The sequence below is a fragment of the Novipirellula artificiosorum genome (genome assembly GCF_007860135.1).
GTDB lineage: Bacteria > Planctomycetota > Planctomycetia > Pirellulales > Pirellulaceae > Novipirellula_A > Novipirellula_A artificiosorum.
This window is the reverse complement of the sequence record NZ_SJPV01000004.1, coordinates 346029-403699: the sequence shown is the minus strand read 5'-3', so window position 1 is coordinate 403699 and position 57671 is coordinate 346029. Positions and strand designations below refer to the sequence as shown.

At 55.6% G+C, this 57671-nt stretch carries 45 protein-coding genes (1 of these 45 only partly in view); 12 read left to right on the top strand and 33 right to left on the bottom strand.

The window, feature by feature from the left end:
• The first annotated feature begins 56 nt into the window (after window positions 1-56).
• The 5 genes from Poly41_RS14025 (at window position 57) to Poly41_RS14005 (ending at window position 3504) form a co-directional block, all read left to right on the top strand.
• Window positions 57-431: a TerB family tellurite resistance protein gene (locus Poly41_RS14025; protein ID WP_146526828.1), complete on the top strand. Its 375-nt coding sequence runs from the start codon at window positions 57-59 to the stop codon at window positions 429-431.
• A 32-nt stretch (window positions 432-463) separates the two neighbouring features.
• On the top strand, window positions 464-1090 hold the full coding sequence (locus Poly41_RS14020) for a phosphopantothenoylcysteine decarboxylase domain-containing protein (protein ID WP_231615654.1): 627 nt from the start codon (window positions 464-466) through the stop codon (window positions 1088-1090).
• A 138-nt stretch (window positions 1091-1228) separates the two neighbouring features.
• A complete protein-coding gene (locus Poly41_RS14015; RefSeq protein ID WP_146526826.1) occupies window positions 1229-1987 on the top strand; it encodes a hypothetical protein in 759 nt (252 codons plus the stop codon).
• A complete protein-coding gene (locus Poly41_RS14010; protein ID WP_146526824.1) occupies window positions 1984-2514 on the top strand; it encodes a PEP-CTERM sorting domain-containing protein in 531 nt (176 codons plus the stop codon). The genes Poly41_RS14015 and Poly41_RS14010 overlap by 4 nt, the downstream gene beginning before the upstream one ends.
• A gap of 90 nt (window positions 2515-2604) precedes the next feature.
• Window positions 2605-3504: a dihydroorotate dehydrogenase gene (locus Poly41_RS14005; protein ID WP_146526822.1), complete on the top strand. Its 900-nt coding sequence runs from the start codon at window positions 2605-2607 to the stop codon at window positions 3502-3504.
• Between the two features lie 22 nt (window positions 3505-3526).
• Here Poly41_RS14005 and Poly41_RS14000 read toward each other — a convergent pair whose 3' ends face one another.
• Window positions 3527-4468, bottom strand: a complete 942-nt coding sequence (locus Poly41_RS14000; protein ID WP_146527151.1) for a WecB/TagA/CpsF family glycosyltransferase — start codon at window positions 4466-4468, stop codon at window positions 3527-3529.
• Between the two features lie 166 nt (window positions 4469-4634).
• Here Poly41_RS14000 and Poly41_RS13995 point away from each other — a divergent pair, with 166 nt between their 5' ends.
• The gene (locus Poly41_RS13995; RefSeq protein WP_146526820.1) at window positions 4635-5870 is read left to right on the top strand and encodes a hypothetical protein; all 1236 of its coding nucleotides are present in this window, start codon (window positions 4635-4637) and stop codon (window positions 5868-5870) included.
• On the opposite strand, the gene Poly41_RS13990 is transcribed toward Poly41_RS13995, so the two are convergent.
• From Poly41_RS13990 to ychF, 3 genes are read right to left on the bottom strand one after another with little or no spacing between them, the layout of a single operon-like run.
• Window positions 5848-6180, bottom strand: a complete 333-nt coding sequence (locus Poly41_RS13990) for an amidohydrolase (protein WP_146527149.1) — start codon at window positions 6178-6180, stop codon at window positions 5848-5850. The genes Poly41_RS13995 and Poly41_RS13990 overlap by 23 nt on opposite strands.
• A 26-nt stretch (window positions 6181-6206) precedes the next feature.
• Window positions 6207-6797 carry a hypothetical protein gene (locus Poly41_RS13985; RefSeq protein ID WP_146526818.1) on the bottom strand — a complete coding sequence of 197 codons (591 nt, stop codon included), beginning with the start codon at window positions 6795-6797 and terminating at the stop codon, window positions 6207-6209.
• A 32-nt stretch (window positions 6798-6829) separates the two neighbouring features.
• Window positions 6830-7921 carry a redox-regulated ATPase YchF gene (gene ychF, locus Poly41_RS13980; RefSeq protein WP_146526816.1) on the bottom strand — a complete coding sequence of 364 codons (1092 nt, stop codon included), beginning with the start codon at window positions 7919-7921 and terminating at the stop codon, window positions 6830-6832.
• A 308-nt stretch (window positions 7922-8229) separates the two neighbouring features.
• On the opposite strand from ychF, the gene Poly41_RS13975 reads away from it, so the two are divergent.
• Together Poly41_RS13975 and Poly41_RS13970 are read left to right on the top strand one after the other, a co-directional pair.
• Entirely contained in the window at window positions 8230-9006 is a 777-nt protein-coding gene (locus Poly41_RS13975; protein ID WP_146526814.1) for a hypothetical protein, read from the top strand.
• A 305-nt stretch (window positions 9007-9311) separates the two neighbouring features.
• Window positions 9312-11414 (top strand): elongation factor G, encoded by a 2103-nt coding sequence (locus Poly41_RS13970; RefSeq protein ID WP_146526812.1) that lies wholly within the window; start codon window positions 9312-9314, stop codon window positions 11412-11414.
• Between the two features lie 121 nt (window positions 11415-11535).
• On the opposite strand, the gene Poly41_RS13965 is transcribed toward Poly41_RS13970, so the two are convergent.
• The 11 genes from Poly41_RS13965 to Poly41_RS13915 all read right to left on the bottom strand — a co-directional run bounded on the left by Poly41_RS13965 (window position 11536) and on the right by Poly41_RS13915 (window position 30762).
• Window positions 11536-12183: a hypothetical protein gene (locus Poly41_RS13965; RefSeq protein WP_146526810.1), complete on the bottom strand. Its 648-nt coding sequence runs from the start codon at window positions 12181-12183 to the stop codon at window positions 11536-11538.
• Window positions 12158-13246 (bottom strand): hypothetical protein, encoded by a 1089-nt coding sequence (locus tag Poly41_RS13960; protein WP_146526808.1) that lies wholly within the window; start codon window positions 13244-13246, stop codon window positions 12158-12160. The genes Poly41_RS13965 and Poly41_RS13960 overlap by 26 nt, the downstream gene beginning before the upstream one ends.
• Window positions 13243-14991 carry a hypothetical protein gene (locus Poly41_RS13955; RefSeq protein ID WP_146526806.1) on the bottom strand — a complete coding sequence of 583 codons (1749 nt, stop codon included), beginning with the start codon at window positions 14989-14991 and terminating at the stop codon, window positions 13243-13245. The genes Poly41_RS13960 and Poly41_RS13955 overlap by 4 nt, the downstream gene beginning before the upstream one ends.
• Before the next feature lie 7 nt (window positions 14992-14998).
• Window positions 14999-16627 (bottom strand): hypothetical protein, encoded by a 1629-nt coding sequence (locus tag Poly41_RS13950; RefSeq protein WP_146526804.1) that lies wholly within the window; start codon window positions 16625-16627, stop codon window positions 14999-15001.
• A complete protein-coding gene (locus tag Poly41_RS13945; protein ID WP_146526796.1) occupies window positions 16617-17633 on the bottom strand; it encodes a prepilin-type N-terminal cleavage/methylation domain-containing protein in 1017 nt (338 codons plus the stop codon). Before Poly41_RS13945 ends, Poly41_RS13950 begins: the two co-directional genes overlap by 11 nt.
• Window positions 17630-18166, bottom strand: a complete 537-nt coding sequence (locus Poly41_RS13940) for a type IV pilus modification PilV family protein (RefSeq protein ID WP_146526794.1) — start codon at window positions 18164-18166, stop codon at window positions 17630-17632. The genes Poly41_RS13945 and Poly41_RS13940 overlap by 4 nt, the downstream gene beginning before the upstream one ends.
• Window positions 18163-18981, bottom strand: coding sequence for a pilus assembly FimT family protein (locus tag Poly41_RS13935; protein WP_197231321.1), 819 nt, complete (start codon window positions 18979-18981; stop codon window positions 18163-18165). Before Poly41_RS13935 ends, Poly41_RS13940 begins: the two co-directional genes overlap by 4 nt.
• Before the next feature lie 42 nt (window positions 18982-19023).
• Window positions 19024-19524 (bottom strand): type II secretion system major pseudopilin GspG, encoded by a 501-nt coding sequence (gspG, locus tag Poly41_RS13930; RefSeq protein ID WP_146526790.1) that lies wholly within the window; start codon window positions 19522-19524, stop codon window positions 19024-19026.
• 18 nt (window positions 19525-19542) lie between these two features.
• A complete protein-coding gene (locus Poly41_RS13925) occupies window positions 19543-20763 on the bottom strand; it encodes a type II secretion system F family protein (RefSeq protein WP_146526788.1) in 1221 nt (406 codons plus the stop codon).
• 4 nt (window positions 20764-20767) lie between these two features.
• Window positions 20768-22453: a GspE/PulE family protein gene (locus tag Poly41_RS13920; RefSeq protein ID WP_146526786.1), complete on the bottom strand. Its 1686-nt coding sequence runs from the start codon at window positions 22451-22453 to the stop codon at window positions 20768-20770.
• A 368-nt stretch (window positions 22454-22821) separates the two neighbouring features.
• Entirely contained in the window at window positions 22822-30762 is a 7941-nt protein-coding gene (locus Poly41_RS13915; RefSeq protein ID WP_146526784.1) for a secretin N-terminal domain-containing protein, read from the bottom strand.
• Between the two features lie 689 nt (window positions 30763-31451).
• On the opposite strand from Poly41_RS13915, the gene Poly41_RS13910 reads away from it, so the two are divergent.
• The 3 genes from Poly41_RS13910 to Poly41_RS13900 are packed head-to-tail and all read left to right on the top strand — an operon-like array spanning window position 31452 to window position 34632.
• Window positions 31452-32738, top strand: a complete 1287-nt coding sequence (locus Poly41_RS13910; protein ID WP_146526782.1) for an MFS transporter — start codon at window positions 31452-31454, stop codon at window positions 32736-32738.
• Entirely contained in the window at window positions 32738-34162 is a 1425-nt protein-coding gene (locus Poly41_RS13905) for a four-carbon acid sugar kinase family protein (RefSeq protein WP_146526780.1), read from the top strand. The genes Poly41_RS13910 and Poly41_RS13905 overlap by 1 nt, the downstream gene beginning before the upstream one ends.
• 44 nt (window positions 34163-34206) lie before the next feature.
• A complete protein-coding gene (locus Poly41_RS13900) occupies window positions 34207-34632 on the top strand; it encodes a VOC family protein (protein WP_231615653.1) in 426 nt (141 codons plus the stop codon).
• 1 nt (window position 34633) lies between these two features.
• Here the strand turns inward: Poly41_RS13900 and Poly41_RS13895 are convergent, their stop codons facing one another.
• The 16 genes from Poly41_RS13895 to Poly41_RS13820 all read right to left on the bottom strand — a co-directional run bounded on the left by Poly41_RS13895 (window position 34634) and on the right by Poly41_RS13820 (window position 53252).
• Window positions 34634-34852: a DUF5989 family protein gene (locus tag Poly41_RS13895; RefSeq protein WP_146526778.1), complete on the bottom strand. Its 219-nt coding sequence runs from the start codon at window positions 34850-34852 to the stop codon at window positions 34634-34636.
• An 80-nt stretch (window positions 34853-34932) separates the two neighbouring features.
• On the bottom strand, window positions 34933-35340 hold the full coding sequence (locus Poly41_RS13890) for an SxtJ family membrane protein (RefSeq protein ID WP_231615652.1): 408 nt from the start codon (window positions 35338-35340) through the stop codon (window positions 34933-34935).
• A gap of 1 nt (window position 35341) precedes the next feature.
• The gene (locus Poly41_RS13885; protein ID WP_146526776.1) at window positions 35342-37171 is read right to left on the bottom strand and encodes a carbamoyltransferase family protein; all 1830 of its coding nucleotides are present in this window, start codon (window positions 37169-37171) and stop codon (window positions 35342-35344) included.
• Window positions 37172-37197: 26 nt separating this feature from the next.
• Window positions 37198-37593, bottom strand: a complete 396-nt coding sequence (locus Poly41_RS13880) for a cytochrome C oxidase subunit IV family protein (RefSeq protein ID WP_146526774.1) — start codon at window positions 37591-37593, stop codon at window positions 37198-37200.
• Window positions 37594-37689: 96 nt separating this feature from the next.
• On the bottom strand, window positions 37690-38853 hold the full coding sequence (locus Poly41_RS13875; protein WP_146526772.1) for a cytochrome c oxidase subunit 3: 1164 nt from the start codon (window positions 38851-38853) through the stop codon (window positions 37690-37692).
• A gap of 59 nt (window positions 38854-38912) precedes the next feature.
• The gene (locus Poly41_RS13870; protein WP_146526770.1) at window positions 38913-40649 is read right to left on the bottom strand and encodes a cytochrome c oxidase subunit I; all 1737 of its coding nucleotides are present in this window, start codon (window positions 40647-40649) and stop codon (window positions 38913-38915) included.
• Between the two features lie 69 nt (window positions 40650-40718).
• Window positions 40719-41807, bottom strand: coding sequence for a cytochrome c oxidase subunit II (locus Poly41_RS13865; protein WP_146526769.1), 1089 nt, complete (start codon window positions 41805-41807; stop codon window positions 40719-40721).
• An 86-nt stretch (window positions 41808-41893) separates the two neighbouring features.
• Window positions 41894-42847, bottom strand: a complete 954-nt coding sequence (locus tag Poly41_RS13860) for an SCO family protein (protein ID WP_231615651.1) — start codon at window positions 42845-42847, stop codon at window positions 41894-41896.
• Window positions 42807-43232 (bottom strand): hypothetical protein, encoded by a 426-nt coding sequence (locus tag Poly41_RS34915; protein WP_231615650.1) that lies wholly within the window; start codon window positions 43230-43232, stop codon window positions 42807-42809. The genes Poly41_RS13860 and Poly41_RS34915 overlap by 41 nt, the downstream gene beginning before the upstream one ends.
• A 43-nt stretch (window positions 43233-43275) precedes the next feature.
• The gene (locus Poly41_RS13850; protein ID WP_146526768.1) at window positions 43276-44544 is read right to left on the bottom strand and encodes a hypothetical protein; all 1269 of its coding nucleotides are present in this window, start codon (window positions 44542-44544) and stop codon (window positions 43276-43278) included.
• A 113-nt stretch (window positions 44545-44657) separates the two neighbouring features.
• On the bottom strand, window positions 44658-46064 hold the full coding sequence (locus tag Poly41_RS13845) for a quinol:electron acceptor oxidoreductase subunit ActD (RefSeq protein WP_146526767.1): 1407 nt from the start codon (window positions 46062-46064) through the stop codon (window positions 44658-44660).
• Window positions 46065-46159: 95 nt separating this feature from the next.
• Entirely contained in the window at window positions 46160-47560 is a 1401-nt protein-coding gene (gene nrfD / locus Poly41_RS13840) for an NrfD/PsrC family molybdoenzyme membrane anchor subunit (protein WP_146526766.1), read from the bottom strand.
• Between the two features lie 78 nt (window positions 47561-47638).
• The gene (locus tag Poly41_RS13835) at window positions 47639-50965 is read right to left on the bottom strand and encodes a TAT-variant-translocated molybdopterin oxidoreductase (protein WP_146526765.1); all 3327 of its coding nucleotides are present in this window, start codon (window positions 50963-50965) and stop codon (window positions 47639-47641) included.
• Between the two features lie 111 nt (window positions 50966-51076).
• Window positions 51077-51766 (bottom strand): cytochrome c3 family protein, encoded by a 690-nt coding sequence (locus Poly41_RS13830; protein WP_146526764.1) that lies wholly within the window; start codon window positions 51764-51766, stop codon window positions 51077-51079.
• A 228-nt stretch (window positions 51767-51994) separates the two neighbouring features.
• A complete protein-coding gene (gene folK, locus Poly41_RS13825) occupies window positions 51995-52912 on the bottom strand; it encodes a 2-amino-4-hydroxy-6-hydroxymethyldihydropteridine diphosphokinase (RefSeq protein WP_146526763.1) in 918 nt (305 codons plus the stop codon).
• A complete protein-coding gene (locus tag Poly41_RS13820) occupies window positions 52905-53252 on the bottom strand; it encodes an ArsR/SmtB family transcription factor (RefSeq protein WP_146526762.1) in 348 nt (115 codons plus the stop codon). Before Poly41_RS13820 ends, folK begins: the two co-directional genes overlap by 8 nt.
• Before the next feature lie 216 nt (window positions 53253-53468).
• Between Poly41_RS13820 and Poly41_RS13815 the strand changes: the two genes are divergently transcribed.
• Window positions 53469-54131: a CPBP family intramembrane glutamic endopeptidase gene (locus tag Poly41_RS13815; RefSeq protein WP_146526761.1), complete on the top strand. Its 663-nt coding sequence runs from the start codon at window positions 53469-53471 to the stop codon at window positions 54129-54131.
• Here the strand turns inward: Poly41_RS13815 and Poly41_RS13810 are convergent.
• Both Poly41_RS13810 and Poly41_RS34075 read right to left on the bottom strand, forming a co-directional pair.
• Window positions 54094-56850 (bottom strand): BatD family protein, encoded by a 2757-nt coding sequence (locus tag Poly41_RS13810; RefSeq protein WP_146526760.1) that lies wholly within the window; start codon window positions 56848-56850, stop codon window positions 54094-54096. The two genes, Poly41_RS13815 and Poly41_RS13810, sit on opposite strands and share 38 nt — an antisense overlap.
• A gap of 3 nt (window positions 56851-56853) precedes the next feature.
• On the bottom strand, window positions 56854-57671 hold the 3' portion of the coding sequence (locus tag Poly41_RS34075) for a tetratricopeptide repeat protein (RefSeq protein ID WP_197231320.1). It continues 388 nt past the right edge of the window; the window shows 818 of its 1206 coding nt (coding positions 389-1206); the start codon falls outside the window, past its right edge — the gene reads right to left on this strand; its stop codon occupies window positions 56854-56856.

Sequence of the window (57671 nt, the reverse complement as noted above, 5' to 3'; positions counted from 1 at the left end):
CACTCCGCGTTTGCAGGGCTTTTCGCGGCCGATCAAGCCGGGTACGATTGACTTCTATGAGCGATGAAACCCTTACGAAACGCAGGCGACTGTTACGGAACTTGGTTGTCATGGCCCTTGCGGACGGTTCACTCGGTGAGCGAGAAGTCAACTTGGTGGCAGATCGTTGTCTTGCGCTGGGCTTGGACGAGCACGATTTGCAAAAGGCAGTCGAGTTTGGACTGGGCGACAACGCAGCATTGGAATTGCCGGTTGATCCGCTGGAGCGTGAGGCACTGCTTGGAGAACTCGTTCGAGTGATGGCTGCGGACGCGCATCTGGAAGAAGCCGAAAAACGTCTGTTTGCCTTGGCGGCGGTGATGATGGATTTATCGCGAGCAGATGTCGATCGGATCATCGATGCGACGCTCCACCCCAAGAAATCCCCGTAGACCTCTCGGCCCCTCCAAAAGCATCTTCTTTCGTGGCTCGCATCCTGATTACGTCTGGCCCCACGCGGCAGTACCTCGACCCGGTTCGCTACCTCACCAATGCGTCGAGTGGTCGGATGGGGGCTGCCCTCGCTGTGGCTGCCATCGATCAAGGTCACGAAGTTGTGATTGTTTCGGGTCCGGTGAGTGTCGATTACCCTTCGGCTGCTCGGCTGATTCCAGTCGTCACGACCGATGAAATGCTAGCCGCGTCGACTGCTGCGTTCGCAGATTGCGATGGAGCGATTGGGGCGGCGGCTCCTTGTGATTATATGCCACGGTTCATACAAACACAGAAGATTGCCAAGACCGGCGAGCCGCTGCAGTTGGAATTGGTGGAAACCGCCGACGTCGTCGCCATGCTGGGACAGAAAAAACGGCCCAATCAATGGGTCGTAGGGTTTGCCCTGGAAACCGAGGATCGCCGCTTCCGGGCAACCGTGAAACTAGAGAAGAAATGCTGTGACCTGATCGTCAGCAATGGTCCGCAAGCGATTGATTCAAACGAAAACGATGTCGAGCTGATCAATCGCGAAGGAGCCGTGATCGCTTCGATTCATGGTGACAAAGAGCATGTTGCTCGTGAACTGATGAGCAAGATTAGCGAGCAGCTGTCCTAAACGGCTCGATCGGGATGCGACATTATAGCCCAGTTTTTGGCGGCCGGATCGCAACATTGAATCCCCCAGTTGGTTTAGGGTGGTTTTCGCATGTCGCAGTTTATCCGCGACAATCGATACCACACTGGGGAGAGATCGATGAGTAGAAACAGACGGCTTCGAAATTCCGCCCCCTGGCAATCAAAGCGTCGCAGGCGTCTTTCCGCTGAATTGCTGGAGTCGAGGCTGCTTCTGACCGCAGAGATGGAAATCTATGGGCCAGTCGATTTGAGCGACCACTATAGCGCCGTGTATGCCGAGCAAGCTTCTTCAGCTGAGGCGGCCCAGACTTACTCCAGCCAGTACAGCGACGACTACTCCAGCCAGTACTCCGACGACTACTCCAGTCACTACGCCGAGGACTATTCCAGCCAGTACGCCGACGACTATTCAAGCCAGTACGACTCTTCGTTGGCAAGCGACCCGTTCGGCCAAGACGCTAGCTTGCAGCAGACGGTTGTTCTCAATGGCTCGCAAAGTGGCAGCATTTCCGAACCCGGCGAGATCGACACCTTCTCGCTTTCTCTTGATCTGGGCCAAACACTGTCATTGACATTGCAAACCGACGATCCGTTGCACGCCTTGGTCGAGGTCCGAGATCCAGGAGGCACGATATTGGGGAGCGCAACGGCGCCGGCTCCCGGCAACACATTGCTGCTGCAAACCGTTCCAATCCTTGGTAGTGGAACGTACCAAATTCGAGTGAGTGGCGTCTCAGGTTCCACAGGTGACTATGTTGTGGACACGGTTTTGAATGCTGCGATGGAATCGGAAACCTGGCTGGGGACAACGAACGATACGCCATTGACACGTCGATCAACACTTCGCCCGGCCAATCATTTAACGGAACCCAGGTGATTTTGCGAGAAAGCATCGGTGACACCGACACGTCCATCCTGGGAGCATCGAACTTGAACGCGTGTGCGGTAAACCTATCGGCGTCCGGCTCGGACGGCACTTTCTTGAACCTTGCTTGTGATACCACGGGGGGCTTTGAGACGGTTGCCAATGACGCGGACACGCTTAGTTACGCAGCTTTTGGGCCCACCTTGATGCAGCCCGGCAAGGACTCTGACGATCTCGGCAATAAACAGCGGGAAGTTCTTATTGGGACCGTTGATCTGGTTGCACCCTCGACGATTGGGGAAACGGTTTTCCGTTTGTCTGATTTCAACCCGGCATTAGATGGTGATTTCACCACTTTTGACAGCAGCGTGGCGGGCTTGGGTTTAGAAAGTCTGGCTGTTTCGTCGGGGGGATCATTCAACACTCGCTCCTTGACGGTGACCGCCGTTCCCGAGCCTTCGAGTCTTGTGTTGATCGGCGGGTTTATCACCCTGGGGGCTTCTCGCCGCTGTAGAAAGAACGCCCTATTGGATGGCTAGCAGTTCGCCTGGGATTGGACAAGTTCAATGAGCGTGTGCTAAACTTCGCCGCTCGCTGTTCCCTTTCCCCATCGCTGCCACGCTCTTGCCATGCTTACCACTACGCTCGGACGCTTGACTCTGAAAAACCCAATCATGGTCGCATCGGGGACGTTTGGTTACGCCCGTGAAATGCAGGAGGTCGTCGAGGTGCCACGCCTGGGGGCGGTGCTTCCCAAAACGATCACGGCGGAGCCGCGGATTGGGAATGCTCCGTGGCGTACCGTTGAAACGTCTGCCGGACTGCTGAATGCGATTGGGCTTGATAACGATGGGGTGGATGCATTCCTCGAGCATCATCTGCCTTATCTGCGCGAACTCGGGACGTCGGTCATCGTCAGCGTGGCAGGACGCACTTGCGAGGAGTTCACCACACTTGCTGCGCGTGTCGGTAGCGAAGCAGGTGTGTCCGCGATCGAGCTGAACTTATCCTGCCCGAATGTCAGCGGTGGTGTCGATTTTGGGACCAATGCGACATCGTGCCGCGAAGTGGTTTCGTCCGTGAGAGACGCGTGCAAGGTTCCGATCCTCGCCAAATTGACGCCAAATGTAACCCGCATTGCGGAGATCGCGCAGGGAGCCGCAGATGGTGGCGCCGATGCGGTTTGTTTGATCAACACGGTGCTCGGCATGGCGATTGATTGGCGACGACGAAAACCGATGCTCGGCAACGGCATGGGAGGACTCAGTGGTCCAGCGATCAAACCGATTGCACTGCGATGTGTTCATCAAGTTGCCTCGGCCGTCGACATCCACATTGTGGGCATCGGTGGGATCGCAACGATTGACGACGTGATGGAGTTCCTGGTCGCCGGAGCGAGCGCCGTTCAGATTGGCACCGCCAACTACTACGATCCGACCGTTTCCACACGTTTGATCGATGAATTGCCCACGGCACTCAAAGAAGCTGGTGCCGAAAGCGTAAAGGAAATGGTTGGCACGTTGGGGTAATACCGGTGCCGCAGTGGCAAAGCTATCGACGGTCACTCCACTCGCCCATGCCCCAGCTTGTCACCAAACGTTTCCAATCTTCGATACATCGACCTGCCAAGAAAGCCGCGTTCGAGGCGTAACGAGGCACCAGACGCTTCGGGTCACTAAACATGCGATGCGCCCATTCCATGCCAAGCCTTTGCCAGCTTTCGGGAGCTCGCTTCGAAGTACCCGCAACAAACTCGAACGAAGCCCCTACTTGAATACTGACCGGAACGCCCAGGCGTTGGTAGTTTGCGTGAATCCACTTTTCGCCTTTGGGTTGTCCAAACGCGACCAACAGTAGGCCGGCATCGGACGATTGAATCCGTGCGTCTTGTTGCAGTTGTTCGACTTCATTCAGCTGGCGGAAGGGGGGCGATTCAACGCCGGCAATGCGCAAGCCTGGATAGAGTTCCGCAAGGGTATCCGCACAGCGTTGCCCTACGCCAGGCTCGCCACCGAGGAAATAGATCCCCTGGCCACGATCGCGACAGCGCTCGGCCAAACGGTAGATCATTTCGCTGCCGGCAACTCGCTCGGGCAAAGGGGAATTGCCCAACCGACTACGATTCACGATGGGTTGGCCATCGGCCAAGATCAAATCGGCATCACGAGTAATTTGCTGAAGTTCCGCCTCGCGGTGATGCAGCATGCAATAGTTCAAGTTTGCCGTGATCACGTAGCTTGGAATTCGCCGGAACATCAGTTGTTCAATGCGATCGATTGATTGGTCCAAAGTGACTCGATCAAACGGCACATCCCAAACGTCCACTCGATCCAGCGGCGGTAACGGCTCGGACAGAGATTCCCATGACGCAGGGAGTTGCGATGGCCCCGTGGGGTGGAGCAGGTTGTGGACGACAGTGGGATCCGGTCGATCAGTCACCAGTGCGATCGGATTGGGTGCGATTGGATGAAGACCTGAGGCATCGGAAAGCATGTCAAGAAATCCAGTTTGCAAGCGAGGGTGTATTTCGGACATCCAAGGCTAGCTCACAGGACGGAGTACCCGGTCGATAAACACCCCTTTACCAATTGGGTCTTGCCAAGCCGTTTCCTGAGCTGATCGGCTTGTACCGATTGGACGGGTCGGTCAGATTGTGCGCATGACAGAAAAGAAAATGATTGTGATTTCCGCCGAAGGGCTGGCGACAGCCGCGTTGGGGTGTTTTGGTTCGTCGTGGAATCCGACTCCCGCGATCGATCGAATCGCCAGCGAGGGAAGCGTCTGGGAGCAGATGATTGCTGGAAGCCATTCGCCCACCGAGGTGCTTCGAAATTGGTGGTGTGGCACCGAGACCGCAGAAACCGGCGAAATCGCACGCTCTGTCGATTGGTTTTCGGCGTGGCGTGAACGGGGGCCGATCGAATTGATCACGGATTGCCCCGATGTTTCGAAGAGTGGAATCGATGCACCCTTTACTGTTTCGACGCTGATCGAGCCACCGTCCTTTCATGCCGAGGGGGCCCCTGTCCGGCAGCCCTGTGAAGAAATCGAAGAGACACATTTGGCGGAGTTATTTGCGGCGTTGCTGGATCGTATCGAGAGCGAGGCTCCGTGGAGCAGCGTTTGGTTGCATACGCAGTCACTCGCCGGTTGTTGGGACGCGCCCCGATGGTTGGTTCCTCGTGACGAAACCGATTTCAATGACGGGGCCGATTTGGATGACGAAGAAGACCCGACCGACAAGGGACAACCGGCCCCACCCTGGATGTTTGACCTGGTCGACATCTCTCCCTTTCCGCTGCCAGAGGATGCCCATCCTGACCTTGTCGTGTCCTGGATGCGAACCTACGGATGCCAGATCCAATTACTCGACCGGTTGATCGGCTTGCTGCTTGAATCGCTCGCCGAGAAAGCAGAAGCGGTGACGATCGTGATCGTCGGAGCAAGCGGGTTCAGTTTGGGCCAAAACGGCTGGATCGGTACCGAATCCGGTCCGTTACGAAGTTGCCATCACCGAATCCCGCTGTTGATTCAACAAGCGACGGCGGGGAGCAAGAGCGAGATGTTTGGCGGGCCAATCCGAAGTGCCGTGGTTGCCAACGCGAGTGAATTGCCGCGTTTGCTCCGCCAGCTGTGCCAATCGGATGGTCCTTTGATCTCACCGTCGCAGTGGGCTCAAGACAGCGATGATTTTCATCCGTATGTGATCACTCAATCCGATTCAAGCATGACCGCAATCACCACGGCGCGATGGTACTTGGTTCAAGACCAGCAGGAAGGCGGGCCGAAGCTGTTTTTGAAGCCAGATGATGTGGATGACCAGAACAATGTCAGTCGACTCAGACCCGATATCACCGCTCAGCTTGAAGAGCTTATTCGTTCAGAATTGCGATGATCCTGTCGACTGCGGTTCGCAACGATCGGGCAGCCATGGCAAAATTGGTATGTCCACTCACCTCCGGCTGAATTGCCACATAGAACTCTGTCGCTTTTCTTAGCTTCGACAGTTTTTTCTTGGCGACCTTCAGATAATCTCTTTCGGCTCGGACCTCCTCAATCGGGCCGAAAGCTAATAAGACATCGTACAAATCTCGAACGATTTGCCGCAGGTCCTCATCATCCTCGGACTCATCCGCATGTTTCAAAAACGTGCGGACCATCCAAACATGAGTGAGTTGAGCATCAATGGCATGCACGCGACTCATGGGGTCCAGCGGCTCGCTCGTCGTCGTCACGTGAGCGGGTCCTCGGCCGCGGTGCGATGCGGGTCCGTTTCGACAGCGTTTGACACGTCTGGCTTCGCAGGGACAACGTGACCATGCGGGGTATTTCGTGCGACAATGATGACGCCAAAGACCGTCACGAGCATCCCGATCCACAACATCGGACTGACCACCGTCGCAGCATGCAGTCGCAAAACGGACACCAGTGCCGTGATCGATACGGCGCCGCCGAAGACGATCGGCATCACCAGCAGCGCATTACCGCGGCTGGTCATCATCGCCGTGGTCAAGCACAAGGCTCCGCCGGCACCAAGTGTTCCCGCGAGGAAACCCCACTTGGCCGTGGCAAAATGCGCCCCGCTGTAACTAAACGTGTCACCTTTGACCTTCATCATCACCAAGCCACCCGCGATCGCAATCACCAAGTAGGCGATGCCGATGAAGACGTAAGGTTTGAAAGGCGTCCAGCCTTCGGGGGGAAGCATGGGACGACCATCGAGACCGCGAGGTGTTTGTGCGTTGCCAATCGCGGGGCCATAGCAGCCCCAGAAGGCTGCGGTCCCAAGGGCAAAAAGGATGGGTATCAACATTTTGTTCATGAAGTTCTCTGGAGGAGTGAAACGGAAAAGGCCTAAACGTTGAAGAGGAAATGACAAATATCGCCATCTTGCATGATGTACGCCTTGCCTTCGATTCGCAGTTTTCCGGCTTGGCGAATCTCTTTCTCGCTTTTGTAGTTTTCCAAGTCGTCAAGAGAATAGATTTCGACACGGATGAAGCCACGCTCAAAATCGCTGTGGATCACACCGGCGGCTTGGGGTGCGGTGGCACCGATCGGGACCGGCCATGCGCGGACCTCCTTCTCGCCAGCGGTGAAGTAGCTTTGTAGTCCGAGGGTCCGGTAGGCTTCGCGAGCAATCTGGTTGAGTGCCGGTTCGGTCAAGCCAAGGTCCGATAACATCTCACTGCGATCGGGTTCTTCCAGTTCGGCGATTTCGGCCTCAAGCTTTGCACAGACACAAACCACGCTCGCCCCAGACGACTCGGCGTATTCACGTACTTTCCTGACCAGCGGATCGTCGCCCTGCAAGTCATTCTCGTCAACGTTAGCCACGTACAGTACCGGTTTCGCGGTCATCAGGCCGTAGCTCGAAATAGCGTCCGCCTCGGCTTCGGGTAACTTCAGCGTTCGCAGCGGTTGGTCGTTTGCCAAGTGCTCGTTGCATTTCTCGATCGCGGAAACACGGAGTTTCGCTTCCTTGTCACCGCTGCGGGCGGACCGCTGGGCTTTGGCGAGTGAGTTTTCAAGCGTTTGGATATCTGCCAACATCAATTCGGTTTCGATCGTGTCGATATCCGACAACGGATCCACCGATCCCGAGACATGCGTCACATCGGGATCTTCGAAACAGCGAACGACTTGAACAATCGCATCCACTTGGCGGATGTGGCTCAGGAATTTGTTCCCTAAGCCTTGTCCTTCGCTCGCTCCTTTGACGATCCCCGCGATGTCCACCAACTTCAACATCGCCGGGATCGTTTTCTGAGGCGTGATGTAGTGGGTGATCCGACTCAGTCGGTCGTCGGGAACACTGACAATCCCTTCATTCGGTTCAATCGTACAAAACGGATAATTTTCACTCTGCGCCGCTCGGGAGCAGGTCAAGGCGTTAAACAGCGTACTTTTGCCAACATTTGGCAAACCAACGATTCCAGCTTCCATAGCCCTATTACATTAAAGAAGAAGTAACTCATTCACGGACTCCCCCAGCCGGTCGATTCCGACCGGTCAGCCGGTGCGGCAAATCGTATCAGGCAAACAGGGAAAGACGTAGGGGCCAGCGGCGGTGGAAAGAGAAGGAGATTCTGATTTTTTTCAAATCGAGCTGCATCTTTGCCCCCCGCCCTGCCGAACCCTGACTACTGCAAGATGCACCTTTCGGAGAGGATCGATCTGTCGGTTCTTGCCAAGGTTTCACGGACGAAGCTGGCGGTTTCCTGATTAACCACTCTCGTTTGTGAGCTCGACCCTTGCGAAATCTTACCCTTGGCGTGCTGATCGTTTCGGCTGGCACTCTTGCCGCTCTGCCGTTTCGCCGGCCCCCCTCAACGCCCGAACGATTGCCCGAGTCGAGGAAAATCGTGGTTCCGAAGCCGAGTCTCGCTGCTCGTACAAGCCTCGAGACCAGTACGTTCACCAACGATCCCTACACCGCCGGTTCCGTTTCGCCCTCGGTTGCGTCCAACTCCGCGGTCGACGACGGGATCATGGCTGCATCGGCCCAAGCCGGAATCGACCCCGTTGCCCAATTGGAGGCGGAGATGCAGGCGCTCGATGGTGTCTCGGATCCATCAACCCCCGCTTTCGCATGGAACCAACGATACGAGCCAGCCAAACGACAGGAAACGACCAAGCCGCTGACCTACGAAGACCTGGCGGTTCCATTGACGCGACCAGGAATCGTCGAAGAGCGATTCAACGCGACCGCATCGGTCTTTGAAAAGAGAGAGCAACTAGCAGCAGCACCCCGTGACGGAATCGCAAAAATGCAGCCCATGGGGCTGACGGTGTCGCCACCGTCGGTCGCGGTGACGTCTAGCGAGCCGTCACGAGATGGGGGACACGAGATTGGTCGAGTCATTCCCGATTCGCATTCGAAACCGAATGCCCAATTGGCTAGCGCCAGTGCCAATCCTTCAGCGACTTCGGCAACCAACGCGTCGGTCGCCAATACCGATCCGATCTTGCCGGTTTCTAAGTCACCGTCCCCTGAGCGTGAGCGCTTCTGGATCCGCCAGCCCGACTAGCGAGGGTTTCGATTGGGATACCCTCTTCTCTCGAGAGCAGTTCTTTTTCGAGCTTTTTTCGAGGGCGGAGCGTGGGGTCAGCTCATACCGGCCACCCATAGGAGGGCTGGTGGGAAGCGACCTCACGACGAAATGCGAAAAGGAACGTCTGTCGGGGATGCGGCATAGTGTCACAGGCCGATAGTGCCTTTGCTTTTCTGGCGCAAGGGCTCTAAATTAGACGCTTCGTCTTCGCTCGGTGGCTCCAGTCAACCTTGGTGGTTAGCTGAACCGTCGCCGGGTCTGTTCTTTAAGGAGTCTTTCTGATGGCACGTACTTCGGACCTTCGCTGGAGGAACCTCGCAATATGTGGTCACGCATCGGCCGGCAAGACCACACTGGTTGATCGCTTGCTGGCCGAAACTCAAGCCGTTCCCGGCAATCCCGATGTGAGCAACGGCACCAGCATCTGCGATTTCGAGCCTGAAGAAAAAGCTCACAATCATTCGATTGAATCTGCCGTCGTCCGTCTGAAGCATGGCGAAAACGAATTCGATCTCATCGACACACCCGGCTATCCCGATTTTATCAGCGGGATGATTGGCGCCATGGCCGCAGTCGAAGCTGCCGTGGTTTGCATTGATGCCCACAGCGGCATCCAAATGAACTCACGTCGAGCCATGGACGAAGCGGCCAAGCATGGCATCGCGCGAATCATCGTCATCACCAAGATGGACGACGCCCAAGCGGACTTCAAAACGCTTGTCCAGCAGTGCCAGGAAACATGGGGGGCCGGCGTGATCCCGCTGCAGATTCCAATTGGACAAGGCGAATCCTTCAAATCGGTTGCCTCAGCGGTGGAGTTGCCGATCGAAGCCAAAGCAGCCGTCGTCAACGTTGCCCACGCCCACGAGCAGTTGGTTGAAGAGCTGGTCGAATCGGACGAAGCCTTGATGGAACAGTACCTCGAAGGCAACATGCCCGATGTCCCATCGATCAAAGAACTGCTTCGAAAAGCCGTCATCAGCGGCGATGCGATTCCGTTGCTCTGCGTGTCCGCAACAGAGGGGATCGGCCTCAAAGAACTGATCGATTTACTCGACGAAATCACTCCTGCTCCGGATGAGATTCAACGGACCGCGAAAGACGAAAACGGGGAAGTCGTCACGCTCGATCAATCTGCAGATGGCCCCCTTTCGGCTCAAGTGTTTAAGGTCCGGGTCGATCCCTTCGTGCAAAAACTCAGTTACGTTCGCATCTTTGGCGGCAGCCTGTCCAAGGATCAGGCCGTTCATGTCAGCGGAGCTCGAAAAGACATTAAGCTCAACGCTGTCATGAAGGTCCAAGGTGAACAGACCGAAGCGATCGATTCCGCCTCGGCAGGTCAGATCGTGGCGGTCGCGAAAATGGAGGACCTGCATGTGGGAACCTCGATTGGAACGTTCGAGCTGCCGGCGATCGAATATCCCGAACCGATGGTTGGCGTTGCAATATCGCCGACCAAACGTGGGGACGAAAACAAGCTTTCCACGGCGATGCACAAATTGACCGAAGAAGACCAGACGTTGAAAATGTCACGTGACCCGCAAACCAGCGAGATGGTGATGACGGGGATGAGCGAGTTGCATTTGCAGATGCTTCGCGAACGCTTGGCACGCCGGGACAAGATCGAAATCGAAACTCATGACCCTTGCATTCCCTACCGCGAAACCATCACGACCTCCGCCGAAGGTTCCTATCGCCACAAGAAACAAAGTGGCGGTCGGGGGCAATTCGGCGAAGTCCACATTCGTATGATGCCGTTGCCGCGAGGGACCGACATCGAATCGTTCGCCGTCAAGGCTCGCTTCCCGAACTTGAAGTCTTATCACCATCATCCCGAGAACAATTTCCTATGGGTCGACTCCGTCGTCGGCGGTGTGATTCCCGGGAACTTCATGCCTGCCATCGAAAAAGGATTTATCGAACGGATGGCCCGTGGCGTCATTGCCGGGCATACGATTCAAGATGTCGCCGTGGAAGTCCATTTCGGGAAACACCATCCTGTCGACAGCAGCGAAGCGGCCTTCAAAATGGCGGGTAGTTTATGCTTCCGCGATGTGTTCCGAAACGCCAAGCCGGCGCTGCTTGAACCGGTCGTCCATTTGAATGTTCTCGCCCCTGAGGATTCGGTGGGGGACATTTATAGCGACATGAGCAGTCGTGGCGGCCGCGTGCTCGGCAGCACCGCGATGCGTGGCGGGATCCATTCGATCGACTGTGAAGTTCCGCTACGATCGGTTGGGCATTACAACCGGACGCTTAGCAGTGTCACCGGTGGCCAAGGAAGCTATACGATCAGCTTCAGCCACTACGAAACCATGCCGGCGGACGTGCAACGACAGTTGATGGAATCGGCCAAAGAAGAGTTGGAAGAAACCTCTGCCTAGTGGCGTTCGCTTCGCAAGTGAAGCGAGAAACCACGCGAATCGAGAATGTCACCGACCGGCTTGCCGGTCGGTGACGCGCCCTCGTTTGGTTTGCTCAGGCGAACCGGAAGGGCTTTGCTGCTTAACGATTGGCAATCGTCAATTGGCTTTCGATCTGATGAATGTGTGGCTCGAAGGACGCCAGGATTCGGAGTTTCTCGGCCATCTGCTCCGATGCCACCGAACCACGTAGAATGGTGCGGTCGCCCTGATGTTCGATCTGAATGTTCGATCCAGCCGTTTGTGTCAGCAGCGACTGTAACTTGATGTCTCGTTTCGAAACAACCGTTGCTGCAAACGACTTGCTTGATAAATCAAATCCATCGATCGACAACCGAGGGTAATACATGGTGCCGCGGCGCAGTCGCGGTAGCGGGCGGTTGATTTGGGTAGAAAGATCAGGCGGGTCACGGAGAGATTCGACGGAGGTGCGTACACGTCCCACGCCTATGGCTTGTTCGCTTCCGACAAACCCCTGCAACGCACCACGGTTGGATCCCACGAAGTCATTTCGCGACCGATTGTCTCTGAGAAAACGCTCATCCCCTTCCACAACTCCCGCAGACTCAATTTCAGCGGGGGCGACATTGCGGCTATTTGGACGGCGAGTCAAGGGTTGCCCGAGCGTTCGTGCACCAAACAACTGTGCCTCGGCATTCGAAGCCAATAGGCTGATCGCCAGGAATAGCATGACCCGCATGATGTTAGAAATCGTTCGCTGTCTGATCATTCGTTTGCTCGCTATCACTCAACGCGGTTTCACTGATCACCGTTTCACTTGAACCGGTTTCGCCTGGGACGGTGGTTTCGTTAGGCGAGTGGTCAAGTGGCACGGATCCATCGAGCGTCATCTCATTGGACGAGGTCGCGACGGTGTCCGTCGTGGGATTGCCCAACACATCTCCCAGGGTTTCACCTAGCGTAATCCAACAATCGAACTCGTTCACCAACAAATTCACTCGATCCTCGTGAAACGTCTTGACCGTGACCGTGTGTAGCGGAAGATCCAACGTTTCCCCCTCAGCGACGATTTGCGTTCGCGGTGGCGAACCCACGGAAAACCATCCCTCTTGCTCTCCGGATCGATTCTGTGTGATCGCGTTCAGTCGAACTTGGCCTAGCGATTTCGAAAACCCTTTGGCAAACAAGTTGCGATTGACAAATTCATTGAACTGCTCTCGTGGCGGAAAACTCTGTTCGTTGCGAACCAACATCGATAATCCGCCTTCGCGCTCTGTCGCTTCAAGCGACAGTGTCTCGATCGACAAATTCAAATCCAGCTGGTTGCCATTGACAAGCGGTGACAACGAGAAACTACGGATCTTGTGCAGTTGTGCCGAGCGATGAAAGTCATGAAGGAAATCGGTCAACCGGTTCAACGTCGTTCGTGCCCTCAGCGTGAAGCCAATTTGATGGCCCACGAGTCTCGACTTTCTCTTCGACAATCGGGATCGTATTTCAATGGGGCGTGGTGTCTCGGCGTCAACCGAGGCGGACTCCATCTTGTGTTGTTCGACCAGCTTCAACAACCAATCTTGATAGCGTGATCGAGCTAACACGGGATTGTAGGGAAGTGCTCGAGCGGCGCAAGCCTCCAATTGGTTCGCCAAACGTCTTCCCGTAATCTGAGAAGTGTTTGCATCTTGAATCTTGCCTTCAACCGCCTTCAATTCGACCTCCAATCGCTTGGTCGGCACCTCGATGAAGGAACGATAACCGGCATCGGCAAAATACATCAGCACGATGGCTCCGGCACCAGCCGCGAGTAAAAGCGTTCTTCGGTTCTCGTTCATAGGGCGTTCTCGCTGACCTCTGAAACCATGGCGTCTGCTGACGACTCCACTTCCGTGCCTTCCTCGCTGTCCGGTTCTGCTAAGTTTTCGCGTTTCGCGAACTCGGAATCCGCGTTCTTCATTCCCAAGTTCTCCGATTCGCCGTTCAACAGGAAGGTTTCTTCTTCTCGTTCCTCCAGCGGAGCGATGGGGAATGCAATGCGAGCTTCAAACTGCCATGGATACTCTTCGTTATTGGTTTGTTCGCTGATGCGTTTACTGGTAATCGAAAAGTTTGCGTCGCGGAGTCGATTCTCAAGTTCGGCGACGCGATTCGGATCGTTCACTTGGATCGACAGGTCAAACACTCCCGTGGTGCCATCCACATTGGCACTCAAACGCCGAACATTTGCGCGTTGGCCTTCGGGAAACAGTCCCGAGAGCTTTTGCAGTTGGCCAAGCCAATCGACCTGATCACCAAGCCACTGCTGAACCAAGCGAGTCTCATCGGCCTTCTCTTGCATCTTACCGGCGATTTGCTCCGCTTCGGTCAATTCCAACTTCCGCTCGCTGACTTGCCCCTTCAAGTCGTTCACGTCGGCGATCATGGTGTAGGAGACGATCCCCAAACTGCCTGCGGCAAGGGCTGCGATCGATCCCCAGCGCCGGATTGGGTTCGGTGGCACGGGTGGCACCTTGGGATGTACCAAATCCACTGCCAATTGATGCTGTGCATATCCATAGGCAGCAGCCACCAAGACGGGATCGGCGTCACGCGAATCCGCTGGGTCATCCTGCTTGCTACTGGAGTCAACCGGCATCGCCAAGTAAACCGGATTCGCATCAAGTGACTCGCACAACGACAACGATTCGTCGCTAACATCTTGCTTGGGCTGCACATCCTCTGAGGCATCAAGCGGGCTTCGGACCAGCACCAAAAGCTCAGGCCGTTCGCCGGGCGCGACGAAGTCCATCAGCGAAATGCTGCGCTGGACCTCGGTCTGAATTTGATCGGTCAGGGATCCGACATCATGGCTGCCGGCACGAAACGTTCGCAGCGAAGCTAAGCGGTTGCCACGAAAAAACGACAGTTCCACTTCACCTTCATAGACGACGATCAGCACCGATAAGGGGGACCGAAAAACACGTTTCGTGCGAAGTTGTGCGAGCGGCGCCGTTTGTCGCGATGTGAATGCAGCGAGTTGCAAGTCGATCTTCTCTGTCGCCTCTTTCCACTGGTTCAGCTCGCCTTCTTCTAATGAGAACGCCGCCGCAGTGTGGGGCCGAGAGGTGACCGGATCACTTTCGGCGGGCTGGTCTTTGTCCGGTTCCTTTGCTTGCGGTGCCAAAATCGGAGAGGGAGTTGCGCCGTCGAGCAGTCGGTAGTCAACGACCAAATCATGATCGCTGTCGCCAATCAGTTGTTCCACCTCCGCCCGAACAAGGGCAGCCACTTCACCTTCCTCGGCAGGCGGGATCTCGACGGTTGTCATCTCCAAGTCCGTTCGGGGCAACAGCAAAACGAGACGTGACGCGCTGATTTGTTGTTGTTTCAAATGCCGATGCAACACCTCGAGCGATGGTTTTTCGGCTTCGCGTTCGATGGTCCCCCAGGCGATTGCGCCGATTGTGTCTTTGCGTTCCTTGACCACAAGAAAGTAGACATTGACTTGATCCCACGACGCAAACAACACCGGCCCACGTTTGGTGGGACCTCTCAGCGAGTCGAGGAATGGTAGTTTTTGTAGGACGTTGGCAATGGGCATGGTGAGATTATTCGGTGGGCAGCGTATCAGCACGCAATTCGTCAATCGAAAAACCTTGGCCCCAAGCGTTCCATTCGCGATAATTTCGCATCGGAACACTTGCTGAACACCCATCAAGGGAGACCGTACAGCGGAACGTAGGCGTCAGGGCATCTCGAAAGGCAACGATTTGGGCGTGGTAACAATCACCTCCAACGGTGATCCAAGGTTGCATTTTTTGTAAGGCGGGTAAGTCAACAACGTTTTCGATTAATAACCAAGCAATTGTATCACGCGATTGGTCCGTCGCGGCCGGCGATCCACGTCGCTCGACAATTTCGCCGACCGTCTCCGTGCTCAATCCGGGAATGCCCAGCAATACCTCGCGAGGCGCATCCATCACATCAACTTGGCCGAGGATGACCGGACTCGGGTTCGTCGTCACGTCATCCACCAAGGCTCTAAGATAGTTGCTCGGATCACCAAAGTCATCTGTGAATGGGCTTCGAACCCGCAATACCTTGTCATCGGATTCCGGAATTTCGACCGTCACCCCTACAAGCTCCAAGCTGGTGCGAAGTCGAGTGGACGCGGGAATCGACAAATCAGGCGTCCACTCGGCCGCAGAGGCTGAGGAACGTCGCTTTCCCCCAGCGCGTTTGCGAGCGATCCCAAATTGCCTCGCTGCAATCACGAAATTCGCCCATTCCGCTGGCCAGATCGCCAACAGTTCTTGGTGCAGCGATTGCAAATCCTTGCCATTGATAAAGATCCGGCGGTTGCCCGTCAGATTCACATTGCGTTGGCCACTGTCGAACGTCAGGTAGTCTCGCCATGCCAGCGGCGCCGCGCCGCTGGACGACGAACGGAGGGGGTCGGGATCGATTCCCGCGGTCGTTTCCACCGTGGCCTGCCCCATCAACGCGAGCTCAAGCGAGTCCAGTTGATAATTCTGATCCCAGTCGCCACCGTTCCATAGCATCGCCCAGCGGCTCGCCGTTTGGCTCGCATCACTGTCCTGCTGCCCCATGCTGGACGAACCTTGGGTCGCCATTGCACCCAGTCGGTCACTCAATCGCACCGCCTTCGACCGGCTCGAATCGCTGATACCGTACGCTCGCATCAAAGCCGAGGCCATCGTTTCGTCCATCCCTGGCAAATTCATCAGGGCTAGCTTGGCTTGTCCAGGCTGTGCTTGATCCCAGTCACTTAGCACGGATAAGTTCAATTTAGCCGATTCATTGGTCAGCCCAAACCGCCAAGACTGCACCTTCTCTGGATCGGAATCGAGCGACGTCGTCCCACCGTCGCTTGGTGCGATGACCGAGAAGGACCAGGCCGAATTGGATGCATCCGCATCGCCATAAACGCTGGCGTCTTCTTCGAGCGGTACCCCTGCAAACGAATCGATCGCCGTCCTATGCCAACCCATCCGTTGGCCACGAGGTCGTTCGATTGCCATACGCAATGCGTCGACCGCACTCATCGCCGTCAACCTTGCCTGTGCGCGTTCGATCTCCAGCTGGCTCAAGCGGTAGGTATCGGTCATCTGTTGGTTAAAGCCATAAGCGGCCAACGCCACCAGTACAACAATCACCATCACGACCAGCAACGCCATGCCTTGTCGATCCGCTGCCTTGGGTGCTCTACGGATCATTGCGGCCTCCTCCATCGCTGCCGGGCACCAAAACGACGATTCGCACGTCGCGATCAAGCGCCTCGTCGTCTTCGCTTAGCGTGGCGGTTGGCTCAGCGGCCAAGGCCAATTCACTCGCGGATTCGCTGCTGGCGAAGTCCTCGGCAACAAAGGCTTCCGTCTCCTCGGACTTTGGTTCAGACGATTGTTTCATGGTAGCAGCCGATGGCAGATCGAAACTCAACTCAATCGCTCGCGGCAAGCGTCCCTTCAGTTGGCTGTCCCAGTTCGAGGTCCAGGACTGACCATCGGAATAGCGAAAACGAGGTGTCACCATGTTTCGAATCTTCATTGCAGCAAGCTTCCTCGGCGCAGCAGGGTCTTCAAGCGACTCATCATCGGAGAGCCGATAAAGGTCTTCCGTCGTGAGCAACTCTTCGGATCGGGACGAGGTCGACGCATTCGACCACCGATCGATCGGACTCCGTTGTCGCTCGAGAGCGTATCGTTCCTCCTCGGTGTCGGAGGATGCCTCCGCAACCAATTTGTAACGCAGGTGATGCACGGCAATGGGATCGAGGGAGCTCGCCCTGTTTTGCGTTTGCACATCCATCGCCTGCGTGGTTGACGACAAAGGTTCCGCCGTCTGAGTGATAGCTTCAAGCCATAGCAACGGATCAACCGAAGGAACGAAATCGACCTCGAATCCTTGTTCGTCGCCTTTGAACGGTTGCAACGAGAAGGGGGCCGCCTCCTTGCTCAAAGAACTTGGCTGGCTGCGGGGTTCCATCAAGTGTGCAGCATCCGATTCAAGCCAACTTCGAGTGACTCGGATCATCTGCATTTGATAGGCTTGGTTCCAGCCGCGTTGTTCGGCGTCACGGTACGATCCCAATATCGACCAGGCCACCGTCAACAGTGTCGCCAGCAGTGCAAGCGAAATCATCAATTCCAACACCGTGTATCCGCTGCGATCGCTCCACATTCCTCTGAGCTGACGCATTCGTCTGTGTTGCCGCCAGATCATTCCATTGACTCCGGTTCAAGTCCTTGCATCTCTGGGCCTTCTGGCACCGCAGGTTCAGAACCTTCTGGCTTGGGGGGCATCGACGATTCCTCCTCAGCGGGCATCACCGAATTCGTTCTCGCCGGTCGGATCCAACGAACCAAGCGTACGATGGCCGAATCGACGTTTTGGGTTCCCCCGTCATTGGCTCGATAAATGGCCACGACCACTCGCATGGGGCTGGAGGTATCTTCACTTCCGGCGTCCTCACGCGTGAGGGTGACTTCGGTTTGTTCCATTCGATAGGACCAGCGAGGGTCTGACTCGAACGTTCCTTCCGTCTCCGTTTCGGATTCGCTCGGCATCGCCAAGAACTCGTCCATCACCGTTTGAGCGAGTTGTAACGCCACCGTTCGCTCCTCTGCCGTCCGAGCCAAACGGCTCGCTTGTCCCACTAATGCGAACAATGCCGCGCCGCTTCCAGCAAGCATCGCCGTGGCAATGATCATCTCCATTAGGGAAAAGCCGTGGCGTCGCCTCGATAGGATCTTCATTCGGATGGCTCCCAGTCGATCAAGTCTGAAGCGTCTGCGGAACTTGAGACGTCTTCCGCCGAGAAATCGCTCGGTGGTGCACTCGCGAAATCGGTCGCCGGATCAGGCTCGATTGAACTCATGCGCGAGGTTCGCATCATTCCGGTTACGGCATCGATTTCGAGTGCAACGCGGCTACCGGACACAACATCCCGCAAGACGATCACGGCATCGCGAGTTTGGCCGTTAGGCAGAAAGGGGAGGTACCAAGAGGTTGGATTCTCATCAAGCGGATCGGTTGACTGGGCAGCATCCCCCCATTCAAAGGATTCGTCTTCGGATGCTTGCGTTACCGCTTCGCTGAGCCCCGTCAGCGGTAAGGACTCGGGCGTTTCATACGTCTGTGTGTCCAGTTGAACGTCATCGATGACGACATCAATCGGCAACTCCCAGAGTCCCCCCGTCACCGACGCATCATCGAGACTCTCTTCGCCATTGTTGGCAGCGCTGAGTGTCGAGGCATCGAGGGGGGAGGCTTCGAGCGAGGAGGCATCGCGGAGTTGCTCGGCGATCAGATCGGTCCAGGTCCCCCAACGGACCGACGATTGCCCCGACTCGAAACGCATCAATCGCGGCTGTCCATGCATCGCCGCGGCTTGTCGACAGGACGAAATTTGATCGCGCAGCGCAGCGGCGGCCTGGTGAACCGTGCTATCGGCCATGGGCCGGCGTAAACTGGGCCACGCCACGGCTGCCAAGGCAACCATGATCGCCAGCACGATCAACAATTCGAGCAGCGAAAAAGCGAGACGATTCGAAATTCTTCGCTGGTTCAAAGCTGCTCCGATCGATTGCGGGACGTCAGCCCTGCGGCGGACTTACAACGTGGTTGTTTCCATCTCCATCGTTTCCGTGGTTTCTTCATCACCGTCTGCGGGGCGGTTGGCGATGTCGTCATCGGTACCGGCTTGAGCATCGGGCCCGGCGGAAGAGATACGCGGAAAATCGGGACGCTCGGTATCGCTACTCCCTTCGGCAACGTCGTATTCATAGACGAAATCGTTGCCCCAGGGATCGATCGGCAACTTGCTGCCATCGAGGTACGGGCCCGCCCATTTTCGAGCCAATCGCTCGTCATCGGGCGCTTTCAACAGTGCTTCCAATCCATCTTCGGTGGCGGGAAACACTTTCATATCCACCACGTACATTTTTAACGCGGATGCCAAGTTCCCAATTTGAACCTCAGCAGTGCGAATGTCGGCTTTCTGTTGCGAGCCTAACAAGCGCGGACCGACCATCGCGATCAAACCGACCAAAATGATCAACACGATCATCAATTCGAGCAGCGTAAAACCACTGCGTTTGCGTTTGCGTTTCATCGTTTTCCCCTTTTACATTTAGTTAACGGTTGAATTCAAATCAAAGACCGGCAGTAGAACGCCTACGATCACAAACATGACCATGGTACCGATCAGGACTAACATCAATGGCTCGATCATGCGAACCATCACTTCCAATTGTCGCTCGACCTTGTTGTCGATTCGGTCAGCGATTTTGACTAACACATCATCCAGTGTGTTGGACTCTTCAGCGATACGAATCATCGCCATGATTTGCGGTGGGATCAAACCACTGGCCGCCAACGGTTTGGCCAGCGTATCTCCGGTGGTTACATTTTCAGCCGATTTCAACATCGCCTGTTCCAGCAGCCGATTGCCAGTCGATTCGCTACTGATCTTCAGCGACTTCAACAGCGGCACCCCATTCCTCAACAACGTTCCAAGCACGCGGCAAGCGCGAGAAACCGCTGCATCGTGGAAGATGTCACCCATCACAGGGATCTTCAATTTCCATGTGTCCCAGTTCATCCGGCCACGGTCGGTCGCAATGTACTTTTTAACCCCAATCACAATCGCCGCAATCGGAATCGGCAACAGTAAACCGTAATTCATCAGCGTGTGGCTAACCGCCAACAATAGAACGGTAATCATCGGCAACCCCGATCCCGTCGCTTCGAGCCGATCGAAAAAGGGCTGGAACTTCGGCACCAAGAACACCATCATCAAGGACGTGATCAGCGTACCGACCACCCCCAGGACAATCGGGTATGCCAAAGCGCCAATGATCTTGGATCGCATTTCGTCTTGTTTGCACAGGAAGACGCTCGTCCGTTGCAGCGACTCTTCCAAGAATGCACCTTCTTGGCCAGCACGCACCATGCTGAGCGTCAATTCCGAGAAAATCGCAGGCTCCGCGGACATTGCTTGATCAAGCGTGGCTCCTTCGGCCACCGCATCGTGAATGCGGCCCATCGCCGTTTTCAACCGCGGATGAATCGTCACATCACCGAGGATGGACAGCGCCTCGAGCATCGGAACACCGTTGTTCAACAGGTCCGCCAGCTGCGTGCATAGGTCAGCGATCTGTTCCTTCTTAATGCGCTGCGGCAATTGCAGCGAACCGGCCGAACCGATCGAGGGCTTGATATCCGAGACGCTGACCGGGTAAAGCGTTTGTTGTCGCAAACGCTGCATCGCAGCCCGACGCGTTTGCGCAGCGATCTTTCCCTCTCGCCGTTCTCCGGTCGCGGTTTTTGCAACGTAGGCAAAGTCAGGCATTTCGTCAGTCCGCCTTGGTGACGCGGAGCACCTCTTCGACCGTGGTCAATCCATCACATGCCTTTGTCCAACCATCGTCTCTCAGCGTTTCCATCCCCGCCTCGATGGCTGCCGCTTTGATCAAATTGGATGCTGCCCGTTGGGTAGCCAAATCGCGGATCTTGTCGTTGGTCACCAATAATTCATAGATTCCCATCCGGCCTCGGTATCCGGTACCCCGGCATTGGTCACACCCCTGTGGCAAATAGAGTGGCCCATTGAGTTTGTCTAGCGGAAAGTCATCCGGTAGATCTTCTTTGCGTGGCGTGTAGGCTTCACGACAACTTGGGCATAGCCGACGGACCAGTCGCTGAGCCATGACACCTTCAAGCGTGCTGGCGACCAAAAACGGTTCGACGCCCATATCACACAATCGCATGAACGAACCCGCTGCGTCGTTGGTGTGAAGCGTGCTGAAGACCATGTGACCGGTCAAGGATGCCTGGGTTGCGTTTTCGGCCGTTTCCAAGTCGCGGATTTCACCGATCAGCACGACGTCCGGATCGTGACGCAAAATGGCTCGCAAACATGCCGCAAACGACAGCCCGACCTTCTGCTGTACCTGAATTTGGTTGATCCCATCCAGTTGGTACTCGATCGGATCTTCGGTCGTGATGATCTTGGTGTCTTCCGACTTGATCTCATTCAAGGAACTGTAAAGCGTCGTTGTTTTGCCCGATCCCGTCGGCCCTGTGACCAACACGATCCCGTGAGGCATTCGGATCAACTTCTGGTACGTTTGGTACGTGGCTTCGGGCATTCCGATTTGACGCAGCGAAAGGCTTAAGTTTGATTTGTCGAGCACCCGCATCACGACACCTTCGCCATGCAGCATGGGGATGATCGAGACACGCAAATCGACTTCGCGTCCGGCAACTCGCAACTTGATTCGACCATCTTGAGGAACTCGCTTTTCGGCGATGTTCATCTTAGCCATGATCTTCAAACGACTCACAATCGCCGCCTGAAATTGGTTCATTTCTTGAGGCACACTCTGAGGCTGCAGCACCCCGTCGATGCGGTAGCGGAGCTTCAAGCGGGCTTCTTGAGCCTCGATATGAATGTCACTCGCCCGAGCTTCGATCGCTTCGCTGAGGATTTCATTGACGAGCCGCACCACCGAAGCTTGCGTCGCAGCTTCCGCATCCTCGGAACCATCGGTCTGGATCTCCTCAAGCATCTGAACGTCGCCGCTCTGCTGCTTCTGCATCGCGATCAAGCCATCGATCGTTTCCGCTCCGACGCCCAAATGCTGTTTGATCAACTGGCGAACGGTTTCTGGAGTCGCGACGACGGGCCGAACCTCAAGCGACAACGCGGTTGCAACGGTGTCGAACGCGCCAAAGGCAAACGGGTTGCTCACGGCCAAGCGAATCCAACCGTCTGATTTTTCCAGTGGAAAGACCTCGTAGCGGTGGATCATCTTGAGTGGGAAGCCATCAAGCGCCGTCGGATCGACCTCGATTTCTTCCACGTCGAGCCATTCGAGGCCAAGCACACGTGCTGTTTCGGCCAGCAAGGCGACACCACTGTCAAAGTCCCACTGAACCGCAAGCGTGCCGAGCTCCGACCGATCGCGAAGCGAATCGGCGACTTGGCGAAGTTGAAGGGCTGTCAGGGCGGGGGCGATTCCGTTTACTTGAGTGATCATGGTAAGCGTCGCTGTTCATTGGCCGCATGCCGCGCACTTGAAGATCGGAAGCAACCCGCGTCGCCCGGACTCGCTCAATTAAAGCGGTTCGCGGCAAATACGACCGGTGATGTCCGACTCACATGCACACAGCTCCGTCGCAAAAAGCGGGATTTCAACAGCAATCGCCATCTCAGCCCTCGCGAATTCTGCGACATCCTTGGCTATGTTAAGGTGGGATCGGGGCCTTGATAACGACAGCGCCATCAGGGGAACCCGACTGTTTCTTGGGAGGTGTTCTCTGCTTGAATCTTAGTGGAACTTTGGTTCCGAGTCAAAGTGTATCTACTTGGCAAGTGGTTGTGGGTGAACCGATCCTTCAGGGGTCGTTAGCGACCCCGACGATAACTGTACGTGCGTCCTCCTCTCATGAGCTCGATCGCCCGCTCGATTTGGTCCGCGTTTGTCCCCTGCAGACGGATGATTCGCATCTTTCCCGCTCGATTGTCAATCGCTTGCAGATCCACCTGCTCGACAAAGCCTCGGATTTCCTCCGATAACTCCGGCGGCGCCCGCATCACGATCGAATTGCTGACTTGGTCGACACTTAGGGTCAATAGCGGCCCCGATGTCTCGGCATTGATTTGCTCGAGCATCGATGCGACTTCTTGAGAAACCCCCTCGGGGATCTCAATTTGGGGCCGGTTGCGCCCGCGAGTCAGTTGACTGCTGTACACCGTGCGTAGCAACGTTTCGACGCGCCCGGCGTCGGTGTTCTGCACCGCGATCAACTGCGGCGTTGCCAATTGAAGCGAGTCAATAAACTCGGGCGAATCCAGGACGGCCAACAAGTCTTCGATCACTCCACGGTCGGCCCGCGATCCTTGCACAACCAATGCGTTGATTCGTGTGTCGGCGACAATCCGAGTCTCGGAGCCGACCGAAGTGTATCGAGTTCGACTGCTCGAAGTGCGGCTCTGGCGAAACAGATCGGAAAGCAAATCCTCGAGATCTTCCGCGTTCCCATGCTGTAAGACATAAACCGACAAATTCCCACTCTCGGCCACAGGGGTGATGGGTGGAGCAACGGCTACCTCCATCAACTTGGCCAGCACTTCCAGCGCCGCGGTATCTTCGGATGCGATAATCCACTGGCCGTCGCCGGGAAGGATCAAAACCGCGGGATCCTCAGGAAGCGCGTCTTCCGTCGGAAAGTCGGTTTCCGATTGCGACGGCTGCGGTGCTGGATCCGGATCTTGCATCGCGACGAGGGTCACGGCGGGTTCGACCTCCTGACTTGCGTCGGCCTGCTCGATCGGCAATTCCCTTGGCTGCGACTTCGCGCCGGGTTGCTCGTCGGAGCGAATCACACGAAGCGGATTGCGACGAAGACTCGGCCATACCTGTTGCAACTGTTTTAACAACGACTCGGAATCACGTCCTACGGTAATCGTACGAACGCGTGAATTCGTGTTGAAGGTTCGAACTGCCCCAGGGTCACCACTCTGCTCCATCTGCACGGTTTCACCGAGCCGGCCAAGTAGCGAGCGTACTTCATCAAGCTGCTGCGACGTTGCTCGAATCAGCAAATGTTGACGATCGTCGTCCACGGTAATGGTCGGTGTGTCGTTAAGCGGCACATCCGCAAATAGTGCGTTGATGGCATCCCGAACGGAATTGGGGTCATTTTCTGTGAGCGGAAAAATACCGAGCTCTCGTTCCGGTGGATCGAATTGCATCAAGGTTTCTTCAACCAACAACAATTGCGGATCCGTCGCAATCACCACAAGTTGCTCGTTGAAATAATCGTATCGCACTTCGACCTCCGGTCTCGCGTCAACGAACAAACTTTGAACCGCGTCGGCGACTTCGTCACCATCGATCCCTGCCAGCGAAAAGGCCTTCAACCGTCGATCACGTGTGAGCGGGTCGATCCGATCCATCTGCTCGATCAACTGCTTGGCAATTTCCTGTTCGCGCGGCAACCCCAGGACAAACACGGTCCCGCTTTCCTCATCGGCGCTTACGCCCACGTTGGTTCGCCGCCCGAAGGCCTGCTCCAGCGTGTCGACCACGGCTTCGGGACTTGCCTTTGACAACGGATAGGCCTCCATGGCAGCCGATCGAGCGGGCGATTCATTGATCTGATTGACCAATGCAGCGATCTCCGCATGTTCTTCTACGGTCGCGGATACGATCAAACTGTCGTTGACCGTGTCGGCCCCGATCGTCGCCTGCGGAAACGTCGGCTGAAGGGCGAGTCGCAAGGTCGCGGCGTTGCCGTTTTCGAGGACGTAGCTTTGGGTCGTTTTTGATTCTCCCATATTCAATTCGTTCACAAACGCTTCGATCTGCGTATGATCCTGATCCGTGGCCGAAACAATCAAACTGTTGCTCACCGAGTCAGCGGAGATCGTCGACTGCGGAAAGCTGGCTTGCACGGCCGATCGCATGGACGCCGCGCTGCCGCTGTCGAGCGGATAGCTCTTGGTGATTCTTTGCCCCTCGGAGTTGATCGACTTGACCAGTTCAGCGATTTCCGCATGTTCCTCTTCGGTCGCGGAAACGATCAAGCTGTTGCTGTCTGAATCCGAGCCGATCAACGTTTTGGGAAAACTCGCTTGCACCGCCACTCGCATGGTACTGGCTCTGCCGGTTTCTAAGGCATAGTTCTTAGTGATCCGCTTGCCTTCGGAGTTGATCGACTTGACGAGTTCGGCGATCTCCGCATGTTCCTCTTCGGTCGCGGAAACGATCAAGCTGTTGCTCTCTGAATCCGAACCGACCAACGTTTTGGGAAAACTTGCTTGCACCGCTAAACGCATGGTACTGGCTTTGCCGGTGTCTAAGGGATAGCTCTTGGTGATCTTTTTAGCTTCGGAGTTGATCGACTTGACGAGCTCGGCGATCTCCGCATGTTCCTCTTCGGTTGCCGAAACAATCAAGCTGTTGCTGTCCGAATCCGAACCGACTAACGTTTTGGGAAAACTCGCTTGCACCGCCAATCGCATGGTGCTGGCTCTGCCAGAGTCCAAGGCATAGTTCTTGGTGATCCTTTTGCCTTCGGAGTTGATCGACTTGACCAGTTCGGCGATTTCCACATGTTCCTCTTCCGTTGCTGCCACAATCAAGCTGTTGCTGGCTGAATCGGCACCGACCAAGGCTTTGGGGAAACTTGCCTGTACCGCCAATCGCATGGTACTGGCGTTGCCGGAGTCCAAGGCATAGTTCTTCGTGATCTTTTTGCCTTCCGAGTTGATCGACTTGACCAGTTCGGCGATTTCCACATGTTCCTCTTCCGTTGCTGCCACAATCAAGCTGTTGCTGGCTGAATCGGAGCCGACCAAGGCTTTGGGGAAACTTGCCTGCACCGCATATCGCATCGTGGTGGCATTGCCGGAGTCTAAGGCATAGTTCTTCGTGATCTTTTTGCCTTCCGAGTTGATCGACTTGACCAGTTCGGCGATTTCCACATGTTCCTCTTCCGTTGCTGCCACGATTAAGCTGTTACTGGCCGAATCGGCACCGACTAACGCTTTGGGGAAGCTTGCCTGCACGGCATACCGCATCGTGTAGGCATTGCCGGTGTCCAAGGTATAGTTCTTGGTGATCTTTTTTCCATCCGCGTTCATCTCTTCGACCACTTGCGCTATCTGAGCGTGGTCCTCTTCATTCGCAGAAACAATCAAGCTATTGCTGACCGAATCGGGTGAGATGGTTGCCTTCGGAAAACTGGCACGCACGGCATAGCTAAGTGCAGTGGCGTTACCTGAATTGAGTTGATAGTTCTTTGTCGTCTTCTCACCGCCAACATTCATGGAGTCAACAAAATCGGCGATTTGTTCTTGAACCTCCTCGGTCGCCGAGACGACCAAGCTATTGCTGGTGTAATCACCGACAATGGTCGCCTTCGGAAACGATTCTTGCAAAACGTAACGCAAGGAGGTTGCACTGCCAGTCTTCAGAGCGTAGCTGCGTGTAACTTTGTCGCCCCCCGAATTCAACGATTCGAACAACTTTGCGATCTCGACATGTTCCTCTTCCGATGCCGAAACGATCAAACGGTTGTTCGTGTAGTCGGCCGAGATCGTCGCACGCGGGAACGAGGTTTGTAGTGCCGGGCTGAGTGAGTAGGTATTGCCGTCGTCCAATTCGTAGCTTTTCGTGGTCTTTTGATTGTCGGGGTCCGAATCCATGCTTTCGATGGCTTCGGTCACTTTGATCAGGACGTCCTTTGGCGCCGTCACGATCAAGCGGTTGGTTCGTCGGTCGGGAGTCACCATTGCGGTCGGAGCCATTTGCGTGACCGCTTGGGAAAGTGCCGTGGCATCCGCCTCTCCGAGCACAAAGACTTTGGTCTCGGCGTCATCCATTTGGCGATCATCGTACTGCTTGACAAAGGCTTGGATCGTCTCGTGATCCTCGGCTGTTGCCGTCGCTGCAACCGATTTCCCACGCACATCCGCTGCAAAAACCACCTTGGGCAACAACGTTTGCAATACACGAACCGCTCCAGTCGGATCACCGTATTCAAGCGGATAGACTTCCGATGTGGTTGGCGCAGGCTCCGGCACTTGTTCCTGTAACTGCGTGAGCCACTTCTCGTATTTTGCATGTTCGGTAGGGGAAGCCAACAAAACAATGCGTTCCGGATCGTTACTGGGCAACAAGCGTGCACGAGGCACCTCGGTGGTGGCGCCGGTGACTGCCTGCTGAGTCAAATCGTCACGAATTTGGTAGACTCGCAAATCTCGCTGCCCGGCTTCACCAAAGGCAAGTTCCAACTCGTTCATCGTCTTGGTAATCGCAGCGTGGTCGTCTTCCGTCGCTGCGATCACCAATCGGTTTGTGCCTGCTCCCCCGAGAATCTTGGCTTGGGGGTGTCGCTCTGCCAACAAGGTTTGGAACGAGGTCGGCTCTGTGTTACTGAGTTCATAGGCTTGGACTCGGCTTTCAGGCGGTGGTCCCGTTTCGGCGGACAATTTTTCAAGTAGTTTCACGGCCCGTTCATGATCTTCGGGTGATGCCAGAATCATCAGCTTGTTTGGGTCGGTCGAACCGGTGGTGATGACCGTCGCATTGGGCAGCGTTGTCTTCAGAACGCTCGTAAATGCGGTGCGAATCGACTCGGTCGTGTCGTACAGTCGAGGTTCGAGTTTCGAGCCCTCTTCGTTTGCCTTATTCGTTTTTGCCAATACCTCCGCGATCTTTTCCTGCATCTCCTTCGAGGCAAGCACCGTCAACTGCCCGCTGGTTACGTCGACGCCGACCGCGGAGGTGGGGAAAAGCGACGTCACAACGTACCTCAAGATATTGGCTTTTTCGGGTGCAACTTCGTAGATCTCAATCTCTCGACGCCCCTCGGCGGTCTGGCCCAACTGTTCGATGGCCGCACCAATTCGTTGATGTTGTTCGTCGCTAGCCCATACGACAATGGCTCGATTGATTGCATCGGTGCTGATGATCGCTTGCGGAGCAATTTGATTGAGGACGGTGGGCAGCGTCCGCAAATCGCCCATTGGCACGTCGTAAGTTTGCACTCGCATTTCTTCGCCTGAGGGAGCCATATTCAGACGCTCGATTGACATCCCGAACGCTTCGTGGTCCTCGGCATTTCCAGAGGCAACGATCCGATTGCTCCTCGCATCGGCGCTCAAACTCATGTTCGGCCACATCGACTGAAGCGTCTTTAAAACGGACGAGGCCTGCAGATCGGTTAGCTCGTAAGCGCGAATCTCTTCACTGGCGTACTTTGACGCCGGCCGATCGACTTCGCTGATGAGTGTCTTGATGCGGCCATGTTTTGACAACGTCGCCGTCACCACCAATTGCCCTCGTCGGTCGTCGGCGATCACGGTGACACCATCGACGGCTTGGTCGATCAATGCCTTGACATCGCTCGGTTGAGCTTCGTCGAGGCTGTAGGCGAGCAGGATCAACTCTTGGTCGGCGGGAAGCGGCTTCCCAAGCTCTTGGATAAAAAAATCAAGTTCCTGATGAGCTTGCTCGGTTGCCATGATCATCAACCGGCCTGTCGCCACATCAACCGTGGTCGTGCCGATCGGTTGAAACGAGCCGCGGCTTTGCGACGACTTCACTGACGCGATCACGGGAGCGAGCAATGTTTGAAGTTCCGCGGGCGTTCGGCCTTCCACGCGATAGTTCTTCAGAACCAGATCGGGCTCGACCGGCAATTGGTCCGAAATCTGGGCCAACAGTTCACCGACCTTCGTAAGTGTTTCCGGTTCGGCCCAGACGGTCATTTGCTTGGACGCTGGATCGATCGAGACGCGTACGCCTGGGAATCGAGTCTTCAACAACTCGCTGAACAAACTTGGGTCGCGTTTTTCAAGGTCAAATACCTTCGGCCATTTCAACTCCGCTTCCGGGGTCGATTGTTTGACTTGGTTGATCAACTCGGCAAAGCGAGTCTGGTGGTCCTCGGTTGCCCAAACCACCAATTCAGAGGATCCGTCTTCGCTTGCTTCGCGAAGAATCGGCCGTACTTCCGGCAATTGCGCGGTCAAAACGGATTGAAATTGTTTCCACTGTTCCAGTTCCGTTGCCGACAAGGGGTACGTCTTGAGCACGCGATCGGGCGGTGCAGGCAGCGCGGTGAGCAATTGGGGCAACATGTTTTCGAGTCGGGTCTTTTCATCGGCGCTGCCCAGCAAGATCAATTGCCTCGCGTCGTTGTCGAGCCAAATTTGCGCCTGGGGCACAACCTTCGCGACCGTGGTCAGCCACGCGGTGGTGGCGGGGCGTGGTAACTCGAACGCATGCAGTGCGGTGCCGCTGTCCAGATCCGTGCCTCGCCATCGCTCGATCACCTTTTCCGCCAACGCGATGTCGACTTCACTCCCGCGGACGACGACCGTCCCGAATTCACTATTGCCGACCACTTGCGCCGAAGGGATCATTTCTTCAAGCGCAGTGGAAATGGTCCGAGACTGTTTCGTGCCGACTTGAAATGCTTTGACGAGCATTTCGGAGTCCAACGCTGAAATACCCATGGCTGAAAATGCGGTGGCTAACCGTTGCTGATCCTCCGGTGCGGCAGTGATCAAGACTCGGGCAGCCTTTTTGTCGATACTGACGGTGGCGCGAGGCGCGATCGCGGTCACCTGTTCTCGAATCGCGTCTTCTTCGCCAGTACTGCGTAGAGGATAGGCAACGGAGACATTCGCCGGCGCTTCCTCCACATGGGCCTGCATTTTCTCGATGGTGGATTGAACAGCCGTTTGCTGACCTGGCGTCAAGTAGGCGGTTAACAACTGTGTCTTTTCATCAACGGCAATGCGATCGCTGCCGATCAGTTCCTTAACCGTCTGCAGCACCACAGCGGGATCGAGGTCTCCCAAGGCGTAGGCAGCGAAGACCGGCGCGGGTGGCTTTTCTGGTGTCTTGGGGCGTTCGGGCTTTTGCGGTTCGGAAACTGTATTGATCAAGACGTTGATGGTTTCCATCTTGCCGGCGGTTTCGACAACAAGCAACTGCCTGCTTTGGGGAAGCGGTATCGCGCGGCCGAAAGAACCCAAATAGGGTTGGACTTCCTTCATCACCGCATCCACCGGACGGTTGCCAAGCGAAAACAGCATGCTGATCAACTCGAACTTGCCTCGGCTCGGCAACTCTTCAAGCCTGACACGCGGTACCAATTCGATGGGAATGGAATTGGAGAGTTGTAAGACCGTCAACATTTTTTCGCGCCGAACCAGCGTGAAGCCGCGTGTCAGCAGAACGCTATTGAGCAAATCGATCGCTTCAGCGGCGCTGTAAGAACGTGTGTCGGTGTAAGTGAAATGACCCGGTGGAACCTGATTCATGACCAAGGTCAGCCCTTGCTGACTGGCAAACCACTGCAAAACATCTCCCCAAGGTTGTTCGCGGAACTGGAACCGCAAATCCTTGGTCTCGCCGCGATCGGAGAACAGGGTCCATTGGTCGGCAGTCAGGACGTCGCGGATCTGCTGCTCGATCTCGCGGATCCTTTGCGCTTTGTCCTCGACTTCTGGCGAGGCGGAGCTCTCGGACCGTTGGGACAAAAGTGACTGAATCTGCGCTCGCTGCTGGTCATCGAGGCCGAGTTCATCGGCAACCTCGGGATGGACCAGTCGATTCCAATTCCCTGTCAGTTCGATCGGCGGGTTGGCCACCGGAGCCTCCTCCTCCTCCGCCGCAGCCTCCTCCGCGGTAGCTTCCTCCGTCGTAGCGTCCTCCGCGGTAGCGTCCTGGGCGGCAGCGTCCTGAGCACGAGCTTCTCGGTCCGCGAAGACGAGCAAAAACGTCAGGAACAAGACCAGACAGAGCAGGTTTTTCAAAGCAGGCATGCGATTGGGGGTCCAGGCGGGAGTCCTGCCCTGGATGGCAGAACTTGTTGAGGTCGTCGATTCGTAGAATGCAAGCACAACTCCTACTCTAACTCGTGCCCCCCAATGGTCAAGCAAACCCGAACGACGACTCCCCCCCGAACGGTGAGGTCCCCCCGCAAAAACGGCAAGACCTGATTCTTGAGCGAAGAAGTGAGAAGCGATAAGGGCAGAGCACACTTAAAGGCGGCAAAGTTGAAGGCAGCATCAATGGGGTTGTAAAGATCCGTATTCAAATTTGTATGGCAAGTGCGTGACAGGATGGAAGGGCCGTCGCGACATGCTGCTCTGGCACTCAGCGTTCACAAAGCGCGTCTCGTTTCCTTTGTCAGGTGGCCTTTACCAGCGAGTGACGCTGGCTGATGGCGGACCCAATGGTGTCACGCCATCCTGCGTTTAGAACCTATCCGAAAAGGGGTCTGACCCTTTGTCGACCGACGTTTCGATTGCTCAAAAACTCGTTGTTTTCCAATGGAATTGCTATCGATACGCTCAGACCAAGAGAGGGTCAGACCCCTTTCCGGACAGGTTCTTAGTCTCACGGTTCGAGGCCAGAAAGTCACCGCCCTGCTAGGTAAAAAGTTGTGCTATAACCATGGCTCGGTGGTCTGATCTTTTTCGTTTCTATTGCTCTGGTTAGTCGATTCGTTATGCCCATTCGCATCCTATTGATTCTCGGCGCGTTTCTTCTCTCGGTCTTGATGTGGGTTGACCGTGCTTGTATTTCGGCTGCCAAGGGAGACATGGCGGCCGATCTCGGGTTTAGTGATCAGCAGATGGGTTGGGTGATGTCCGCGTTTGCACTGGGCTACGCACTTTTTCAGGTTCCCAGTGGCAAACTTGCGGATCGGTTTGGACCTCGGATCGTGATGACGAGCGTTTGCTTGATCTGGTCGGCATTCACGGCGCTGACTGGCGTCGTGCGAGGCCTGTACCTGATGATTGGTTTACGTTTCTTTTTTGGAATGGGAGAAGCTGGAGGCTACCCGACGCTGACTCGCGCGTTCACCTCTTGGCTGCCCATGAACGAACGTGGGATCACCAATTCGATTAGTTTTTCGGGCGGACGATTGGGCGCGGCACTGGCGATGCCCGGAGTGGTGTGGTTGATCGGGACGCTGGGCGGATGGCAGCAGACGTTTTGGTTCTTCGGAGTCATTGGCATCGTCTTCGCCGTGCTGTGGTTTCTTTTGTTTCGCAACACGCCCGAAGAGCATTTTGCGGTCTCCCAGCGTGAACGCGACTACATCGTTGAACGCAGGAAGCCACCCAAGACGACAACGGAATCCTCGTCCGTAGAATTGACCGAGATTCGTTTTGCCGAGATGCTGAGGTCAAGGAACCTGCTGATGCTGATGGTTCAATATGTCGCACACAATTTCACCTTTTTCTTTACGGTGACCTGGTTTTTCCCCTACCTCAAAGAGAGTTTTTCGCTCACCAATGAACAAACCGGTTGGTACGCGGCGGCGCCCCTACTCTGCGGTGTCGTGGGCAACTGGATGGCCGGTTTCACGGTGGACCGACTGTACAGCCGAGGCCAATGGCAGCTTTCGCGACGATTGCCTGCCGCGATTGGTTTCTTGCTGGCCGCGATTGGCATGAGCCTGTGTGTGAACATGAATTCACCGGGGCTCGCGGTCGCGTGCATGTGCATCGCGATTTTCGGCAGTGATATGATCCTGAGCCCCTCTTGGTCAACCTGTATGGACATCGGCGGCAGCAATGCAGGAGCGGTATCCGGATCGATGAACATGGTTGGTAACCTAGGCTCTTTCTTTACGGCACTCTCGTTTCCCTACTTGCACGCTGCTTTGGGTAGCCACAAACCGTTCTTCTACCTTGCGGCTGGCTTGAACGTGCTGGCGATCTTCATGTGGTTTAAGATACGGCCGGATCAGTCGATCCAAGACGAGTTACGTGTGGGGGCAGAGTGATGAATCCTGTTGATACGATACTGCCACGTCAGCCCACGTTCGACCGTTTGCCCCCCGAGCGGTCTGAATCGCTGCTGCCCACGATCCGACGCCAACTTGGCCAGACGAATCGATCGATCGTTGTTTTGGACGACGACCCCACCGGCACGCAAACGGTTTACGACACGCCGGTGCTAACCGGCTGGTCCATCGAGGTCTTGGCCGACGAGTTTTCGCGGGGCACGCCGCTGTTCTATGTGTTGACCAATTCTCGAGCCTTGTCGTCAGTCAAAGCAATCGAGTTAGCGGGCGAAATCGGAGAGAATCTGGTCCAAGCAGCCGAGAGCACCGGGCGCGACTTTACCGTCATCAGCCGAAGTGATTCGACGCTTCGCGGGCACTATCCCGATGAGGTCAACGCCCTGCTTGAGGCAACGGGAAAAGCAGACGCCGTCCATGTGATCGTGCCTTATTTCTTGCAAGGCGGGCGATTCACGATCGATGACATTCACTACGTTGCCGAAGGGGATCAATTGGTGCCAGCCGCACAGACACCCTTCGCAAAAGATGCGGCCTTTGGCTTCTCCCATTCCAACCTGATTGATTGGGTGCTCGAGAAACGCGGCGGCACGATGGATCGATCTCAAGTGGTATCGATCAGCTTGTCCGAACTTCGTCATGGTTCAATCGATCGATTGACGGAGCGACTTGTATGCCTACCGTCCAAGAGCGTCTGTGTTGTCAATGCCGTGTCGATGAGTGATATCGAATCGTTCGTTCTGGCGTCGATGAGGGCCGAATCCCTCGGAAAACAGATGATCTACCGCACCGCAGCCAGCTTTGTTCAGGCCTACGCGGGATTGCAACCGAAGCCACTTTTAACCGCGCGCGACATCGGTATGCCCAATGCTGCAGCCGGACTGATCGTTGCCGGATCCTATGTTCCGAAGACCACAACGCAACTCAGCCGATTGGTCCATGATGCGAAGGGTTTATCCACGGTCACTCTCAACGTCCGCTCTTTGCTCGAAGGTGATGCAACCGACATCATCCAAGCAACCCTCCGAGAAGTGAGCGAGCATCTTCGCGCGGGACAAAACGTGCTGCTGCAAACATCGCGATCGTTGGTCACGGGGTCGGATGCGGTGTCGAGTCTGGAGATTGGCAATCGGATTTCGACGGCAATTGTTCAAGTCGTCGCGGGGATCGACGTTCCGTTGAGGTACTTGGTTGCGAAGGGCGGGATTACATCAAGCGACGTTGCCACGCAGTCGCTCGAAATCAAGCGAGCGATGGTCATCGGACAACTGCTGCCGGGTGTTCCGGTCTGGAGACTACAACCCGAGAGCCGTTTTCCAGGTCTTCCCTACATCGTATTTCCCGGAAACGTTGGCGACGAAAACTCGCTACTTGAAGCCTATCAAAAGTTAAGCGACGAACGCTGAAAGGCGTCCCCATCCCAGCCCACCGAATGAAGGAGAGTCCACTGATGACATCCCCGCTATTTAAAAAACTTGATCACATTGCCATTGTCGTTCGTGACACAGACGAAGCACTGCCGTTTTACCGAGACGTGATGGGCTTGCCGGTGATTCTTAGCGAAGAGATCGCCTCCGGTAACGTGCGACTGACCCATCTCGACATGGGAAATCTGCACTTACAATTGGTTCAACCGCTAACGCCGGACCATCCACTACAAGCCTACTTGGATAAACATGGCGAAGGCTTGCACCACCTCTGTTTTGAAACCGAGGATGTTGTCAAGACGTTGACGGAATTACCGAGCCGAAAACTTGCGGCGAAGAGTTCGACACCTCACGACGGTCCGCGAGGCCGCAAGGCAGGCTTTATCGACTCGACCACCACACGCGGTGTGATCTGGGAAATGACAGCCGATCCGAAATCGACGCCTTGACCTAATACAGCGTGTAGATGAAGGGTGCCGCCCCCGTGGTCGTCAGCAAGCTCAACAAACCGATCAGCAGCAGCGATCCGATCAGCGGGACCAGCCACCACTTCTTGTTTTCTCTCAAAAACAGCAGAAACTCTTGCACCAAGCCAAGGTCTTGTTGATTCGCTGCGCGTTCAAACTCGTTTGCTGCGGCATCGTCATCCATTGGATCGATTGTGGTCATGGGCGCTGTGGACCCTTCTTGGTTTGAGTTGAGTCGTTCCTGAAAACCGTTTTCGCCTAAAATGCCCGTTTGGAACGCGCTCAGAATTGCTTGAAGTATCGATCCGGCTTTTCTTCTTGGTGATGGTCTTGCCAAGCAGTGCTTCGATCGCGTTTCTGTAATCTTAGCGGATCATGCCTAAAAAAGCGAAGCAACAATCCAATCGGTGTGAGCACCAAGAAAAACACGATGCTCAGTAACGCATGACCGGTCAACCATGCGATCGGGAAGGTTACGACTTGCCAGCCGCGAATGATCGATAATTGGGCAGCGGGCCAACCATAATAGACCACCGTCAACACGATCGATGCGGCCAACAGCCCCGCTTGAGCCATGCCGCCAAAATGCGCGAGTGGAAAGCTCATGATCACAAGCAGCAAACCAAGTGACAGCCCGAACCAACGACGCATGGATCGAGAAGGTATCGCGTGAAAATCGACGATCGACATCTTAATCCGGTATCCATTCACTGAGGTGGTGGTGACCGGCGGTAGGTGCAGTCTCCGGTTGGTCGTTTCGAAGCATCAAATGGTTTCCCACCACCAACGCATCCATTTGTGTCGCCATAAAGCAGCGATATGCCTCGGCAGCCGTTCGGACGATCGGCTCACCACGCACGTTGAAACTTGTGTTGATTAACGCGGGGCAGCCGGTTTGACGAAAGAACTCCGATAACAAGGAATGGAAGCGTGGATTCGTTTCTTGACAAACCGTTTGCACTCGAGCCGAATAATCCAAGTGAGTGATCGCTGGCAAGTCGCTTCGCGATTGACGCACCCGTTCTATTCCCTGCACCGAGGGATCGGATGGGATACGCCGTGACGGTTGGACCTGAAACGTGAACAGCATGTAGGGGCTGTGATGCATTCTTCCCATCTCAAAATACGCTTCAGCGTGCTCTTCGAGGATGGCGGGCGCGAAGGGACGAAACGATTCGCGGCGTTTGATTTTCAAATTCAGGGTGGTTTGCATCTCGGGACGGCGAGGGTCCGCCAAGATACTTCGGTTTCCGAGCGCACGAGGACCAAACTCCATGCGTCCTTGAACCCAGCCAACGACTTTGCCCTCAACGATCAGTTCGCAGACGCGACGGTCCAACGCTGCGCGATCCGCAAACGATTCCACAACCGCCCCACGATCGGTCAATGCTTTCATCTCCGTCGCCTCGTCCATGGCGGGCCCGAGAAGTGACCCCTGCTGAGCATCAGCCGCGTTCGCTTGGCGAGGATGATTCAACAACTGGTGCCATATCAGCCAGGCGACCCCGAGGGCCCCACCGGCATCACCCGCCGCGGGTTGAATCCAAACGTTCTTGAACGGGCCTTCACGCAACAGTCTTCCATTCGCGACGCAGTTCAATGCAACGCCACCGGCAAGGCAGAGTGAATCGAGACCCGTTTGATGATGAACATACTTGGCCATTTGAAGGATCACCGCTTCGATGGCGCGCTGAATGCTCGCAGCAATGTCCATGTCGACCTGTCGAATCGGTTCATTGGGCAATCGTCGCTTGGTCCCAAGCAAACGTTCGAGTTTGCTGCCGCTCATGCGAAGCGTGTGACCGAACGTGAAGTAGTCCATGTTCAAGTCGTAGCTTCCGTCCTCGTGAACCCGAATCAAGGTCTTACGGATCAGGTCAACGAATCGCGGCTGACCGTAGGGGGCAAGCCCCATCAACTTGTACTCACCTGAGTTGACTCGGAATCCACAGAAGTAGGTAAAAGCGGAATACAGCAGTCCGAGAGAGTGAGGAAACCGGATGTCCTGCTTCAGTTCCATGCGATGATCCTGCCCCACGCCCCAACCCGTTGTTGTCCATTCCCCCACCCCATCCAATGTCAAAATCGCAGCATTCTGAAACGGACTAGGAAAAAAGGCGCTGGCTGCGTGTGATTGATGGTGTTCACAAAACACCACTCGGTGTTTCAGTTTGCCGCCAAGCTGTTGCCGGATCTCGCGTGGCAACCGGAGTTTGGTTCGCAGCCACGACGGCATCGCATTGGCGAAGGAGCGATAACCTCGCGGCGCGTAGGCCAGATAATCTTCTAAGAGACGATCAAACTTTAAGAGCGGCTTCTCGTAAAAACCAACGTAGTCAAGATCCGACGCGGTTGCTCCGATGCTTTCCAAACAGCAATCGAGTGCGTGCTTGGGAAACGCGGCGTCATGTTTGATGCGAGTGAATCGCTCCTCACTGGCCGCCGCAACGACGCGTCCATCGTCGATCAGTGCAACAGCAGAATCGTGGTAGAAGGCCGAAAGGCCAAGGATCAACGTCATCGACTCTGCTCATACCGAGGGCCTCGCTACTCCGTTGGCGACACAACGACGGCATCGTCGACGGGGATGAAGTCTTTCGAGGTCAGTCGACTATCACTGACGGTCAGAATCACAAACAGGCCAACAAAAACGAACGCCGACAAGAATACGGCCAAGTTGAATAGCTTGTCGTACAACAAGTGCATGAAGAACAAGCCCACCAAAATTGCCTTGACCGTCGCAATCCCCATCACAATGGCAACATCATAACTGCCAAAATCAAAACTGGCCTGAGCCACCGTGATCACGGTCAAGATCACTAAGGCGATAAAAACCGCCAACAGCATCGGCACCGGCATCGGATGGGCAAAATCCCAGCCATCCTGTTCGTGGTGGTCCCCAGAAACCGAATGAGCATCAGCAGCGTGATCGTGAGCAGACATAATGGCGACAAATCAAAAAACGGAAATCAAGATTGAAATGGTAGAAAAAGAAGTTTCGCTGCTTGACGGCTAAAGCGTGAACTCCAATCACACACCCTAGCGAATCAAATACAAAAGTGGGAACAAGTAAATCCAAATCAGGTCAACCAAGTGCCAGTACAACCCAACATAGTCGACGGGACCAAAGTATTGCCGATTGAAATCTTGACGGACAGAACGGACCAGCAACCAGACCAGAACGCCTATACCCGCAAGGATATGGATCGCATGGATACCGGTCATGCAGTAGTAGATACTAAAGAACACGCCAGCTCGGCTTGGTGTCAAAAAATCCCGCGGCGCTTTTTGGATCGTTGCATCGGAGTCCGCCGAATCGTTTAAGATCGCCGAGCCGCTGGCAATTTCCGCTTGAGCTTCCAGTGCTTCGAGTTCGTTCTTCAACCCGCTGTTGGTCGCATCGCCGGCCAATCTTTCAATGACGCCAAACTCGGTCGCACCTCGATCCTCTCTGCCCAACAGCGAACTTGTCGAGGCCAACTCAAGAGCGTGTTCGCCTGACTCATGGTGAGTTGTAGCGTGCGTTTCGCCCGAGTCGCCGCTCTCCAGAAACGTCCCCAACCCAACACCAATGAAGAAGCTAAACGCGACGACCGTCAACGGTTTCAAACAGGCGACTTGAAACTTATTACCCTGCAGAGCTGCGGAAATCAGCCAAACCACAACACCGACCAACGCCAGTGCAAACGGCAGACAGATCCATACCAGATAATTCGGCGAATCAGCGTGATGAGGGTGAGCCGGGTCGTAGCTGAACATGCCAGCCGGCAACAAACCCATTTCCCATTTGTGCGAATACTCGATTGCTTTGACACCCAAGAAAATCATCGCGCAAGACAGGGTTGACGCCAGCATCGCGGTCAATTTTCTGTACTCTTCGGTTTGAGCACAACGAACGGCCCACGCCATGGTCAGCGAACTGAACAGCAGCACGCCGGTGTTGATTGCACCGAGTTTTGTATTGAGGAATTGACTACAGCCCTCGAACACTTCGGGGCGAAGCATTCGAAAGATCGCGTAGGCGCAAAACATGCCACTGAAGAATAATACTTCCGTGACGAGGAACACCCATGTCCCCAGCTTGCCACTATCGTACTGTTGTTCAGGCGTTTCAAAATGGTGTGCCAAGAACTTCGGATGGTCGTGGTCGTGACCGTGAGCCCCATGGGAATCGGTCGCGGAGTCGGCTTCGAAAGTGGACATGAAATTGGGAACGCTGAAGGATGAGGATGATTTCAAACAAGGAAGAACAAGCGAAGCAGCTACTGCTTATCGGCTGCGTGAGCCGGCGCTTCCGCTGGCTCGGTCTCGGGCACCATTTTACGTTCCGGCTCGATCGTCACGTAGCGTTCGTTTTGCTCATCCCATTCGATGTCATGGAAGTCATACGGATCGCCAACGACCGGAGGCCGCTCAAAGTTGTAGAACGGAGGAGGGCTGGTGCAATTCCATTCCAATGTCGCGCCGCCCCAGGGATTCGCCGAGGCTCGTTTGCCACGCACCAGTGACATCAACAGCACAACCAAGGCGACCAATAATCCGATGCCAAGGATCAAGGCTCCATGCGTGCTGGCGGTATGCAGCGTCGCAAACTCGGGGTCATACGTTGCATATCGGCGTGGCATCCCACGGCTACCCAAAATGAACTGCGGCAGGAAGGTCAGGTTAAACCCAAGAAACACCAAAAAGGCCGATATCCGCCCGCCGTTCTCGTTGTAAAGCTTGCCGAACATCTTGGGCCACCAATGGAACAAACCTCCCAGGAACGCAACCAGGGTTCCACCCACCATCACGTAGTGGAAATGGGCAACGACAAAGTAGGTGTCGTGCAGGTGTTGGTCGGTTGCCAGGGTCCCGAGATGAAGCCCCGTCAGCCCACCAATGGTGAACAAGAAAATGAACGAGATCGCGTAGCACATCGGCGTCGTGAGGCTGATCGATCCCTTGTACATCGTCGCCAGCCAATTGAAAACCTTGATGGCAGAGGGGACCGAGACGGTAAACGTCAAGGCGCTGAAAATAATCGTCGTCATGTCGCTCATCCCGGCGGTGAACATGTGATGCCCCCAGACCAGGAAACCAAGCAGTGCAATCGCGATCGACGAGTAGGCGATGAAGCGATAACCAAAGATGTGTTTGTGACTATGGACGCTAATGATCTCGCTGATGATCCCAAAGGCTGGCAGGATCATGATGTAGACGGCCGGATGGCTGTAGAACCAAAAGAAGTGCTGGTAGGTGACCGGGTCGCCATTGTATTCAGGATCAAAAATCCCAATGTGCATCGTCCGCTCCGCGATCAGCAGCAGCAACGTGATTCCCAAAACGGGCGTTGCCAACACTTGGATGATGCTGGTCGCGTAGGTAGCCCACAAGAACAGCGGCATCCGGAACCAGGTCATTCCGGGAGGACGCATCGTGTTGATCGTTACGATGAAGTTCAAGCCGGTGAAAATTGAGCTGAAACCAAGGATAAATGCCCCCAGCGTCGCCATGATGACCGACGTGTCGGTCGTTGTGCTGTAAGGCGTGTAAAAGGTCCAACCGGTGTCGAGACCGCTTGCGCAAAGCGCCATCACGAAAAAGATCGCACCGAAAATCCAAAGGTAGAAACTGCTGAGGTTCAATCTCGGGAAGGCAACGTCTTTCGCCCCGAGCATGATGGGGACTAAGAAGTTACCGAGGGCAGCGGGAATGCTCGGGATGATGAACAAGAACACCATGATCGCGCCGTGAAGCGTGAACACTTGGTTGTAGATGTTGTTCGTGAACAGAGTCCCATCAGGATCGAGCAAATGCCATCGCAAAGCGAACGCCAGCAATCCGCCAAGGGCGAACGACAGGGTCACTCCGATCAGGTACATGACGCCGATCCGTTTGTGGTCGAGCGTGAACATCCAACTGAGAACCCCCTTGGAGTTCGTCAGATAGTTTTCGCGTTCGGTTGGAAAACCAGGGTCACGCACGGTGGCTCCCGGAATATTCAATCCAGCAGACATGTTTCTCTTACCTCGTTAAAACGCGACAGGTGCGTTATTGGTCTTTGTCGGGTTGGTTTGCGTAGCTGTTTATTCCGCATTGGCGGAGAGTGACTTCATGTAGGCGATCATCGAATCAATATCGTCATCGCTCAATTGGCCCTTGTAGCTCGGCATCACGGGCTGATATCCGGCGGCGATTTTCTCTTTCGGGTAGATGATTGATTCACGAAGGTAATTCTCATCCACTTTGACCGTCGCACCGCTGGTGAGTGCACGCATCGATCCGAACGCGTCTTTCCAAGTCGGGCCTACGCGTGGTGAACCATCGATACTGTGACAGCCCGAGCAACCGCGACGGGCATAGAGTTTTTCACCATACGATTCAAGTGACTCGGTATCGCTACGGCTGCTGTATTTCTTGATCCATGCATCCAGGTCCTCGCGAGTCTTGTGGACCACGACCACGGTCTGCATTTGCGAGTGGTTTTCGCCACAGTACTCCGCACAATACAAGTCGTAAAAACGGTAGCCATCGGGAGTGAATTGGTACTTGTCGTAATCCCACTCCGCCCCACTCTCTTCGGTTTCTTTGACCGCAGCAGCCAAGTCCTCGTCGCTGACCTTTTCGGTTGCCAGAGTCGGTTCAAACCACATGTAGTTGTAACGCCCCGGAACAACATCTTTCTTTGCACGAAACGCAGGGACATAGAGACTGTGGATCACATCACTGCTGCGCATCGTCAACTTGGTAGGTTCATTCACAAGCAAGTGCAACTCGGGGTGAAACGTCCCGCGTCCGTAGTCCATCGTCCAGCCCCACTTGAACGCTTGCACGCCCACTTCGTAGGAACCATCGGGAACCGTCCGCATGTCCAAGTAGACCTTGGCACCGAAGATAAACATCCCAACCAAGAAAATGGACGGGATCACCGACCATGCCAGCTCGAGAGGCGTGTTGTGTGACACTTGGCTTTCGGCCTTTTGACCTTTTGCCTTGCGGTATTTGAGTGCAAACCCAAACAATGCGATGATCACGCCGACGAAAAAGACGAATCCGATGCCGGTAATGACTTTGTAGAGCCAGTCGACTTCCGAGGAAAACGTCGACGCGGAATCGGGGAACCACGCGTAGTCTTCGGTGTAGTCGGCGAGCAGCGAGAATGCGGCAGGTAACATGGTCAGTTGTCGTTTTTCTAAGTTTCGTTAAGTCTGATTGTTCTAGGAGTTGTCGTTTCCATCCGATGCGACAGATCGAACCGATCTCATCGATCCGTCGAGTCGGTTGTCGGTTGAGTTTTAGGCGTTCGTTTCCGTCCGAACCAATAAGGGGCGAGACAAGCAAGCATCAGAACGACCGTCGCGCCCCCGCCGACGCTCATCAAACGCCGTGCTTGAGGGGTGTAGCTGTTGCTGTCCGAATCGTAGCTGTAACACCACAAAATGAACTGATCGACTGGCGACCCGACCGTGCCTTCGCCCGCCTCGATCAACGCCAATTTCAGTTGCTCGGGTGGAAACTCGATGCTCAGCGAGTATCGCGAAATGATGCCTTCCGGCGAGACGAACGCTAACATCGCGGGATGGTTGTATTGTTTGTTGACCGCGTCATAGCGGTAACGAAATCCTAATAGATCCGCGAGTCGTGTGATCACCGGCTGCGTCGCAGTGCAGAACTCCCAGCCATCGCTGGCGCCGAGTTGGGCGGACAATTGATCGACATATTTTTCTTTGGTACTACGAATCTTCTCGGTCGTTTCCAAGGGATCGATGCTGACCGTTAAGATGCGAAAATCCTCACCAATCTTCAAATCCAATTCGTTAAGCGATTGGGTCAATGCGTTCAGTTGGACATTGCATAGCATCGGACAATCGCTGTAGTTGAGCGTGACGATCGTCGGTTTCTTGCCATCGAGAAAATCGCCAGTCGTGACCTGATGGCCGGCCGAATCCACCAGCGGCAGGTCGAGCGGGATCGTATTGCCCAACTTCTGTTCCACCGTGATCCCGAGCGCTTCGGGAGGAAGCGAATTGTTCAATTGAACCTCGGCCCCCATCCGCACTTGGTCCTGAGCCGGCACCGATGGCAAACCAGCGAAGACCAGCCCCATGAAAAAGACAGAGGCAAACCCTCGTGACAAGGGTTGATACTTGCCAAATGCCAAACTGCACATCTGCCTAGACTTCATCGTTTTCATCCGCGTTGGTGTTCGGTTCATCGCTGACCTCCTCAACTGCGTCTTCACGGAGTTCGTCGTTCGTTTCGCTGGCTGCCTTCGCGTCGTCCGCGGTTGCTGAATCAGCTTCGGGCTTGGTTTCCGAAATCGACGGATTCGTTGAAACCATCAATTCCATTGCCTTTTCGATGGGAATCGTGACGTTTCCGGTTTCGATATCGACGCCGTAGCTGGCAATTTGAGTAGCCTGTTCGTCAAGAAACGCATTTTGGCGGTTGTAATGTCGCTCGCTCAGCGATTCGGATTGCCATTGGGCCATCGCGAAGTACAAGACTTGAACCGCAAGAGCGGTCAAGATCGTAACGATTACCGAAATTCCCCCGATGGCGAATATGCGTTTGCTGTTCAGATCATCGTAATGTGCCATGGCAGTTTGTTCTGTCTCGCGAAGCGGTGGGTCAGATGAATTCTTAAATGTTTTCGAAAGCGAGCGATTCGCCAAATCGTGGATCACGCGACGCAGCAATTCGGGTTTGTCCCGCGATCGTCAGGATCATGCCGAGCATCAACGCAACCATGCCAGCCGCACTCAAAAGGCTTGAGGCAATGCCTGGGACCCCCCCCGCTGCGTCGAGCCCCCCTCCGGGGCCTTCGTAAACCTCGGGCATCACGCACCAATAGACGTCGACGAAGTGCAAAACCAGAATGTAAACACTCCACCCGAAAACCAGCGTTGGCCGACGGCGTACATGCCGGCTCATCGTACCAATGAAGGGTAGAATCCAATGGAAGAAAACCAAGACGAGCGATAAAACGCCCCAAATTCCAAGCTGACGGTGGTAGAACCAAATGGTCTCTTCGGGGATAGCGCCGTACCAAATCAACAGGTACTGGCTGAAGGCGATGTAGATCCAGAAGAACACGAAACCGAAGATGTACTTGCCCAAATCATGGTAGTGCTCGACGGTCACTTCGTCACGCATTGCACCTGTTTTTTGCAACAGATACGTCCCGGCTGCGATCGCACAATGGGCTGACAGGATGCCCCCCGAGAACAGGTAGACGCCGAACATGGTCGAGAACCACATGGGTGCCAGAGACATCACCCAATCGAACATTGCGAACGACATGCTCAGCGACAACAGGATCAATGCCGGAGCGCTCCACTTTTGCATCCGTTCGGTGATTCTTTTCTCGCCCGTCTCGTCTTGCGTGACACTGCTGCGGAAGAAGTAGACCGCCAAACCAATCCAAATCACGAAGTAAATCACCGCGCGAGCCGCAAAGAAATTCGGTTCCAGGTAGAGGGTCTTGTTTTCCCAAACCGCGGCGGGGATGTGGTGGTGTTCCGCAAAGGCAGGGTCATCCCACTTGTAGATCGTTCCTTCGCCGGTCCACAACGAAACGACAATCGGAATGAACAACACCGCCAACGGCACCAGCATGAGCATGATCAACTCGGCAACGCGTCGCACCACCACGCTCCATCCCGCGCGAGACAAATGCTGGATCAACACGAAGAACAACGCCCCGAGGGCGATCGTGAGGCAGTAAATGAATGCAGTCAGGTAAGCCGACATGCTGAAGTGACTATCGACGCCCCAGTTTCCGATGGCCCATCCGGCGATCAACGCAAACAGCCCTCCGGCGCACAGCGGAATGCTAAGTGCCGACAGTTTTGAGGGCAACTGAAAGGCTGGGTCGTCAGCCGGTTTGATGGCCGGTGCGTGCTTGGACATCTTGGTGAACAGTTCAAAAAAATGGTGAAAGGATCTGTACTTCGGCCAGCTGGGTCACCGGCACGAAAAATCGAATGGGTCAGCTTGCGTCTGACCTACTTATCAACGGCAGCTCACTCTGCTTCTTTCTTGCGTTCGGCTTCGGCCTGTTCGGCGAGCTTCTTCTCTACCCTTGCCTGCTCGGCTTTGATTTCTGCCCGCTGATTCTCTGGGACCAAATCAAGCGAAGCATTTTGACTCTGTTGAAGTGCTCGCACGTAGGCGACGATGGCCCAACGATCGCGAGTCTTGATCTGACCTGCGTAGCCAGGCATCTTGCGAATTCCATTGCTGATGGTGCTGAACAGTTTTCCGTCGGGATATTGTTCGGCGTATAAGCTCTGCTGGTGCATCGATGCAGGAGGAATCCACGACGATGCCATGATTTGCTGAGCGCGGTTATTGACCAACCCGTTGCCGCGGCCGTCCATGCCATGGCAGGTCGAGCAGTAGATGTTGAACTGCAACTGACCCTGTTGGACAAAGGCTTCGGTAATCTTGATCGGATTTTGCTCCAGCCATGGTGTCGTGTCCATCACGCTCTTGGCCGGTTCGGCGCCCTGGTCGGAAGCCTTTTCCGACGGTTCACCTTCTTGCGCGTAGGTTCGAACCAAACGCTCGGCTCGATCCGCATCGACGCTGGAAAGCAATTCCATCTGGATCCCGGTCAAGAAATCGAGGTTCTCTTCCATTTCGCCTCGCGCTACAGTCCCGGGAACATCGGGTCGCATGGCCCGGCTATCGGCAAACAGTGACGTCGTTTGCTGAGCATCACGAGCAGGTGAAAAATCCATGTCGGGGAAAATGTGGAACCTTGGCTTGCTGCTGGTGGTGACACGCATTCGAGCCACAACAAGTGCGGGAATGAACGAAATCGCGATCACGGCGATCAACGTTGTCAGCAAGAACTTGGGGACCGTCGTGGAGCTGTCGTCGTCGACCACCGTGTTGATGTATTCGGTCCCCGTCTCGCCAAGCAATTTCTCTGCTCCGGCTTGATCGAAGCTCTTGTCTTTCGCATCGATATACAAGAAAAACCGATCGTCGGTGGCTCGATCAAATCGCGGGTCGGTAAAGATCGGGTTGCTGAATCGAGGCAATCCGTTCAGAGCCCACATGCCAAAGAAGGCACCAAACGAAGCGAACAAGATCGTCAACTCAAACGCCACCGGCATGAACGCTGGAAGCGAGATGTAAGGCTTACCCGATATGATGTAGGGGTAATTAATCCCGTTCATCCAAATCTGCATCAGCAGCGCTGTCACCAAGCCCGCGACACCGCCACCCAGCGCGATCCACGGCAGAAACGTCGGTTTGATGCCAAGGGCTTCGTCGATGCCATGGACCGCAAACGGAGTGAAGGCATCGGTTTTGGTGTAACCGGCATCGCGAATCCGTCGACATGCGACCAAGAGCGAATCGACCGACGTGTATTCGGCAACGATTCCGTGGACTTTCTTTTCGTTTTTGTCGTCTGACATGCTTAAGGTCTGACAGTGATATGTAATCGTATTCCCGAGACACGGTCACGGGATTGTTAACTTCGAAACCTCTGTGACGGCGTCACAGAACGGAACTACTCGTGATGGCTCATGTGCAATTGCTTCGCAAGCGTACTCTTGGTTTCCGCCATGTTGATGACCGGCATCAACTTGCAGAACAATAAGAACAATGTGAAGAACAACCCAAACGATCCGATCAACATGGACCAATCCACCCAAGTGGGATGGAAGTAGGACCAAGCACTGGGAAGGTAGTCTCGTGACAAACTGGTCACGACAATCACGAATCGTTCGAACCACATCCCAATATTTACAAAAATACAAATCACCACGATGATCCATGGTGTCGTTCGACATTTCTTGAACCAGAACAATTGGGGACTCAGGACGTTACAGGAAACCATCGTCAAGTAAGCCCACCAATACGGACCCAGCGCTCGGTTCAGGAAAGCGAATTGCTCTTCGGGCACTTGTCCGTACCAGGCAATGAAGAACTCGGTGCCGTACGCCAATCCCACGATCGATCCGGTCGCCAAGATGATCTTGCACATGTTTTCTAAATGCCGAATGGTAATCAGCTTTTCGAGCCCCAGCATGCTTCGCGCGGGCACCATCAACGTCAGCACCATTGCAAAACCGCTGAAGATTGCACCAGCGACAAAGTAAGGTGGGAAAATCGTTGTATGCCAACCGGGCACTTGTGAGACCGCAAAGTCAAACGAAACGATCGTATGCACCGACAGAACCAGCGGAGCGGCAAAGGCAGCCAGTAAGGCGTAAGCTTTCTCATATCGCATCCAGTGGCGTGACGACCCGGTCCAACCGAGTGCCAAAAGACCGTAAGCCATCCGCCGCCATTTGTTCTTGGATCGATCGCGGAACGTTGCCAAATCGGGCACCATGCCCATGTACCAAAACAGCAGCGAGACCGTTCCATACGTGCTGACCGCAAAAACGTCCCACAGCAGCGGACTGCGGAATTGAGGCCACATCCAAAGATTCAAACTCGGATAAGGCGCTAACCAAAAGGCTAACCATGCCCGACCAACGTGAATCCCAGGGAAGGTTCCAGCGCAAGCGACGGCAAAGATCGTCATCGCTTCGGCAGCCCGGTTGATACTGGTTCGCCATTCTTGGCGGAACAAAAACAAGATCGCACTAATCAACGTTCCTGCGTGACCAATCCCAACCCAAAAGACAAAGTTGACAATCGGCCAACCCCAGAACACCGGTGCTTGGTTTCCCCAAACGCCAACGCCCATGTAAATCAGGTAGGCGATACAAATGCCAAGCCAATTCAGCAAGGCAAAGGCAACCAAGAAACCAATCATCCAGGCTCGTCCAGGCGGCCGTTCCGCGACCTGGCAGACCGCCTCGGTAATGTCGTGATAGGTCGTATCGCCAAGCACCAGCGGAGCACGCTCGCCGGGGCGTTCGACGGTATTATTCAACCCGTTCGGGATGGCAAGAGACATGTTTGGAAGTTTGAAGTTGGAAGTAGGAAGTTTGAATGATTGTTGGGGTCCAGGCTATTGCCGCCCAAGGCTTTGAGCTTACGAATGAGCCTCGGTGTGACCAGCCTCGGTGTGACCAGCCTCGGTGTGATCTTCGGCACCATGGCCGTCGTGTTCATCAGCGCCCGACTCGTGCGACTCATCATGCCCAGCATGCGGCGAGTGCAGTTGTGCCAAGTCGTCGATCTGAGCCCGTGTCATCAGCAGGCTGTGTGGGTTGCGAACTCGCGCCAAATACTCCGTTCGGGCCTTGACGTTCAATTGAGACAGCATCCCATAACTGCGAGGATCCTTGTGCTTCTTCGAGACCTTGGAATTGGGGTCAGCCACATTTCCGAACTCAATCGCTCGCGTCGGACACGCGGATTGACAAGCGGTGACGACATCGCCATCGGCAATCGGTCGCCCGCCATCTTTTCGAGCGTCGATCTTGGCTTTCTCAACGCGTTGGACACAGTACGTGCATTTTTCCATCACGCCGCGACCACGAACGGTCACTTCCGGATTCATCACCAACGCTTGCAATTGTCGGTTTGCCGATTCGATCGTGCCGGGATAGGCGTCGATGCCATAACCGACACCAATTTCTTCGTTGTAGTTGAAGTAGTTGAAACGCCGGACTTTAAAAGGACAGTTGTTCGCACAGTACCGGGTTCCAATGCAACGGTTGTACGCCATGGCGTTAATGCCTTCATCGGTGTGAACCGTCGCCGCCACCGGACAAACCTGCTCACAGGGTGCCGTTTCGCAGTGCATGCAAGCCACCGGCTGCTGGACGACATCCGCGTTCTCTTCGTCACCTTGGAAATAGCGATCCAACCGCAACCAATGCATCTCGCGGCTGTTAGCGACTTGCTCTTTGCCGACGATCGGCACGTTGTTTTCACTTTGACAGGCGATCACACACGCGTTGCAGCCGATGCACTTCGTCAGATCAATCGACATGCCCCACTGAGGCAGCTTTGGGTTATCTTCTTCGATCGCCATGATCGGCTCCCGCCAAAGGGATCCCGAGCCGTTCGTACCCACCTCGGGGACGTGGGGGCCTTTGGCTTCGGCAAAATCGGGAACCTGCTTTAGGAGTTCCACGGTGCCTTCACGAACCAAGGAGAAACTTCGACGCTCGGATTCGTCTCGACCCCGTTCATCGATCGCCCAGTGATCCTGAGTCGTCGCTAATTCGTATTCTTTGTAGCGAGGCCGAGCTTCGACTTGCGTGGCCAGCAACATGGCATCGCTGGTACGAAGCCCGTTCACATCGGTTCCGACCACCGGCACATCCTCTTCGGTGAAACCGCCCACCATGCCAGCGCGAGTGCGTCCATAGCCGATGGCAACGGTCACAACGCCGGGAGCGCAGCCGGGAAGCTCATACACCGGCAACTCGATCAACGCATCTTCTTGGCGCAAAGCAATCATCAAACCGTGTTGAAGGTTCAAACTTTTTGCTGTCGCGGGGCTCATCAACGCAGCATTGTCCCAAGTCAACTTCGTCAACGATTGCGGCAGTTCTTGCAACCAACCGTTATTGGCAAAACGGCCGTCGTAGATCCCATCCGCTGGTACAAACAGGACATCGAAATCATCTTTGTCGATCTGTTCTGCAGAAATCGCGACCGGTGCATCCTCGCCGAGCGAGGTGAACTCCGCGTTCGCTGTCAACTCGTCTTTTCCGCCGACCACGAACTCATCGGAGAAACCGTCGTGAAGCAATTTTCGCCATTGCCGCTGACTGAGCGACGCCCCCGAAACCGCTTCGGCCGTCCGGCGAACAATCTTTTCGCCCTCAACCTCTTTTTCGTCCAACATCGCCGCCACGATTTCGATCGAGGCTCGACCACCAAGCAGCGGCAGAATTTGAGGCTGACAAACACCGTAGGCACCATGGTCATTGACGCAGTCGCCCCACGATTCGAGTGGATGCGCCAGCGGCAGCGACCACTTGCAACAGACCGCCGTTTCGTCGTCGTACTCACCTAAATAGATTGAGTTTTCCAGCTTGGAAATGGCCACGGCCAACTTAACATCTCCGGGCGCCGCAGCCACGGGGTTACCCCCGATCACCAACAGCGAATCGACTTCACCGCTGTCGATTTTTGCAACCAAATCCGGCAGCGTGGCAAGCTCACCAAGCTCCGCGTCAACCTCGGGTGCGAAGGATTGAATTTCTCCGAACGAGCCGAGTTTCTTGTTCAAGGCGATCCCGGCCGCAATCGCGTCGGCACCAAGAGGTTCCCCCACCACCACGACCGCTTCCGATCCGGCGGCAGCAATGTCGGCAGCCAGCACGTCCAAGAATCGCTCGAGTCGGTCGCTTGGGGTTGCCAATTCGTCGAACGCCACCGCTGCGTCGGCGTCGATGTCGTCGCCCGTTGCCTCTTCGACTCGACGAGCCAATTCACTCAAGAAAGCCGGCATTTGGCTCGGTCGGAGTGCCAGTCGAGAATCGGCCATCGCGCCGGTTGACGTGTACCCCCCCTCGACCACATACAGTCGGCTCATCGTCGGGTCGTTCGGGTCACGCCGCTCTGCAAAGCTGCGAGCGTTGTTGAGCATGCCGGGATCGGTCCCCAAAATATCCGACTGAAGCGTCAGGATCACTTTCGCCTTGCTGAGGTCCAATCGCTGCTGGGCTGGCTTGCCGAACACCTTCCTGGTCGCCGTTCGCATCGCAGCGCCACGAACACCGTCGTAGCTGGCCAGCGTGATGGCTGGGCATTTTTCTTTCAAGAGCGATAACACTCGCACCAGAGACGGTGACGCGGTCGGCGGCATCAAAACCGCGAACCCCGCCCCTTGGTTCGTCTGAGCAGCCGTCTTGATCAGCGCCTGGCCATAGGGCACAAAGTCGTCCCACGTTGCCGGCTCGCGTCGCTTTTCTCCTTTACGGACCAAGAAACTCTCGTCGCCGCGAACACGGTCGGGATCGTACAACCCCAAGATGCAGGCTTGGGCGTAGGCGTCGGTACCACTTCCGGTCGGATGATCCTGATTCGGCTCGATCTTTTGTGGGCGACCGTCGACACAGTTGACAAGTAAGTTGTAAACGCGCCCGGCCAATTCGAAGTTGGTGGCTCGTTGATACGACTCGCCAGGCACGCGACCCTCTGGGCGAATCACGAACGGAGCGATCGTCTCTTCGGGATAGCGGCACCCCGTTGCTCCTGCTACCGCCAAGGACGCGCCCATCAACTGCATCCAACGACGGCGAGAAACGCCCTCGGGAAACTCGGACGCAGCGACCGGAAACTCGCGATCGATGTAGCTTTGAAAATCTTCGCGATCGTGAAGCTCCGAGAGACTGCGCCAATAGCGCGCCCGAGGGGTTTCGTTGTTCGGCGATGCAGACGAATGAGTGGAAGTCATTACAAAGATGCGTGAGAGTGATGGCGTGAATTGAACTTCATAAACCGGAATCGCGTTCTGTATCCGGCGACGGGCAAGCCGTGGGACGACACCCGGCGGCGGATTGATTCGTTAACGATGACAAACCGCACAATGAACCTGTGGATTAATGTTTTGCTCTTCGCGCGCCTTCTCAGCAAACGCTGCTTGGTCCCAATCGTCGGGCGGCTGCCAGTCAAGATTCGTGACTTGGTCTATGGGACGCAAATGGGGATTGGGATCGCGATGACACTCAATACACCAAGCCATCGACAACGTTTCCGCTTGGTAGACGACCTCCATCTGATCGATACGGCCGTGACAGCTCTTGCAACTCACACCCGAATTCACATGGGCGGCGTGGTTGAAGTAGACGAACTCTGGCAAATTGTGGATTCGCTTCCAAGCCACACTCTTGCCCGTTTCCCAGCTTTCGTGGATGGGGTCGAGCTTCTCGCTGTCGGCTCGGACAGCCGAAAGGGCCGTGATGCCTTGAGCATCCGCAGGGCTGTGGCAGTTGATGCAGGTTGCCGTCGGAGGAATGGCCGCGTGGGCCGCTTCAAATACCGTGTTGTGGCAGTATCGACAATCCATCTTCAGCTGACCGGCATGGATGGCATGGCTGAAGGGGACCGGCTGTTCGGGCTGGTAGCCGGGGTTCAAAGTCACCGGATCCGTGACAAGGCCACCCATAACGGTGGCGTACAAGCCACCACCGGCGGCAGCCGCAGCCAGACCCAGGAGGAATCGGTTGACCCAGCGAGGAAAGAGAAACCGTTGCATAATGGATGAAGGCCGCGTTGGGAGCACGTAGCGCAGGAAACGGACGAGAAAGACAACAAGTTCTAGCGGAAAAGGGCGTGACGACAGGTGTCACATTTTGTCGCAGCGACATGTCGTCACAGGTGGGCGACAGTATCATGTGCGAAGTGGCACAATTGCAAGGCCCACGCTGCCGCCCGCGACATTTTGTCGCAGGGAATTGAGGGCTGGGCCGATTGTGGCAAAGAGCTAATCGAAATACCACTTGCCATCGGTGGTGACGGGGCGAACGGGGCAACGCATCGAATCGAGCGCCGAGGCGATTTCGCTCGCGGCCCACGCCAAATCGTCAATTTCCAGCCGATATTCCGGCCATCGTGTTCCGGTAGGCCAGATTTGATGGGGCGCCGGCCAGCGGGTTGCGGGTGTCGACCACTGCATCCTCGCGATCAATCGGGGTAAATTGGCGGCAAACGTCGACCGATCCGGACAATCGATCGGCAGGGCGGGGACGGTCTGCGATATCCAAGGCAGGCTTTCGGAAAGCCCGCTGAGGTCGATCTCCGCGGCAAAGGTGCGGATGCCGTGGTCGTTTTCAAGCCGTTTGCACAAGTTTTGGCGTGTCGACTCGTCGCCACCGATCAAGGACATCGACGCGCTGCCCGCGGACAAATGGGTTGTTAGTTGTCGGATCGTCCATCCAAAACGCGGGTCTCGGTAGTGCTCCGCAACGTCACAGGCCGGTTGCAATACGAATTGACGAGCCGTGTAACGAGGATGGGGGACGATCAACGCCGTAGCGGCACCGACCAATTGGCCATGCATCACGACATCCAGATCGATCGAGCGAGCGTCCCAGCGTTTCCGGCGTTGCCGGCCCAAGTCATGCTCGATTCCCTGCAGCAGGCCCAGGATCTCGCGAGCGGAATGGGCGGTGTCAATCGCAGCGACCGCATTCAGGAAAGGTTCTTGACCCTCCGGACCACCAATCGGAGGCGTTTCAAACAGGCGGCTGGCGGTGAATGACTTGACGATTGGCGAGCGGGCCACTCGCCGCGCGGCTTCCGCAATCACTCGATCACGGTCACCTAAATTGCTGCCAAAACTGACCAAGCATTGCGCAAGCTTGTTGTTTTGCGACGGCGGTTCGTGCTCTCGCTCAACCATTAGCCGTCTTTGCGGAATCAGCTTGGTCGTTCTCGACTGCCCCCGGAGCCACCAGCATTTCCGATAAGACCTCGGTAAAACGCTCGCAAACGTCGCGGCGACACGACAAAATTGCCAATTGACCTTGCCGTCGCGAGCGAATCAGTCCGGCAGCCACCAGTTCCTTCAAATGATGTGAGATGGTCGCTTGCGTGATCGAAAACTCTTCGACGAGCGATTTGCAGGCAATTTCTTGCTCTTGGGCAATGCAAACTAAGATCGCAAATCGCTGAGGATCCGCGATTGCCTTGGCGATACGGTGCATCTGGTCGTCGCTGAGGATCGCCGGTTCGGAGTTCATGCTTTCTAGTCTATCGGCGCAGCGGGCGGGGTGCCAGAAGGAACGTAATGGAAGGGGCAGTCAGCAGTCAGCAGTCAGCGGTCAGCGGTCAGCAGTCAGCAGTCAGCAGTCAGCAGTCAGCGGTCCGCCGATAGCCGATAGCCGATAGCCGATAGCTGGCCACTGACACCAAGCTCCCCATTCCCCCGAGCCTCCCTGCCACTTACGCTCTTACGCATGGATCAAGAAGAAGAGGATACGATCGAGCAAACCGCCGATGACCTGTTTTTGACAGCCGTGCTGTTCGAATCAGCCTTGGGGTTATTGGCCCTGTTCCTGGGCTGGATCCTCGGTCCCGATGCCCGAGCAATGATTCCCGAAGCGGAATGGGGTGGCATTCGAGCGATCCTTAGCGGACTGGCCTACGGTTGTGCCGCAGCCATTCCGCTCGTCATTCTGATCGAGCTGCTTCGCAAGGTTCCCTGGGAGCCAGTTCGCCAACTCGAGCGACTGGGCGATGATGGGATGATCAAGACTTTGCTCAGCCTTGGCAGCGGTGAATTGCTGGTGATCAGTCTGTGTGCGGGGGTAGGGGAAGAACTTTTGTTTCGCGGCTGGCTGTTGCCTTGGCTGGCTGGAGGCGGCGTGCTCAACGTTGAGCCGAGCCAAGTCGAATGGGGATTTGCGTTGGTCGCATCGTCGCTCGCCTTCGGTTTGGTCCACCCGATCACTCGGCTGTACGTCGTTTTGGCAGCGCTGATGGGTTTGTATTTTGGCGTGTTGCTTTTATGGACCGAGAACTTGCTGATCCCCATCATGGCGCACGCCACCTACGACGCCTTCCAGTTGTTGATGCCAAAATTCAAGAAACCGGTCCAGGATGTCGCAGCGGAGCAGTGACGATCCTCTCGATTGATTCGCGCGGCACCCATCCGGTTGTTTGATCTTCGGTTTTGATTTCAATCCAGTTGCCACGCACGCTCAAAACGGTAACTTCGGCCGCCTCCGAAATCGGTGGACCGAAGGCAGGTGCTTGATTTCCATCGCTTGCACGACGCTGGACTCCCTCTGCGGCGACGACGATCGCTTGGTTTTCGACTCGAAATGCATGCTCATCTAAGGCCACGAGTCCGCCGAGCAAGAATGCGATGACCCAACCGGTCACGAGCCCTCCCCAGCCGGTTGGATGCTGGGCCAAGCTTTTTCGTCCGATCAAGATCCAAGAGATGACCCAGGCAGCGATAGCGAGCCAAAGGACTTGGCGGCGTGGTAGCCATGAAAAAATCGTCGCGGTGAGCCGTTGGGAGACCCGTTGTGGTTGCTGATTTCGGAGGGCCAACGCAATCTGTCGATCGTCTGGACAAAGCATTCGAGCGCGGCGGTCATTCAGGTAGGCGCGCCCCGAAAAACCGTTTTCTCGATAGGCACTGGCGAGATACTGATAAAGCCAACCGTTCGCTAGACCTGAGTCGACAACGCTCTGGAATTTTCGTGCCGCCTCTTCGAATGCTCGTTGTGCCTCGTCAGGATGGGCATCACGTTTTTCCAGCCCGATGTTGTAGGCGTCAATCGCTTCGATCAACACCGCACGTTGCTGCGGAGCCGTTAGTTCGATTGGCGTTTCTGCTCTGGCAATCTGCTGACCACTTGCGAACATCAACCCTCCCAACAAGAGCCCTTGTAGGGTTTTGGTTTGCATCGGCGACGGTCGAGTGCGTCGCAATCGTTTTCCGAAGGGGTTGGACCGTAAACAATCCGCCGCGAGGGTCCGTGAGTCTTGTTTCAGTTCATCCAGCGAAACAGAAGAGGCAATCGTTGTTCCAGAGCTCGCTTTTCGGCATGATTCAAACCAGTTTTCCAATCGCACGGCCAAATCACGTTGTCCACCACCTCGCAACGCCCCCACCAGCGACATCTCCGTTGCATCGGTGAGTTTCCATTGCTGGCCTACGAACCGTCGCAGGATCTGGCTCAATTCCGAGGCTGACTCCGCTGCATCGGACTGTTTCGCATACAGGTGCAGTGGCTTGAATGATCTTCGCACCAACCAGTGGAGGTCACGACGGCGCAGAACCAACAAGGCGCAGGCCCAGATGACGGGAGGCAACAGAATCCACCCCGATAGCGTTCGGTCGAGCAAGGGTTGCGGCGACTGGGCAACGAGTAAGTCGTCGACGGAAACCAGCTTGGGCACCGATGCGACAAGGGATCTCATGCGGTCGCGATCCTGGCCCGCTGCAGCAGCCTTGGATTTTGAAACAATGCCGTCGAGGGATAGCTTCTCCAGAGGTTCAACCTCGATCGGAATCGCGTCACTACGGACCGTCACAAATTGTTCTTGCGTGGGATCGAAATAGCTGAACTCGATCGGGGGAATTACGGTAACCGACTCATCTCGTGGACGAATCGTGGTCGTGAATCGCTTTTGGTCGCCCTCGACGATTCCCGCCAACGGTTCATTGGAAACCTTGAATCGTGTTGTCCACTGTGGTGACGACGCAAGCACGGGAGGCTGGAGGGAATCCACTGGCCCCTTCCCTCGGATCGTCATATGCAGCGTGATCGGGTCGCCGGCACGCGAGGTTTTCGGAAAGGCCTCGGTTTGAATTTCGTACTGACCGACGGCTCCGCGATAGGTATCCGGTCGACCGATGGTGGGAATCGCCTTGACGTCCACCGCCGCTGCAGCGGCGGTGGCCACGATGGGGCGAAAGGCGGTCACTTGCAGCCGAGAACCAAACGTCGAAAAACGATCCTCAAAAAGTCCGGAGCCTCCAAAGGGACCTGAACCTCCGAACGGAAAGTCATCGTCAGGGAAGCTGCTTGAAAAGGGACTGCGCGAGCGTCCCAATTGGATGGGGTAGTTTACCCGAATACGGCAATCGTCACCTTCGATCGGCCCAGGACGCTGCGGGTAAATACTCGCGTCGATTTCATACAAGTAATACGTTTGCAGGTTGCCATCGGCATCTTTACGCTGGACTTCCTCACCCGCAGGCCGTTGCTTGTTGTCGGTGATCTCTTGCATCCGATCGGCAAACAGCCCCCATGCGGTCTGCTCGGAAACAAGCCCCCACATATCTCCTTCCGACAGAGTCAATTGTCGCTTTGCGTCGACGAAGGGCCTGATCCAGATTTTCAGTTTCAACGCGATTGGCTGACCGACATAGACGCTCGGTCGATCCCCCTCGATCTCAACATACATCAAGTCGCCGGTTTCGCTCGTTTGGGCGTTGATTTGAATCGCTTCGAGTAACGATTTTTGGCCGTCATGGGCTACCGTCATCGGAGGAATCAAAAACGCCCCAGCTCGTAACGGCGTGATTTGATACGAGTAGGTGATGGACGAGTTCTGCGAGACTCGCCCGTTGAAGATTCTTCGCTGGACCGATTTCGCCGGCACACCCGTCGATTCAATCCTCAACCCATCCACCTTCGGCAACTCGGGCTGCTCGTGCGACGTCACGTCTGCGAACTGGATTTGCAGCGTGACCGGCAACCCGACATACGTTTCTTCCGACGAAACTTGAATCCACACCTCACCCGCAGACGCGGACGACACGGCGGTGCCTAGCACCACGAGAAGGAAAACAAGTCGAGGATCACCTACTGTCGTCATGGTCTACCAGTCCTTGTCTACTGGAATGTATCGACGTCGCTGCGACTGCTGTAACCGCATCCGCCGGAGCATGTCGCGGTCACGAATCGCTTGGAGCATCTTGTTCGCCTCCTCTTCGGTCATCACACCTGCGGCAACAGACGTGCTGGCGTCGTCGTTCTCATCCGCTTGTGCGTCGGACTCACCCTGTGGGTTCACCGCCGACAGTTCACCCTCGGAGTCGGTGGACGAATCGGTGCGCGGAGGTTCTTCGGTGGTGCCCTCGGGGGCGTTTGCCTCAGGGGCGTTTGCCTCGGACGGAGCGGATGCCTCGGACGGAGCGGAAGCCTCGGACGGAGTGGACGGATCGGAAGCCTCGGACGGAGCGGACGGATCGGAAGCCTCGGACGGCTCGGACTGCCCTGCCGAGGACTCTTGTTGCCCGGCTGAGGCTGTGTTGGAATCGTCTTGCGACGATGGCTCGCTTTGGTGGTCTCCCGACTCACCCGAGTCTCGGTTTGCTGCTTCGGGCGGCTGTTGTTTCTGCTCTTGGTCTTGCGGCTGCTGTTCTTCCTGGTCCTGCGGTTTTTGCTGTTGCTTTTCCTGCTCCTGCGGCTGTTGCTGTTGCTTTTCCTGCTCTTGCGGCTGTTGCTGACCCTGTTGTTGTTGAAGCTGATGTTTCAATTGAAGGGCCAATTCGATGTTGGCCCGTGCATCGACATCGGTTCGTGAGATCCTTAACGAATCTCGGTAAAGGGAAATCGCTCGGTCGAGCTCGCGGATTGCTTCGGTCGGCTGTTGTTGCATGGTCGCCAACGCCTTGGCGTACCGTGTGTTCCCCA

Excerpts from the sequence above, each read along its gene's own strand:
- Poly41_RS14025 (WP_146526828.1), top strand. The coding sequence starts at position 57 with ATGAGCGATGAAACCCTTACGAAACGCAGGCGACTGTTACGGAACTTG.
- Poly41_RS14015 (WP_146526826.1), top strand. The coding sequence starts at position 1,229 with ATGAGTAGAAACAGACGGCTTCGAAATTCCGCCCCCTGGCAATCAAAG.
- Poly41_RS14005 (WP_146526822.1), top strand. The coding sequence starts at position 2,605 with ATGCTTACCACTACGCTCGGACGCTTGACTCTGAAAAACCCAATCATG.
- Poly41_RS14000 (WP_146527151.1), bottom strand. The coding sequence starts at position 4,468 with ATGCTTTCCGATGCCTCAGGTCTTCATCCAATCGCACCCAATCCGATC.
- Poly41_RS13995 (WP_146526820.1), top strand. The coding sequence starts at position 4,635 with ATGACAGAAAAGAAAATGATTGTGATTTCCGCCGAAGGGCTGGCGACA.
- Poly41_RS13990 (WP_146527149.1), bottom strand. The coding sequence starts at position 6,180 with ATGAGTCGCGTGCATGCCATTGATGCTCAACTCACTCATGTTTGGATG.
- Poly41_RS13985 (WP_146526818.1), bottom strand. The coding sequence starts at position 6,797 with ATGAACAAAATGTTGATACCCATCCTTTTTGCCCTTGGGACCGCAGCC.
- ychF (WP_146526816.1), bottom strand. The coding sequence starts at position 7,921 with ATGGAAGCTGGAATCGTTGGTTTGCCAAATGTTGGCAAAAGTACGCTG.
- Poly41_RS13970 (WP_146526812.1), top strand. The coding sequence starts at position 9,312 with ATGGCACGTACTTCGGACCTTCGCTGGAGGAACCTCGCAATATGTGGT.
- Poly41_RS13965 (WP_146526810.1), bottom strand. The coding sequence starts at position 12,183 with ATGATCAGACAGCGAACGATTTCTAACATCATGCGGGTCATGCTATTC.
- Poly41_RS13960 (WP_146526808.1), bottom strand. The coding sequence starts at position 13,246 with ATGAACGAGAACCGAAGAACGCTTTTACTCGCGGCTGGTGCCGGAGCC.
- Poly41_RS13955 (WP_146526806.1), bottom strand. The coding sequence starts at position 14,991 with ATGCCCATTGCCAACGTCCTACAAAAACTACCATTCCTCGACTCGCTG.
- Poly41_RS13950 (WP_146526804.1), bottom strand. The coding sequence starts at position 16,627 with ATGATCCGTAGAGCACCCAAGGCAGCGGATCGACAAGGCATGGCGTTG.
- Poly41_RS13945 (WP_146526796.1), bottom strand. The coding sequence starts at position 17,633 with ATGATCTGGCGGCAACACAGACGAATGCGTCAGCTCAGAGGAATGTGG.
- Poly41_RS13940 (WP_146526794.1), bottom strand. The coding sequence starts at position 18,166 with ATGAAGATCCTATCGAGGCGACGCCACGGCTTTTCCCTAATGGAGATG.
- gspG (WP_146526790.1), bottom strand. The coding sequence starts at position 19,524 with ATGAAACGCAAACGCAAACGCAGTGGTTTTACGCTGCTCGAATTGATG.
- Poly41_RS13925 (WP_146526788.1), bottom strand. The coding sequence starts at position 20,763 with ATGCCTGACTTTGCCTACGTTGCAAAAACCGCGACCGGAGAACGGCGA.
- Poly41_RS13920 (WP_146526786.1), bottom strand. The coding sequence starts at position 22,453 with ATGATCACTCAAGTAAACGGAATCGCCCCCGCCCTGACAGCCCTTCAA.
- Poly41_RS13915 (WP_146526784.1), bottom strand. The coding sequence starts at position 30,762 with ATGCCTGCTTTGAAAAACCTGCTCTGTCTGGTCTTGTTCCTGACGTTT.
- Poly41_RS13910 (WP_146526782.1), top strand. The coding sequence starts at position 31,452 with ATGCCCATTCGCATCCTATTGATTCTCGGCGCGTTTCTTCTCTCGGTC.
- Poly41_RS13905 (WP_146526780.1), top strand. The coding sequence starts at position 32,738 with ATGAATCCTGTTGATACGATACTGCCACGTCAGCCCACGTTCGACCGT.
- Poly41_RS13900 (WP_231615653.1), top strand. The coding sequence starts at position 34,207 with ATGACATCCCCGCTATTTAAAAAACTTGATCACATTGCCATTGTCGTT.
- Poly41_RS13895 (WP_146526778.1), bottom strand. The coding sequence starts at position 34,852 with ATGACCACAATCGATCCAATGGATGACGATGCCGCAGCAAACGAGTTT.
- Poly41_RS13890 (WP_231615652.1), bottom strand. The coding sequence starts at position 35,340 with ATGTCGATCGTCGATTTTCACGCGATACCTTCTCGATCCATGCGTCGT.
- Poly41_RS13885 (WP_146526776.1), bottom strand. The coding sequence starts at position 37,171 with ATGACGTTGATCCTTGGCCTTTCGGCCTTCTACCACGATTCTGCTGTT.
- Poly41_RS13880 (WP_146526774.1), bottom strand. The coding sequence starts at position 37,593 with ATGTCTGCTCACGATCACGCTGCTGATGCTCATTCGGTTTCTGGGGAC.
- Poly41_RS13875 (WP_146526772.1), bottom strand. The coding sequence starts at position 38,853 with ATGTCCACTTTCGAAGCCGACTCCGCGACCGATTCCCATGGGGCTCAC.
- Poly41_RS13870 (WP_146526770.1), bottom strand. The coding sequence starts at position 40,649 with ATGTCTGCTGGATTGAATATTCCGGGAGCCACCGTGCGTGACCCTGGT.
- Poly41_RS13865 (WP_146526769.1), bottom strand. The coding sequence starts at position 41,807 with ATGTTACCTGCCGCATTCTCGCTGCTCGCCGACTACACCGAAGACTAC.
- Poly41_RS13860 (WP_231615651.1), bottom strand. The coding sequence starts at position 42,847 with ATGAACCGAACACCAACGCGGATGAAAACGATGAAGTCTAGGCAGATG.
- Poly41_RS34915 (WP_231615650.1), bottom strand. The coding sequence starts at position 43,232 with ATGGCACATTACGATGATCTGAACAGCAAACGCATATTCGCCATCGGG.
- Poly41_RS13850 (WP_146526768.1), bottom strand. The coding sequence starts at position 44,544 with ATGTCCAAGCACGCACCGGCCATCAAACCGGCTGACGACCCAGCCTTT.
- Poly41_RS13845 (WP_146526767.1), bottom strand. The coding sequence starts at position 46,064 with ATGTCAGACGACAAAAACGAAAAGAAAGTCCACGGAATCGTTGCCGAA.
- nrfD (WP_146526766.1), bottom strand. The coding sequence starts at position 47,560 with ATGTCTCTTGCCATCCCGAACGGGTTGAATAATACCGTCGAACGCCCC.
- Poly41_RS13835 (WP_146526765.1), bottom strand. The coding sequence starts at position 50,965 with ATGACTTCCACTCATTCGTCTGCATCGCCGAACAACGAAACCCCTCGG.
- Poly41_RS13830 (WP_146526764.1), bottom strand. The coding sequence starts at position 51,766 with ATGCAACGGTTTCTCTTTCCTCGCTGGGTCAACCGATTCCTCCTGGGT.
- folK (WP_146526763.1), bottom strand. The coding sequence starts at position 52,912 with ATGGTTGAGCGAGAGCACGAACCGCCGTCGCAAAACAACAAGCTTGCG.
- Poly41_RS13820 (WP_146526762.1), bottom strand. The coding sequence starts at position 53,252 with ATGAACTCCGAACCGGCGATCCTCAGCGACGACCAGATGCACCGTATC.
- Poly41_RS13815 (WP_146526761.1), top strand. The coding sequence starts at position 53,469 with ATGGATCAAGAAGAAGAGGATACGATCGAGCAAACCGCCGATGACCTG.
- Poly41_RS13810 (WP_146526760.1), bottom strand. The coding sequence starts at position 56,850 with ATGACGACAGTAGGTGATCCTCGACTTGTTTTCCTTCTCGTGGTGCTA.